49 protein-coding genes (2 of these 49 cut by a window edge) are annotated in these 56,375 nt (G+C 69.8%); 17 read left to right on the forward strand and 32 right to left on the reverse strand.

Annotation, left to right across the window (positions count from 1 at the left end):
* From KY661_RS16440 to KY661_RS16455, 4 genes are all read right to left on the reverse strand, one after another.
* Positions 1-570 carry the 5' end (the start) of an MFS transporter gene (locus KY661_RS16440; RefSeq protein WP_225411090.1) on the reverse strand. The gene continues 642 nt to the left of window position 1, outside the view, so only the first 570 of its 1,212 coding nucleotides appear in the window; its start codon is at positions 568-570; its stop codon lies beyond the left edge, outside the window.
* A gap of 47 nt (positions 571-617) precedes the next feature.
* The gene (locus KY661_RS16445) at positions 618-2,009 is read right to left on the reverse strand and encodes a glycoside hydrolase family 16 protein (RefSeq protein ID WP_225411091.1); all 1,392 of its coding nucleotides are present in this window, start codon (positions 2,007-2,009) and stop codon (positions 618-620) included.
* A 150-nt stretch (positions 2,010-2,159) separates the two neighbouring features.
* A complete protein-coding gene (locus tag KY661_RS16450; RefSeq protein ID WP_225411092.1) occupies positions 2,160-4,796 on the reverse strand; it encodes a penicillin-binding protein 1A in 2,637 nt (878 codons plus the stop codon).
* Positions 4,793-5,758: an RluA family pseudouridine synthase gene (locus KY661_RS16455; RefSeq protein ID WP_225411093.1), complete on the reverse strand. Its 966-nt coding sequence runs from the start codon at positions 5,756-5,758 to the stop codon at positions 4,793-4,795. Before KY661_RS16455 ends, KY661_RS16450 begins: the two co-directional genes overlap by 4 nt.
* Before the next feature lie 45 nt (positions 5,759-5,803).
* Between KY661_RS16455 and KY661_RS16460 the strand changes: the two genes are divergently transcribed.
* A complete protein-coding gene (locus KY661_RS16460; RefSeq protein WP_225411094.1) occupies positions 5,804-7,264 on the forward strand; it encodes a pentapeptide repeat-containing protein in 1,461 nt (486 codons plus the stop codon).
* Between the two features lie 40 nt (positions 7,265-7,304).
* Here the strand turns inward: KY661_RS16460 and KY661_RS16465 are convergent, their stop codons facing one another.
* The 8 genes from KY661_RS16465 to KY661_RS16500 form a co-directional block, all read right to left on the reverse strand.
* On the reverse strand, positions 7,305-7,877 hold the full coding sequence (locus KY661_RS16465) for an MOSC domain-containing protein (RefSeq protein ID WP_225411095.1): 573 nt from the start codon (positions 7,875-7,877) through the stop codon (positions 7,305-7,307).
* Between the two features lie 19 nt (positions 7,878-7,896).
* On the reverse strand, positions 7,897-8,871 hold the full coding sequence (locus KY661_RS16470) for an MBL fold metallo-hydrolase (RefSeq protein WP_225411096.1): 975 nt from the start codon (positions 8,869-8,871) through the stop codon (positions 7,897-7,899).
* Positions 8,872-8,958: 87 nt separating this feature from the next.
* Positions 8,959-9,882: a DMT family transporter gene (locus KY661_RS16475; protein WP_317987266.1), complete on the reverse strand. Its 924-nt coding sequence runs from the start codon at positions 9,880-9,882 to the stop codon at positions 8,959-8,961.
* Positions 9,869-10,717: a GNAT family N-acetyltransferase gene (locus KY661_RS16480; RefSeq protein ID WP_225411154.1), complete on the reverse strand. Its 849-nt coding sequence runs from the start codon at positions 10,715-10,717 to the stop codon at positions 9,869-9,871. The genes KY661_RS16475 and KY661_RS16480 overlap by 14 nt, the downstream gene beginning before the upstream one ends.
* Before the next feature lie 103 nt (positions 10,718-10,820).
* Positions 10,821-11,588 carry a P-loop NTPase family protein gene (locus KY661_RS16485; RefSeq protein ID WP_225411097.1) on the reverse strand — a complete coding sequence of 256 codons (768 nt, stop codon included), beginning with the start codon at positions 11,586-11,588 and terminating at the stop codon, positions 10,821-10,823.
* 18 nt (positions 11,589-11,606) lie between these two features.
* Positions 11,607-11,744 carry a hypothetical protein gene (locus KY661_RS16490; RefSeq protein WP_177241412.1) on the reverse strand — a complete coding sequence of 46 codons (138 nt, stop codon included), beginning with the start codon at positions 11,742-11,744 and terminating at the stop codon, positions 11,607-11,609.
* Between the two features lie 7 nt (positions 11,745-11,751).
* Positions 11,752-17,556: an FG-GAP repeat domain-containing protein gene (locus KY661_RS16495; protein ID WP_225411098.1), complete on the reverse strand. Its 5,805-nt coding sequence runs from the start codon at positions 17,554-17,556 to the stop codon at positions 11,752-11,754.
* 65 nt (positions 17,557-17,621) lie between these two features.
* Positions 17,622-17,972: a PqqD family protein gene (locus KY661_RS16500; RefSeq protein WP_225411099.1), complete on the reverse strand. Its 351-nt coding sequence runs from the start codon at positions 17,970-17,972 to the stop codon at positions 17,622-17,624.
* A gap of 251 nt (positions 17,973-18,223) precedes the next feature.
* On the opposite strand from KY661_RS16500, the gene KY661_RS16505 reads away from it, so the two are divergent.
* Entirely contained in the window at positions 18,224-18,805 is a 582-nt protein-coding gene (locus KY661_RS16505) for a cytochrome c oxidase assembly factor 1 family protein (RefSeq protein ID WP_225411100.1), read from the forward strand.
* Positions 18,806-18,881: 76 nt separating this feature from the next.
* Here the strand turns inward: KY661_RS16505 and KY661_RS16510 are convergent, their stop codons facing one another.
* The 3 genes from KY661_RS16510 to KY661_RS16520 form a co-directional block, all read right to left on the reverse strand.
* On the reverse strand, positions 18,882-19,847 hold the full coding sequence (locus KY661_RS16510) for an electron transfer flavoprotein subunit alpha/FixB family protein (protein WP_225411101.1): 966 nt from the start codon (positions 19,845-19,847) through the stop codon (positions 18,882-18,884).
* A gap of 39 nt (positions 19,848-19,886) precedes the next feature.
* Positions 19,887-20,684, reverse strand: a complete 798-nt coding sequence (locus KY661_RS16515; RefSeq protein WP_075007576.1) for an electron transfer flavoprotein subunit beta/FixA family protein — start codon at positions 20,682-20,684, stop codon at positions 19,887-19,889.
* A 118-nt stretch (positions 20,685-20,802) separates the two neighbouring features.
* Positions 20,803-21,939: an acyl-CoA dehydrogenase family protein gene (locus tag KY661_RS16520; protein WP_075007575.1), complete on the reverse strand. Its 1,137-nt coding sequence runs from the start codon at positions 21,937-21,939 to the stop codon at positions 20,803-20,805.
* A 108-nt stretch (positions 21,940-22,047) separates the two neighbouring features.
* Here KY661_RS16520 and KY661_RS16525 point away from each other — a divergent pair, with 108 nt between their 5' ends.
* Complete coding sequence (locus tag KY661_RS16525) at positions 22,048-24,348, forward strand: Ig-like domain-containing protein (RefSeq protein WP_225411102.1); 2,301 nt, start codon at positions 22,048-22,050, stop codon at positions 24,346-24,348.
* Positions 24,349-24,419: 71 nt separating this feature from the next.
* Here KY661_RS16525 and fsa read toward each other — a convergent pair whose 3' ends face one another.
* The gene (gene fsa / locus KY661_RS16530) at positions 24,420-25,082 is read right to left on the reverse strand and encodes a fructose-6-phosphate aldolase (protein WP_075007573.1); all 663 of its coding nucleotides are present in this window, start codon (positions 25,080-25,082) and stop codon (positions 24,420-24,422) included.
* A 141-nt stretch (positions 25,083-25,223) separates the two neighbouring features.
* Between fsa and KY661_RS16535 the strand changes: the two genes are divergently transcribed.
* The gene (locus KY661_RS16535) at positions 25,224-26,285 is read left to right on the forward strand and encodes a KpsF/GutQ family sugar-phosphate isomerase (RefSeq protein ID WP_225411103.1); all 1,062 of its coding nucleotides are present in this window, start codon (positions 25,224-25,226) and stop codon (positions 26,283-26,285) included.
* A 67-nt stretch (positions 26,286-26,352) separates the two neighbouring features.
* Here the strand turns inward: KY661_RS16535 and KY661_RS16540 are convergent, their stop codons facing one another.
* The 10 genes from KY661_RS16540 to mutM form a co-directional block, all read right to left on the reverse strand.
* Positions 26,353-27,048 carry a hypothetical protein gene (locus tag KY661_RS16540; RefSeq protein ID WP_225411104.1) on the reverse strand — a complete coding sequence of 232 codons (696 nt, stop codon included), beginning with the start codon at positions 27,046-27,048 and terminating at the stop codon, positions 26,353-26,355.
* Between the two features lie 164 nt (positions 27,049-27,212).
* Complete coding sequence (locus KY661_RS16545) at positions 27,213-28,607, reverse strand: tetratricopeptide repeat protein (RefSeq protein ID WP_225411105.1); 1,395 nt, start codon at positions 28,605-28,607, stop codon at positions 27,213-27,215.
* On the reverse strand, positions 28,604-29,131 hold the full coding sequence (folK, locus tag KY661_RS16550; protein WP_225411106.1) for a 2-amino-4-hydroxy-6-hydroxymethyldihydropteridine diphosphokinase: 528 nt from the start codon (positions 29,129-29,131) through the stop codon (positions 28,604-28,606). Before folK ends, KY661_RS16545 begins: the two co-directional genes overlap by 4 nt.
* Positions 29,128-29,898: a fumarylacetoacetate hydrolase family protein gene (locus tag KY661_RS16555; protein WP_225411155.1), complete on the reverse strand. Its 771-nt coding sequence runs from the start codon at positions 29,896-29,898 to the stop codon at positions 29,128-29,130. Before KY661_RS16555 ends, folK begins: the two co-directional genes overlap by 4 nt.
* On the reverse strand, positions 29,898-30,710 hold the full coding sequence (gene dapB / locus KY661_RS16560; RefSeq protein WP_225411107.1) for a 4-hydroxy-tetrahydrodipicolinate reductase: 813 nt from the start codon (positions 30,708-30,710) through the stop codon (positions 29,898-29,900). Before dapB ends, KY661_RS16555 begins: the two co-directional genes overlap by 1 nt.
* A 46-nt stretch (positions 30,711-30,756) precedes the next feature.
* Complete coding sequence (gene dapA, locus KY661_RS16565) at positions 30,757-31,638, reverse strand: 4-hydroxy-tetrahydrodipicolinate synthase (protein WP_225411108.1); 882 nt, start codon at positions 31,636-31,638, stop codon at positions 30,757-30,759.
* A gap of 17 nt (positions 31,639-31,655) precedes the next feature.
* Positions 31,656-32,897: a diaminopimelate decarboxylase gene (gene lysA / locus KY661_RS16570; RefSeq protein ID WP_225411109.1), complete on the reverse strand. Its 1,242-nt coding sequence runs from the start codon at positions 32,895-32,897 to the stop codon at positions 31,656-31,658.
* Positions 32,894-33,100: a hypothetical protein gene (locus KY661_RS37575; protein WP_075007564.1), complete on the reverse strand. Its 207-nt coding sequence runs from the start codon at positions 33,098-33,100 to the stop codon at positions 32,894-32,896. Before KY661_RS37575 ends, lysA begins: the two co-directional genes overlap by 4 nt.
* A gap of 10 nt (positions 33,101-33,110) precedes the next feature.
* Positions 33,111-34,967: a TIGR04551 family protein gene (locus tag KY661_RS16580; protein WP_225411110.1), complete on the reverse strand. Its 1,857-nt coding sequence runs from the start codon at positions 34,965-34,967 to the stop codon at positions 33,111-33,113.
* Between the two features lie 107 nt (positions 34,968-35,074).
* On the reverse strand, positions 35,075-35,920 hold the full coding sequence (gene mutM, locus KY661_RS16585; RefSeq protein ID WP_225411111.1) for a bifunctional DNA-formamidopyrimidine glycosylase/DNA-(apurinic or apyrimidinic site) lyase: 846 nt from the start codon (positions 35,918-35,920) through the stop codon (positions 35,075-35,077).
* Between the two features lie 150 nt (positions 35,921-36,070).
* On the opposite strand from mutM, the gene KY661_RS16590 reads away from it, so the two are divergent.
* Complete coding sequence (locus KY661_RS16590) at positions 36,071-36,670, forward strand: superoxide dismutase (protein WP_075007561.1); 600 nt, start codon at positions 36,071-36,073, stop codon at positions 36,668-36,670.
* Between the two features lie 180 nt (positions 36,671-36,850).
* Positions 36,851-37,675: a M48 family metallopeptidase gene (locus KY661_RS16595; RefSeq protein WP_225411112.1), complete on the forward strand. Its 825-nt coding sequence runs from the start codon at positions 36,851-36,853 to the stop codon at positions 37,673-37,675.
* Positions 37,676-37,682: 7 nt separating this feature from the next.
* Here the strand turns inward: KY661_RS16595 and KY661_RS16600 are convergent, their stop codons facing one another.
* Positions 37,683-38,732 carry a YihY/virulence factor BrkB family protein gene (locus tag KY661_RS16600; RefSeq protein ID WP_225411113.1) on the reverse strand — a complete coding sequence of 350 codons (1,050 nt, stop codon included), beginning with the start codon at positions 38,730-38,732 and terminating at the stop codon, positions 37,683-37,685.
* A 133-nt stretch (positions 38,733-38,865) separates the two neighbouring features.
* Between KY661_RS16600 and KY661_RS16605 the strand changes: the two genes are divergently transcribed.
* Positions 38,866-39,381: a hypothetical protein gene (locus KY661_RS16605; RefSeq protein ID WP_225411114.1), complete on the forward strand. Its 516-nt coding sequence runs from the start codon at positions 38,866-38,868 to the stop codon at positions 39,379-39,381.
* Between the two features lie 9 nt (positions 39,382-39,390).
* Here KY661_RS16605 and queG read toward each other — a convergent pair whose 3' ends face one another.
* Both queG and KY661_RS16615 read right to left on the reverse strand, forming a co-directional pair.
* A complete protein-coding gene (gene queG / locus KY661_RS16610; protein ID WP_225411115.1) occupies positions 39,391-40,410 on the reverse strand; it encodes a tRNA epoxyqueuosine(34) reductase QueG in 1,020 nt (339 codons plus the stop codon).
* Positions 40,411-40,447: 37 nt separating this feature from the next.
* Positions 40,448-41,008: a cob(I)yrinic acid a,c-diamide adenosyltransferase gene (locus KY661_RS16615; protein ID WP_075007556.1), complete on the reverse strand. Its 561-nt coding sequence runs from the start codon at positions 41,006-41,008 to the stop codon at positions 40,448-40,450.
* 65 nt (positions 41,009-41,073) lie between these two features.
* Between KY661_RS16615 and KY661_RS16620 the strand changes: the two genes are divergently transcribed.
* The 6 genes from KY661_RS16620 (at position 41,074) to KY661_RS16645 (ending at position 47,059) form a co-directional block, all read left to right on the forward strand.
* A complete protein-coding gene (locus tag KY661_RS16620) occupies positions 41,074-41,868 on the forward strand; it encodes a thymidylate synthase (protein WP_225411116.1) in 795 nt (264 codons plus the stop codon).
* A complete protein-coding gene (locus KY661_RS16625; protein WP_225411117.1) occupies positions 41,865-42,347 on the forward strand; it encodes a dihydrofolate reductase in 483 nt (160 codons plus the stop codon). Before KY661_RS16620 ends, KY661_RS16625 begins: the two co-directional genes overlap by 4 nt.
* Before the next feature lie 93 nt (positions 42,348-42,440).
* The gene (locus KY661_RS16630; protein ID WP_225411118.1) at positions 42,441-44,297 is read left to right on the forward strand and encodes an FTR1 family protein; all 1,857 of its coding nucleotides are present in this window, start codon (positions 42,441-42,443) and stop codon (positions 44,295-44,297) included.
* 75 nt (positions 44,298-44,372) lie between these two features.
* Positions 44,373-45,083 (forward strand): hypothetical protein, encoded by a 711-nt coding sequence (locus tag KY661_RS16635; protein ID WP_225411119.1) that lies wholly within the window; start codon positions 44,373-44,375, stop codon positions 45,081-45,083.
* Between the two features lie 207 nt (positions 45,084-45,290).
* Positions 45,291-46,172 (forward strand): RNA polymerase sigma factor RpoH, encoded by an 882-nt coding sequence (rpoH, locus tag KY661_RS16640; protein WP_075007551.1) that lies wholly within the window; start codon positions 45,291-45,293, stop codon positions 46,170-46,172.
* A gap of 59 nt (positions 46,173-46,231) precedes the next feature.
* Complete coding sequence (locus KY661_RS16645) at positions 46,232-47,059, forward strand: PPK2 family polyphosphate kinase (protein WP_225411120.1); 828 nt, start codon at positions 46,232-46,234, stop codon at positions 47,057-47,059.
* Positions 47,060-47,071: 12 nt separating this feature from the next.
* Here the strand turns inward: KY661_RS16645 and KY661_RS16650 are convergent, their stop codons facing one another.
* Entirely contained in the window at positions 47,072-48,586 is a 1,515-nt protein-coding gene (locus KY661_RS16650; protein ID WP_225411121.1) for an MBL fold metallo-hydrolase, read from the reverse strand.
* Positions 48,583-49,875, reverse strand: coding sequence for an HD domain-containing protein (locus tag KY661_RS16655; protein ID WP_225411122.1), 1,293 nt, complete (start codon positions 49,873-49,875; stop codon positions 48,583-48,585). The genes KY661_RS16650 and KY661_RS16655 overlap by 4 nt, the downstream gene beginning before the upstream one ends.
* A gap of 105 nt (positions 49,876-49,980) precedes the next feature.
* Here KY661_RS16655 and KY661_RS16660 point away from each other — a divergent pair, with 105 nt between their 5' ends.
* Genes KY661_RS16660 through KY661_RS16670 form a run of 3 tightly spaced genes read left to right on the forward strand, consistent with a single transcriptional unit; the run spans position 49,981 to position 53,006 of the window.
* Positions 49,981-51,105: a D-alanine--D-alanine ligase family protein gene (locus KY661_RS16660; protein ID WP_317987268.1), complete on the forward strand. Its 1,125-nt coding sequence runs from the start codon at positions 49,981-49,983 to the stop codon at positions 51,103-51,105.
* Positions 51,080-51,448, forward strand: a complete 369-nt coding sequence (locus KY661_RS16665; protein ID WP_225411124.1) for a GNAT family N-acetyltransferase — start codon at positions 51,080-51,082, stop codon at positions 51,446-51,448. The genes KY661_RS16660 and KY661_RS16665 overlap by 26 nt, the downstream gene beginning before the upstream one ends.
* Positions 51,449-51,488: 40 nt before the next feature.
* Positions 51,489-53,006, forward strand: a complete 1,518-nt coding sequence (locus KY661_RS16670; protein WP_225411125.1) for a transglutaminase-like domain-containing protein — start codon at positions 51,489-51,491, stop codon at positions 53,004-53,006.
* A gap of 9 nt (positions 53,007-53,015) precedes the next feature.
* On the opposite strand, the gene KY661_RS16675 is transcribed toward KY661_RS16670, so the two are convergent.
* Positions 53,016-55,136 carry a putative metal-binding motif-containing protein gene (locus KY661_RS16675; RefSeq protein ID WP_225411126.1) on the reverse strand — a complete coding sequence of 707 codons (2,121 nt, stop codon included), beginning with the start codon at positions 55,134-55,136 and terminating at the stop codon, positions 53,016-53,018.
* A gap of 149 nt (positions 55,137-55,285) precedes the next feature.
* On the opposite strand from KY661_RS16675, the gene KY661_RS16680 reads away from it, so the two are divergent.
* Positions 55,286-56,375: the 5' portion of a DUF4082 domain-containing protein gene (locus KY661_RS16680; protein ID WP_225411127.1), read on the forward strand. It continues 215 nt past the right edge of the window; the window shows 1,090 of its 1,305 coding nt (coding positions 1-1,090); its start codon is at positions 55,286-55,288; its stop codon lies beyond the right edge, outside the window.

Genomic DNA, 56,375 nt, shown 5'->3' on the forward strand with positions numbered 1-56,375 from the left:
GCCCGTGGGGCTCCCGTCCCACTGCTTGCGCATCACGACGAAGATGACCGCGAGCGTCGCGAGCACCACGCCGATGACCGCATACCCGGAGCGCCACCCCGCCCCGCGCGCCAGCAGCCACGTCATGAGCACGGGCCCCAGCGTGGCCCCGATGCTGTAGGCCGCGTGCAGCCACGACATGTGGCGGGGACCGAAGTGCTCGGCCGCATAGGTGTTGAGCGCCGAGTCGATTCCCCCCGAGCCAAAGCCCGCGAAGCAGGCGGCCACCAGGAAGAGGAGGAAGAACGGCGCGGTCGCATAGCCCGCGAGCCCAAGCGCCACGAGCCCGGTGCTCGCCGCCAGCAGCAGGCCGACGTTGAGCGCCTGCATCAAGCGCCCGGCGAGCATGCCCGAGACGAAATACGCCACCGCGCTCGCGGCGAGGATGGCGCCCATGCCCACCTGGGGCAGGGAGAAGGTGTCACGCAACGAGGGCCAGGCCAGGCCCAAAACCGCGTCCGGCAACCCCAGGCTCACGAACGCGAGATAGGCGAGCGCGAGCAGGGCGGGACGGGGACGGGAGGGGGTCATGGCGGCGCAACCTAATGCACCGCCCGACCGCTCCACCCGTGAATCGGCTAGAGCTTCACGATCTCGACATCATCCATGTGGATAAAGTTGGCACCGTCGGCCGTGGTGGCCTGGGTGTGGAAGCCGAACTCCAGGTAGCCCGAGGTGACGTTGATGGTGGGCGTCTCCACCAGCGTCCAGCCGCCGTAGGTGCCCAGCGAGGTGAACACGGGGGCAGCCGAGCCGCTCGTCTTGCCCTGGAGCCGGGCGATGGCGAAGTTGCCGCCCTTGCGAACCCAGGCGCGCACCTTGTAGTTGCCGTTCGTCAGGCCCGTCTTCACCTGGTACGTCCAGGTCTCGAAGGGCTGCGAGCTCCAGTGCGTCAGGTGGTAGGCGCCCGAGTGCCCGCCGTTGTGCGTCTCGCTGAAGGCGGCGCCCGCGGTGCCGTTGGGCGTCCACGTCGTCCAGTCCGCCATGCCCGACTCGAAGCTGCCGTTGGCCACGGAGATGCCCGTGGGGGGCGGGGTGGTGCCGCCCGACTGGTACCAGCGCACCCACTCCACTTCCATCGTCTTCGGCTGGCCCTGGTTCAGGGCGATGCTGCCCGCGGCGGGGAAGCCGTACCAGTTGCCGCCCATGGCCAGGTTCAGGATGAGGTAGTGGTTCTGCTGGAACTCCGCCTCGGTGCCGTTCGAGAACGTCGTGCCCACGTACTTGTTGTCGAGCCGGAACACCATCTTGCCGGCATCCCACTCCAGCTCGTAGAGGTGGAAGGAGTCGGCCAGGTTGTAGCCGCCGCTCTGGCCGGTGCCCCAGTGGGCATCGCCGCCGTTCGGCGCGGTGCCGCCGTACCAGTGCACGGCGGACTTCATCCAGTTGGGCTCGTTCGAGTGCCACTCGAGGATGTCGATTTCACCGCTGGAGGGCCAGCCCACCTGCTGCACGTTGGCGCCCAGCGTCCAGAACGCCGGCCACATGCCGTAGCCGGAGGGAATCTTGATGCTCGCGACAATCTTCCCGTAGCGCCGCTCCACCTTGCCCTTGGTGTGCAGACGGCCCGAGAAGAGCGTGCGCTGGTGGCTGCCACAGCGGGTGTCGGACACGCTCGTGGGCGCCGTGCGCTCGGCCTTGAGGATGAGCTTGCCGCCGCTCACCGAGATGTTCTGGCTGCGGGGGTATTCGATTTCGCCCGTGCCGAAGTTGCAGTTGCCAGTAACAGGATCGAAGTCGCTGTTGAGCGTGGTCCAGTTGTTCCCGTTCAGGCTGGAGCCTTCGAACTCATCCGACCACGCCAGGCTCCAACCCGAGCCAGGGCTGTAGTCGAGCTCGCCCTGCGTCTGCCCCACGGCCTCGGGGGCCGGGCTGCTCACGTCGGGCTCGGGCGCGTCCGGCGCGCATCCGGTGAGGGCCGTCACACAGCAGGCCGCCAGGAACTTCGAGGAAAAGGTCTTTCGGGACATGTCCGTGCCTGAAAAGAAGGGGGGATTCCGGGGCTGAGACACCTCAATCCCGGAGGCCCCCCAATACAGGAAAACACGGCCACAGTGAACAGAACTGTTAATCCAGCGAAGTTCTTGTCATGCAAGAGACTGACGCGGTGAGCCAAAGGCTCACTGCTGGCCCATCAGGAAGTCGTTGACGTTGACCTGGCCCTTCTCGGGGGTGGCTTCCTTGGGCTGGGTGCCCTTCTTGAAGAACATGAGTTCTGTGTTCTTGGAGCTGTTGGAGGCGATCTTGCCCGTCTTCTCGTCGATGGGCAGCCGCACCAGCTCCATGGAGGGCCACGGGTAGAACTCCGGCTGGGGCCGGCCCGCGAGCGCCTTCTTCATGTAGTCCAGCCAGATGGGCAGCGCCGCGCGGCCGCCCGTCTCGTAGCGGTTGAGCGGGTGCGGGTTCAGGTCGTAGCCCACCCACGCCACCGTCACCAAATCCCGCGTGAAGGCGGAGAACCACGCATCGAACGAGTCGTTGGTGGTGCCCGTCTTGCCCGCGGCCGGCTTGCCCAGGCGCGAGGCGGGGCCGCCCGTGCCCTCCTGCACCACGCCGCGCATCAGGTGGGTGATGATGAAGCCCGTCTCCGGCGACATCACCTGCTCGCCGGGCTCGAAGAGGCGCGCGTAGCCGGCCGCCACCCGGTCCTGGAGCGGCGCCCAGGGGTCATCGAACGCGGTGTGGTCCTCCAGCGTGCGCCCGAACCGGTCTTCAATCTTGCGGATGAAGTACGTGGGCTTCTTGCGGCCGTAGCGGTTGAAGGTCGCGTACACCTGCGCCAAGTCATACGGGTAGACGCACGAGGAGCCGAGCGCCGCCGAGAAGTCCATGTTCATGGGCGTGGAGAGCCCGAGCAGCCGGGACCAGTCGGACATGTTCTTGGTGCCCACCGCGCCGAAGGTCTTCACCGCGGGGATGTTCATGGAGTTGACGAGCGCGGTGCGCAGCACCACGTCGCCCTGGAACTCCTCGGAGAAGTTCTCCGGCTTCCAGGACACCTTGTTGTCCGGGTCATGCTCCACGATGGGCGAGTCCACGATGATGGTGGCCTCGGTCCAGTTGAGCTTCTCGATGGCCGCCGCGTACACCAGCGGCTTGAAGGAGCTGCCCGGCTGGCGGCACGCCTGGAAGGCGCGGTTGAACTCGTTGTCGTCGAAGTCGTAGCCGCCCACCATGGCCGTGAGGTACTGGCGGTGGGGGTCGATGGAGACGAGCGCGCTCTGGGGCTCGGGCTGCTGCTCCAGCCGGAAGAGCTTCGGCCCGTTGGGGATCCGCACGGGCGGCGCCGCGGGGTCCGCGCCCTCGGCGGGCTTCACCGTGTCATCGGGGATGGCCTCGGCGAGCTTCTTGTCCCACTGCTCCTTGTCGTCCGTAAGGTCCTTCTTCGTCACGTGGCGGACGACCACCAAGTCGCCCTCGGCGACGGCCCGCTTCACGTGGGAAATCATGCCGCCCGGCGCGTAGTACGACTCGGGGTTCACCTTGCGCGCCCAGCGCATGCCCAAGAGCGGCAGCCGCGCCTGGTGCGGCCCCACCTGGATGTCAGCGCCCTTGCCGTCGTCGTCCAGCCGCGTCACCAGCGCCACGTAGAGCCGGTTGAGCACCAGTTCCTCGTTGCCCATGGCCTTCTTGCCGCGCGCGATGAACGTGTCGCGCTCCTTGCCGGGGGGCAGGTTGCCCAGCGGACCGCGCCAGCCCTGGCGCTTGTCCAGCGACAGCAGCCCCTCAAGCACCGCCTCCTGGGCGGCGCGCTGGCGCTCGCTGTCCATGGTGGCGAAGACCTTCAGCCCCTGCTCCAGGAGCACCGGGTTGCCGTAGCGCTCGACGATGTCGCGGCGCGCCTGCTCCACGAAGTACGGGGCGAACTCGTGGAACACGTCCTCCACGGGGTACACCTTCACGGGCTCCGCCTTGGCCTCGTCGTGCTCCGCCTGGGTAATCATCCCCTCGTCCAGCATGCGGCGCAGCACGTAGGAGCGGCGGTTCTTGGCCGCCTCGGGCTTGAGGAAGGGCGAGTAGCGGCTGGGGGCCTGCGGCAAGCCCGCGATGAGCGTCATCTCCCCCAGCGTCAGGTCCCGCACGTCCTTGCGGTAGTAGTTCTCCGCGGCGCTCTGCACCCCGTAGCTGTGGTGCCCGAGAAAGACGTTGTTCAGGTAGAGGTAGAGAATTTCCTCCTTCGTCAGCGCCGCCTCCAGGCGCCGGGCGAGCAGCGCCTCGCGAATCTTGCGCTTGAGCGTCTTGGCGGTGGCGTCCTTGTAGCCCTCGGCGCCGATGAGCACCGCCTTCGCCGTCTGCTGCGTCAGCGTGGAGCCACCCTGCACGCCGCCACTGCGCAGCCCCAGCTTGGAGGTGATGGTTTTGAAGCCCGCGCGCGCGGTGCCCAGCACGTCCACGCCCATGTGGTCGAAGAAGCTGGAGTCCTCGCTGGCGATGAACGCCTGCACCAGCCGCTTGGGGATGCGCTCGTAGGGCACCACCTTGCGCCGCTGGTTGTAGAACTCGCCGGCCAGCACCGCGTCGTCCGTATAGACTTCGGTGACGATGGGCGGCCAGTACTGCTCCACGCGCGGGATGGCGGGCAGCCCGGGGGTGTAGATGTAGTACAGCCCCACCAGGCCCACCACGCCCGCGGTGGCCCCCGTCAGGAAGAGCCATCCGGCGAGCTTGAGGGGGAAGTGCCACCAGCGGCCCTTCTTCACCCCGTCGAGAACCAGTTGGGAGCGGCTGCGGTCGATGTTCGAGTTGGGAGTGCTCATGAAGGTTCTAGCGCAGCGCGTTTGAGGATGTCCTTCAGCTCCGGAGGCACCTTCGCCTCCACCGTCACCTTCCCGCCATGCTGGGGGTGCGGAAATTCGATGCGCTCAGCGTGCAGGAACAGACGTTTCAGCCCCCACCGGGCCCGCACATCCCGGTTGAAGGCAAAGTCACCATATTTGCGGTCACCGGCCACGGGGTGGCCCACCGCGGCCAAGTGTCTTCTTATCTGATGGGTGCGCCCGGTCTCGATGGAGCAGGAGAGGAGCGCCACCTCGCTCGACTGGCGGATGACCTTCCACCGGGTGAGCGCCTCCTGCATGTTCACCCCCCGGCGCGCCTTGGACTCGGCCGTCTGCTGGTGCTCCGAGAGGGGCAGCTCAATCACCCCGGAGTCCTTGGGCATCTTGCCCTTCACCAGGGTGAGGTAGCGCTTCCGGGCCAGGCCTTCCGTGAACACCTCGGTGAAGTGGACCATCGCCGGGCGCCGCTTGGCGACCAGGATGACGCCGGAGGTCTCCCGGTCCAGCCGGTGCGCGGGTGAGGCGGTGAAGTCATTGCGCACCGCCTTGGGGCCCAGGTAGGCGCGCACATAGTCTACCAGGGTGCCCCCCGTAATTCCGCTGCCGGTGTGCACCGCCATGCCGCTGGGCTTGTCCACGGCCATCATCCAGTCGTCCTCCAGGAGGATGACCAGCTCGGACGGGTCCACGGGGGGCGGGGGGGGTGGCAGGCGCTCGGCGCCCTTGTCCTGGCCGAGCAGCTGCTTCTCGTCCCCCCGGATGGCAATCACGTCCCCGGAGGCCAGGAGCTGCTCGGGCTGGGCCCGCTTTCCGTTCACCCGGACCTTCTTGACCCGGATCATCTTGAACAGATGACTGGTGGGCATGTTGGCCAGGCGTTTGCGGAGGTACTTGTCCAGCCGCATCCCCACACTGTCTTCTTCGATTCGGTACTCGATCATTTGTTCTTGGCGGCTGGACCAGAGCACACGAATAATGACCGGTCCATGCCGAAGGCTCCCAGTATCGAGAAGCTCCTCCAAAGTGGTTCAGCGGAGTGGAACAAACTCCGTAAGTCCGGTCAGGTCTCTACCGACCACACGGGCGCCACCTTCACGCAGCTGTTCTCCGCCAACGCGGACCTGTCGGGCCTAGAGCTCGTGGGCTCCGAGTGGGAGCGCTGCGACCTCTCCAAGATGAACTTCCGCGACGCGGACCTGTCCAACGCCTACTTCCACGGCGGCCGGCTCCAGGACTGTGACTTCCGCGGCGCCAACCTCGAGGGGGCCACCTTCGAGCGGCTGAAGCTGCTGCGCTGTGACTTCACCGGCGCCCGGGGGCTGGACGACCTGGAGATGGACGAGGTGGACATGGACCGGGTGCAGGGTCTGGACGGCGAGGAGGCCCCGCCCCCGCCCCCGCCCCCCGCCCAGGGCATCACCGCCTTCACGCGCGAGCAGCGGGAGAAGGCTCTGGGGGCCGCCGCGGCCGCCGTGGCCGGCCCCGCCGCGGAGGAGCTGCCCCCCTTCAAGCCCCAGGATCCTCCGGGTTCTCTGCTCTTCCGGGCCTTGAAGCGGCTGCCGGCGCCGCCCCCGTGGGTGCTGGACGTGCCGGGCCTGCGCCCGCTGCTGCCCCAGCGCCTGCCCCCGGGCTCGTCGCTGGAGGGCATGTACCGCGAGGCGGTGAAGACGCGGCTGGAGAACAAGAAGCCCTCGGCGGACCCGGGCGCGGTGGAGCGGGCGCAGAAGGCGCTGCGGCTGGGCGGCAAGGACTCGGCCGTGGCGGCCATGTACCTGCGCGAGGTGGGCGTGCTGCCGCTCTCGCGCTTCTCCGCGGCCAAGGTGCTCAAGGATGCGCTGCGCGCCGAGGTGGAGGTGGACGACCTGACGGGCTCCATCGACCCGCGGGTGGCCGGCGCCCTGCTGGAGCTGCGGCTGACGCACGAGGTGGTGGAGCACGTGCAGGAGGTCCGGCGGCGCCTGGCGGCCACGCAGCTCTACACCGCGCTGATGGAGGCGGGCTTCACCCCGGAGAACAACTGGGACGAGGCGCTGGAGTCGGCCGACGCGGCGCTGGAGCTGGCGCAGCTCGCCACGGGCGAGGACCGCAACGCGCTCTTCGAGGGCTTCCAGGTGTTCGCCGCCCTGCCGGACGAGGCCCGGCTGCGGCGCCTGGCGTACCTGGCCGAGTCGGTGTCCAACCTGGAGCTGCTGAGCCGGCTGCCCGAGGGCATGGAGCCGCAGTGGCTCACCGGCCCCGAGACGCGCGAGTGCCACGACCGGGAGATGACGTACGTGCAGGCGCTCCGGGCCCAGGACATCCCCGTCAAGGTGCCCGCGCTGGCCAAGACGGAGCTCGGCGTGCCCGAGGGCCAGGTGCCCGAGGACAGCGACGACGACCTGTTCGTGCACCTGCGCTGCGATGTGTGCGGCAAGGAAAAGCTCATCGTCCAGTCCCGCATCGACTGAGGCGGGCCCGCCCCTCCCCGCGGGTGACAGCGGGGGGGGTTTACGGCAGGGAGTACGTCACCGGAGGGGGCAGCAGGACCCGCACGGCGTCTCCCGGCCGGATGACGCCGGGGCGCTCCACCCACCCCACCAGCCCGCGCCGCTGGTGCGCGGCCTTCACGAAGCGGGAGGCCAGGGCCTGCCGCTCCGGGTAGAAGGGCTCCAGCGCCCGGCCCGCCTTGCGGCACGGGGTGTTCTCCCCCTCCATCATCAGCACCGCATCCTCCGGGAAGAACAGGCGCGAGCCTGGGGGAAGCCGCGTCAGCCGGGGCACCCCCGACAGCTCCAGGTTCGCCCCCAGCCAGGAGGCCTGCACCTGGGGCACCTCCAGCGCGGAGGCGATGAGCGCCAGCTCCTCCGTGGACACGAGCGACACCTGGCGCGAGTTGCGCACGAGCGCGCCCCGGGGAAACCAGGGCGTGCGCACGTCCGCCTTCCGCGTCAGCCCCGCGTGGCGGTCCCCCCCCACGCCCTCCAGGGAAACCCGCACCTCGGGCACCTCGCGCGTGAGGACGCGCTTCGGCTCGGCTCCCACGAGGACGCGGACCATGTGGCCAGTGAGGGGCGTGGGCATGAAAGGCTCGGACGAGGGCTCAGAAGAGCGCGAGCTGCTGGGGCTTGCCCAGCGTGCGCGCGTCGATGCCGTCCTCCCGCAGCAGCCGGGCCAGCTCCTCCGCGAAGCCGTGGTGGGTGATGACTTCCCGGGCCCCGGTGGCCTTCACGTAGTTCACCAGCGAGGGGCAATCCGCGTGGTCCGACAGGGGAAAGGCCACCTGCGCGCCATAGCGGTACGCGGCGCCCGGGTCCAACGCCCAGCCGGTGAGCACCGCCGTGGCGCGCGGCCACAGGGGCGCCAGGGCCCCGGAGCGGGCCTGGTGGGGCGGGAAGAAGAGCACCTCGCCCGGATTCACCGTCCCCTCGAAGCACCGCACGGGCTCGATGGCCACGCCCAGCTCGCCGTAGAGCCGCGTCACCTCATAAATGGAGGTGTGCGCCACCAGCGGGAAGCCCTGCCCGGACAGGTACTTCATCGCCTCCTGGCTCTTGCCCAGCGGATAGCCCAGCAGCACGGGCACCACGCCCCGCTCCAGCTGCTGGCGCACCCACGTCTCCACCGCGCCCAGCACCTCGTTCTTCGGCGGGAAGCGGTAGCGTGGGTGGCCGAACGTGGCCTCGATGACGAGCGTGTCGCACTCGGCCACCTGCACCGGCTCCGCGGTGAGCGAGGGCGTGACGTTCAGGTCCCCCGTATAAACGATGCGCCGCCCGTCTCCCCGCACCACCCGGAGCTGGGCGCTGCCCAGGATGTGGCCCGCGGAGAGCAGCTCCAGCGACAGCGGGCCCAGCTCGAACGGCTGGTTGTAGGAGACCGGCACGGGGTCCTTCACCCGGCCCAGCCGGTGGGTCATGAAGCGCAGCGTGGCGGCCGTGGCGATGGTCCGCTCGTGGCGCGCGATGTGGTCCGAGTGCCCATGGCTGACGAAGGACAGCGGCGTCTTGCGCATCGCATCCAGCGCCAGCGGGGTACCCGTCAAGTGAAGGCCGGTGTTCCGCAGCTCGACGCTCATGGGGGTGCCTGGATATAGCGCGCCCGGGGGCCGTTGGGGCCCTTCTCTCCCCGCGCTCGCCCGCCCGTCCGCCCTGCCTACGAAACGTCAGGCCCTAGCCAGGGCCCGGCCGCGCCAGCGGTCCCACACGGCAGCGCCCACCTCCGCCACCACCACGCCCAGCACGATGAGGCCGCCGCCCACCCACTCCCGGGGGCCCAGCGTCTCGTACCCCAGCGACACCGAGAAGAGCGAGGCGAACACCGGCTCCAGCGCGTAGATGAGCGCCGCGCGCACGGCGCTGGTGCGCGCCTGGGCCCACGTCTGAACGCTGATCGCCAGGGCGCTGGTGACGATGCCGCAGAAGAGCACCGCGCCGATGAGGGCCCCGGACACCACCACCCGGAATTCCACGAAGGGCAGGCACGCCGCCGACAGCAGCGCCACCCCCCAGAGCTGCACGGCGACGAGCGCGCCCGCCCCCTCCTTCCGCGCGACCCTCGCGGTCAGGGTGATGTGGAGGGCGTAGCCCACCGCGCCGAGCAGCGTGAGCAGATCTCCCGGGGAGAGGGCCTCGGAGGCGGCCGTGTCCGCGCGGGTGAAGAAGTAGAGCCCCACGGCCGAGAGCACCACCCCCACCAGCGTGGGGAGGCGCGGAACCTGACGAAAGAGCACCAGCGAGAACAGCGGGACGAAGAGGACGCACAGCCCGGTGATGAAGGCCGAGCGCGCCGGGGAGGTGTGCGCCAGCCCTAGCGTCTGGAACAGGTAGCCGCTGAAGAGGACCAGGGACAGCAGGGCCCCGCGCTTCAGGTTCTCCCGGGAAAGCATCCGCCGTCCCACCACGGCGCTCAGCACCAGGGCCCCTACCCCGAACCGCAGCACGAGGAACGAGAACGGGTCCGCGTAGGCCAGCGCATCCTTCACCACCAGGAAGGAGGCGCCCCAGAGCACGGTGAGCAGCACCAGCGCCCCGTCCGCCTGGAGCTGCGCGCGCCGTTCCGGCGTGGACGCGCCCTCACTCATGGCCATCCACGATGCGCTCCAGCGCCACCAGGGGCTTGCTGCCCCCCGAGGCATCCCACTCGGCATTGACGCGCCGGATGAGCTCGGGGGAAGCGAAGCGGAACCCCCTCCGCCGGAACGTCCTCACGGAGGTGATGTTGTCCTCATCGACGTCCGCGTAGATGCGCCGCTCGCCCTGCTTCCGCGCCGCCTCCAGCAAGCAGCCCAGGAGCCGATGGGCCACCCCCATCCGCCGGGCCCTCGGCGCCACCACCAGCGAGCGGACCCAGAGCCCGTCCAGCGCCAGCCCCTCCTCGCGGTAGCTGTCCAGGAAGGCGAAGCCGCACATGCGCCCCGCCGCGTCGAAGGCGCCCGCCGCGGCCCCCAGCGCGCCCCCTTCCCGCGCCCACCGGCCCAGGAGCTGCCGGCGCAGGAAGGCCGAGGACACCAGCAGCCGCTCACCGGCGAAGACCAGGAGCGCATCCAGGTCCTCGGCCCGGAGCAGGCGCACCTCGAGCCGCCCCAGCCACCGCGTCCGCATGGGGCGCGACCACCCGGAGAAGGCGAAGTCCCGCAGCCGCCGGGCCACGCCCCGGGCCAGGGGACGGGACCACAGCGTGGACGCCAGCCGCTGGCCCAGAAAGAGCGATGGCCGCGTCAGCCGGGGCAGCGGGAGGATCCACCACCCCCGGCGCAGCGCCGTCACCCGCCCCAGCGGAACCCCCGCCGGGTCCCCCTTGCCCAAGAGCGACGCGGTCACCAGCGGCCCGGTGGAGACCACCACGTGCGCGATGAGCCGGCGGCCCACCCTCACGAGCGCCACATCGCCCCGGGACAGCGCCTCCGGCCCGCAGCGCAGCACCTGCACCGAGTCTCCACTGCGCAGCAGCGGGTACAGGCTCCGGCCCGCCCCGCGCAGCCAGAGCCGCCGCCCCGGGGGCGAGGCCTCGACGAAGGCCGCGAGATCAACCGGAGGCGTGCCAACCATGAAGCCAGTCCCTCACGAAGCCCGCCGCGGCGGCGTCCTTCCGGAAGATGAAACGGCGCAGCGCCACCCCCTCGGTGATGCGCACCAACCGCTGGAGCACCTCGCCCTGCGACGCCTCCCCCGGCAGCGGCCGGAAGACCTGCGCCATCATCGCCGGAATGGCCTCCTGCGCGGCCACCGCCTCCAGCCGCTCCTCACCGCCCTTCTCCAGGAAGAGCACCGCGGCCAGTCGCGCCCGCGCCCGTGCCGAGGGCAGGTCCAGGTCCGAGCAGAACGGGCTGCCCTCCACGCGCGCCCCGGGGTAGAGCCCCACCACCTCGTCCGAGAGCACCTCGGCCCCGGCCTCGCGGGCACACAGCCGGGTGAAGGTGGACTTGCCCGCCCCGCTGGGCCCGAGCGCCACCACCGCCTGCGCCTGGAACGCCACGCCCGCGCCGTGCAGCAGCAGGCCGCCCTGACGCAGGGTGGCGAGTTGCAGGCCAACCCGCAGCGCCAGCTCGGTGTCCAGAGAGGCCTGGGGGGGCTCCACGCGCACCACGTCTCCGTCGATGCGGAACCGGGGGCCTGAGGGCCGGCGAGGGTCCAGGGGCGTGCCCTGTCCCTCGGTCAGGGCCTCTGCCTGGAGCGACAGGTGCGGGGGGCCCGCCTCCGCCAGAAACGGCCCCAACGCGCACCGTGCGCCCACCTGGGAGAGGAGCGCCTCGTCCACCGCCACGCTCCAGTCCCCGAACCGCAGCCGCCGCATCCGGGCACCCGCCTTCTCTCAGCAGGCCCCCGTCTCGGGGTCGATGATGCAGCTGGGTGTGAAGAGGTCCGGAACGAGAATCCGCTCCGAGCGCACCTGGGGAGGCGCGTACGCCTTCTTCTTGTCCACCGTCACCGGCTGCACCGTCGTCGCCATGGTCTCCTTAGTAATACACCACGACTCGGGCCGGGTTCGACTGACTATCGCCGACCGCCAGGTCCATTTTTCCATCCCCATTGAAGTCCAAGAGGGCCAGGCTGATTCCGAACGAGGTCGTGGACGCCAGCTTGGACTGCCAGAAGCCGTTCTCCTGGGCCGTGTCGAACTCGGCCCCGGGCGTGCCCTGGTTGTAGAAGACGGCCGCGGCGTTCATCCCCACGATGTTCTGGCCCACGGCGATGTCGGCGCGCCCGTCCCCATTCAGGTCCCCCAGGGCCAGGGCATTGCCGAACCGGCCACCGCCGCCGATGACGAGCGGGGCCGAGGTGAAGCCCGACGGCCCCCCATCCCGGAACACGAAGACCTTGTTCTGGGTGGCCGCGGAGGCCACCAGGTCCAGCCCCGGGCCCCCCACCAGGTTCACCCCGCCGAAGGCCTCGGTGCCAAAGCCGTTCTGCGAGTTGCCTTCGGTATCCGGGCCCTGGTGGAGCACCTGGAGCGCGTCCGTGGTGAACACGTTGCGGCCCATCGCGCGCACGGTGGCGCCCGAGTAGACGAAGAGCTTGTTCACCCTCTCGTGCGAAGCCGGGAGGGTGAAGTCCGCGACGCCATCGCCCGTGATGTCCCCCAGGCGGGCATATCCGCGGGAGCGGCCGAAGAAGACCATCCCCGTGGGGGCCGTGAAGACCTTGTCCGACTTGCTCGTGGGCACGACGCAGGCCGCGGTGGCGGTGCAGCCCGTGCCCAGGGCGCGCCAGGCGTCCGGCGAGCGTCCGTAGAAGAGGTAGACCTTTCCGGGAGTCTCACCGTGCGAGCTGAGGAGCACCTCGTGGAGCCCATCGCCCGAGATGTCCTGGATCATCTTCACGGTGCCGCCCAGCGAGGCCCCGGCGATGTTGGTGTCGTGGCGGAACTCGATGGGCGCCGAGGTGTCCAGCACCTGGCCCTTGCGGCCAAAGTAGAGGAAGGCCCGTCCGGAGGTGCCACTCCAGCCGCGCACGCCCACCACCAGGTCCTGGACCAGGTCCGCGGTGCCGTTGCCCACATCGCCGATGTCGAAGTCGTTGCCGTAGGCCTGGGAGTCCGTCTCGGGCACCGTCAGGTCCTGACGCACCGGCGGCACCGCCACCGGGTCGCTCGAGCCGTAGTACACGTACGCCGCGCCCGGCGTGCCCAGCAGGCCGGTCACCACCAGGTCCTGCCGGCCGTCGGCGTTCAGGTCTCCCCGCGAGGCGATGTACGTAGCGTAGCTGTTGCCCGCCACGCCGGGGTTCGTCACCGTCATCTGCCGCCAGAAGTTGTCGATCTGCGGCTGAACCGCGAAGGGTGCGTAGTTTCCGATCTCGTCCCGGGGCCGGAGCTGGATGGAGTAGCGGGCCAGGGGTGGCACCGTCAGCGTGTAGGACGTGGAGGTGGCGGGCAGAAGCGCCCCGGTCTCCTGCTTCACCCTCGCGCTGAAGAAGGACGCCTCGTTCTCGATGCCGTTGAGCAGCTGGGCGTTGACCGTCCACCGCAGGTCATACCCCACGGGCATGCCGGACAGCCCATCGTCCCCGCTGGCGGTCCAGGTCACCTTCACCTGGGCAGCCCGCTCCTTGCCGGCCACCAGCGCCAGCGTCACCGTGGGCGCGCTGGGGGGCACCACGTCCACGGTGGCCGCCACGGTGTGGCGCGCCGTGTTCCCGGAGGCATCCACCACGCGCACCTCCAGCGTGCCGTCCGTGCCGTGCGGCAGCGTCACGGGCACCTCCAGGGTCTCCGGCGAGGCGGCGACCCCGAACTCCGCCGAGACGGGCTCGCCCTTGTAGAAGGCCCGCACCGTGCTGCCCACGCCCTGGACCACGGTGAGCGTGAACACCGCGTTGGCATCCCCCCCCGCGGCCAGGTCCACCACGCGGTCCGGCGCGGGCACCGGGAAGAGGTAGGCGTTGGTGTTGGCGACGAAGTAGAGCGCCGTGGGCGCCGGGGAGATGGAGGTGATGACGGGGGGCGTGATGTCCACCGTCACGTCCACGAAGTCGACGGAACGCTGATTCGCGGCGTTGAAGACCTCCACCGCCAGGCGCGTCTGCTCGCCGTCCTCGAGCGTCACGTCGAAGGAGAACTCGCCCGTGGACCCGTTCGCCAGGGTGGCGTCCACCGGCGTGGAGGACGTTCCCCGGTAGAGGACCACCTGGCGGCCCGTGCACGCAGGGGTGACGCCCACCAGGCGGTACTGCAAGCCCGGCGTCGAAGGATCCAGGTCATCCAGGGCGAGCAGCGTGGCCACCGGCGCGCTGGGGGTGGTGAGCGTGATGGCGCAGCCGGGAATCCGCACGTCCACGCCCTCGTGGGTATCGGAGCCCCGGTTGCCGGCGGTGTCCAGGGCCACGGCCGAGATGGTCTGCACCCCGCTGGGGAAGTTGAGCGTGCCCTGGGCGGAGCCCGCGGTGACCGGCAGGGTGCCGACCACGGTGGCCGGCGAGCTCCCCACCTGGGAGAAGATGCTCACCGTGTTCACGTCCCCGCCACTGACGCTCACCTGAACGGGCAGGTCCGTGTTGTTGTAGATGGTGCCCGCGAGCGGGGCCACCAGCGTCACGGTGGGCGCCTCCCGGTCCACCGTCACGGTGCGCACCACCGTCGACACGTTGCCCGAGGTGTCCACGGCCGCCACGGTGATGGCGTGCTCCGTGCGCCCCGCGCCCGCCAGGGTGAACTCGTGCGTGGCCGTCAGCAGCAGCGGGGTCAGCTCCACCGCGTCGCCCCCGGGGCTCACCGACATGCGGATGCCCTTGTCCCCCACGTCCGCGCTGGTGTTGGCCGTCACCTCGAGCTGGAAGCCCGCCGCGGGCGAGCTGTCATCCGCGAGGCCGAACTCGGCGCGCGTGGGCGCGCTCACCACCAGCGAGGGCAGCACGCGGTCCAGGCGGAACGCGAAGAAGGACGCCGTGTTGAGCGGGTAGAACGGCGTGGGGTTGGCCACCCGGTTCTGGTTGCCCGCCGCATCCGTCACCGTGACGACGAGCGCGTAGTCAGCCTCAATGCCCGTGGGCATCGCATCCAGGGACACCCGGACCTGGCCCCCGCTGGCGCTGCCCTGGCCATAGACGATGCCGGGGTTGGCGGCGCTGCGGACCTGGACGGGCCGCCCATCCTCCACCCCATCGATGGTGAGCCGCAGCTGCACGGGCCCCGAGGGCAGCTCGGCGGCGTTCAGCCGCAGGTCCCCATTGCTGTCCCCCACCAGCTCCACGGCCCGCACCACCGGCTCGGTGCTGTCCACCGTGATGGTCACCGCCTGGGAGACGGAGATGGCCCCGTCATCCAGCACGGCCTTCAGGGCATAGCGCCCATCGGGATAGGTGAAGTCCGGGGTGAAGGCCGGCACGTTGGCCGCCAGGGTGTACCACCCCGAGCCATCCCGGCAGGGCGCGGCATCCAGGCTGGGCGCCACGCTCGCGCAGATGTCCACGACGGCGTTCGCCGAGCGCCCATTGGCGGCGTACTTGAGCGGCGCCTGGATGCCGGACTCCTCGGGCGTGACGTCGGAGAGGACGACGTAGCTCGGGGCGGGCGAGGCGGCGGGAATCTCCAGGGCGATGTTGCCCGGCTGCGTGTCCACCAGGAGCAGCACCGTGGCGCAGGCCACCGTGCCCCCGGGGCCGATGAGCTCGGCGCGCAGCACGTTGGCCCCCTCCTCCAGCTCCACCGAGCTGAAGACCTTCGTCCGGTCGGACGCGGCCACCGGCACCGAGGCGATCTCCGTGGAGCCGCGCAGCAGCCGCAGCGTGCCCGCCGCCGGGGTCTCCAGGCTCAGCGTGACGGGCACACTCAGCCCGCCGGCCGGCAGCACGATGCCATCCATGGCCCCCAGGTAGCGGCCGATGGCGGGCGTCGCGAAGGCGAGCGAGCCCGGCGAGAAGGCCAGCGTCAGCGCCTGGCCCCGCTCGGTGGTGTTGCCCGCCAGGTCCGTGGAGGCCACCTTCAGCTCGCACGTCCCGCTGGGCGGCACGGACACGTCGCGCAGCACGAGCGTGCCCCGCGCATCGGCCTGGCCCGCCACACCCGCGGCCATGGCGCACCCGGTGACGAGCACCGCCGCGTACGGCTCGGTGTTCACCTCCAGGGACACCTGGATGCCCGGCGCCAGGGACGTGTCGTTGAGCCCCGCGCCCAGGACGGTCTCCGCGTCGGGCAGGCCGCGCACGTGGAAGGCCAGCGCGGGCGGCGTGGTGTCCACCCCCAGCGAGAGCACCTGGCTCACCGCGCCCCCGGGGCAGAGCGCCTGGAGCTGGTACGCGCCATCTCCGCTCAGCTTGAGCGGCACCCCGGCCGAGCCCGAGGACGCAAGGCCCTCGCCCCGCGCGCGCTCCTGGCCCTGCGCATCCAGCGCCACCACGATGACGGGGCCAGGCCCCGCCTCGACGCGGACCAGCGTGTCCTCCCCCAGGGGGGAGACCTGAACGCCGTTGACCGGAGAGATGATGCGGCAGACGGGCAGGCCCGTGTTGACCGTGATGGCCTGGGCCTGGCACTGCTCCAGCCCCGCGGCATTGCGCACACAGGCCTGGACGGAGTTGGCCCCGCCCGCGAGCTGCGCCGTGAAGGACGCCCCGCGCGATGCGTCCGTCTCCGCCCGCTGGGGGTGGGCGAACGTGCCGGTGACGCTGGTGAAGAACCGCACCTCCGTGCCGGGCGGCAACGTGTCCGCCTGGACCCGCACCACGGCCTGCACGCCTTCGCCCAACGGGCCGTTCACCGGAGGCACGGGGATGGTCTCCGGCACCACGAGCTTGAGCACCGGCACGGTGCTGGCCACCATGACGGGCACCTCGCGGGTGGTGACATTGCCTCCCGCGTCCGAGACGCGCAGCGTGAAGCGGTACTCGCCATCCACGGGCACGGTGACGGCGGGGAACGTCACCCCGCCGGAGATGACGGGAGAGGAGAGGTCCGGCTCACCCGGCCGGGACAGGGTGGCCAGCACCCCGGGCTCGGTACAGCCCACGGTGGCCTCCACCCGGAACGTCGTGGACGCCACCGCCCCCACGGGCGAGGCCACCTCCACGCGCGGCGCCACCGTGTCCAGGCGGATGCGGCGGCGGCCGGAGGTCACCTCGTCCTCGCCGTTGCGAATCACCGCGTAGCACTGGGCCTCCTGGGACTCGCACGCCGACTGGGCCAGCGTCACCGGCACCTGCGTGAGCCCCGTGCCCGACACGGTGAACTCCGTGGGGGGCACCCCACACGCCTGCTCGCAGTAGAGCGTGCCCTTGCGTCCGGCCAGGCCCACCGCGTTCAGGCTGAAGAGCATCTGGTAGCCGGGCATCTGCGGATCCGCGTCGTCCGCCTCCAGCAGCACCTGGCCCTCGGCCGGCTTCGACAGGTCCACCGACGGCGGCTCCGACGTCACCGTGACGCTGATGCGCTGGGTGGCCGTGCGCCGCGAGCCCGCCTCCTCCACCGTCACCTGCAGCACGTTGGTGCGCGGCTGCAGCAGCACCGCCGGGAAGCGCGCCGTGTCGCCGTCGAGGATGGCCGTGGGCCCCTCGGTCCACCCCTGCTCGGAGGGCGTGCGCAGCTCCAGCTTCGCGCCCGCGAGCTTCAAGGGCCGGTCCGAGGTATCCCGGGCGCGCACCACCACCTCGTGCTGGAAGCCGTCCTGGGCCGCGTCCTCATCGTCGGACACCACCAGGCGCTGGCCATCCGTGGGCTTCTCGAAGGCCACCTCCAGCTCCGACTCCACCGGCGGCTCCCCGCAGCTGCATCCGGACGCACTCCACAGCGCGAGCCCCATCAACAGCCATTGCCATACCGATCGGCGCATTCGTCTCCCACCCTCTCCAGCGTCAGGCGTTCCGCCCGCCGCTCGCGACATCAGCGCAAGGAGCCTCACGGCCCGAGCACCAGCACCTTCTTCGCCACGAGGAGCCGCAGGAAAGCGACCGTGTCGGCTTCACACGCCTGGGGCTCCACCTCGAACTCGTCACACAGCACCGCCACGATGGCCGCCACCGTCCGCCGGCCATCCACCAGCTCCATGATGCGCTCGGCCACCTCGGACACCTGGCCCCGCGCATCCTCGAAGGTGTGCAGGTGCTCATCGGGCCCCGCCGCCAGCAACCGCCCGCCCACGCGCTGTACCCCCGTCTCCGGATGGAGCCGGGGCACGGCGCGCAACTCGTCCAGACCCGGCGTCCCAGGCCCTGCCGCTCCCTCTTTGTCGGAAACGAATCCAGCCACATGAATCTCCCGGAGGCCCGCCCCCCGGCCTGGAGCTTCCCGGCCTCTCGGAATCTGGGAGCATGCTAGCCGCGAAGGTTTGGCCCGGCCAACTCCTGGCCCCCCCGGTCCACGCCCGGATCAACGACTTGGCCGGAATCCCAGTAACTCGGCCCCCGCTTTACTTTGAGGGCTGGGGCCCCGCCCGTGAAACCGCTATGACGGGAAAGCGCCCGGCCCCCCGAGGGAGGGCGGCGACGATGGGAGGGGTGATGAACACGATGCCGGAAGGCAACATGGCGCCGCGGCAGGGCTGGTGGGGCCGCAATTGGAAGTGGGTCGTTCCTGTTGGCTGTTTGACACCCGTGCTCATGTGCGGCTGCTTCGGGGCGCTGGGCCTCTACTTCATCTCCAGCGCCATCAAGTCCTCGGACGCCTACCAGCAGGCCGTGGCGCTCGTCTCGGAGAACCCCGAGGTGCAGGAGGTGCTGGGCACGCCCATCGAGTTCGGCTTTCCGCGCGGCTCGGTGAACACGGACAGCGGCGAGGGCCGCGCCAGCCTCAACATCCCCGTCGAGGGCCCCAAGGCCAGCGGCACCCTGCGCGTCGAAGCCCTCTCGGTGGGAGGAACCTGGACCTTCGAGCGGCTCGAGGTGGAGGTGCCCGGCCGGGAGCCCATCCCGCTGATGGAGCCCCCGATGGACGACGAGTTGCCCCCGGGACTGGAGGCACTCCCGGACGAGGAGGCGCCGCCCATGGACCTGGGCGAGGAGCCCCTGCCGCCCGAGGAAGAGCTCCTCCCGCCCCCGGACGAGGAGACGCCGGGCAAGCGCGGCTCCGAGATCGACCTGTAGCCCGCAACGCGAAAGGGGCGGCGCGGGGCCCAGAGCCTCGCACCACCCCTTCGCGTTCCGCCCGGATGCGCCGGGACTACTTCAGGCCGTGGAGGGCCTGGCGCAGCTCGGGCAGCACCTTGAAGAGATCCGCCACGAGGCCGTAGTCGGCCACCTGGAAGATGGGGGCCTCGGGGTCCTTGTTGATGGCCACGATGGTCTTCGAGCTCTTCATGCCCGCCAGGTGCTGGATGGCACCGCTGATGCCCGCGGCGATGTAGAGCTGCGGGGCGACCACCTTGCCCGTCTGGCCAATCTGATAGTCGTTGGGCACCCAGCCCGCGTCGCACACCGCGCGCGAGGCACCCACCGCGGCGCCCAGCTCGTCGGCCAGGGCCTCGATCTCCTTGAAGTCACCCTTGGTGCCACGGCCGCCGGACACCACCACCCGGGCCTCGGTCAGCTCCGGACGGGCGCTCTTCACTTCCTTGAAGTCGACGAACTTCGTCTTGGACGGCTCGATCTTCGCGGTGAAGGACTTCACCTCGGCGGCCGCCTGGCCGCTCGCGGCGGCGGGGAACTCGGTGGCGCGCAGGCTGAGCACCTTCACCGGCGTGGTGAGCTTCACCTCGGCGAAGACGTTGCCGGCCCACATGGGACGGGTGAAGGTGACGTCCGCGCCACTGCCATTGATGGCGGTGACGTCGGTGGCCATGGCGGCCTTGAGGCGGGCGGCCACGCGGGGCAGCAGGTCCTTGCCCATGGCGGTGGAGGCGGCGCCCACGTAGTCGGCCTTCAGCTCCTGGGCCAGCGCGGCGATGACCGGCGCGTACACCTCGGCCAGGTAGTGCTCGAACTCGGGGGCCGCGGCGGTGTGCACCACCTTGGCGCCCAGGCCCTTGAGCTCCTCGGCCAGCTTGGAGGGATCCTTGGACAGCAGCGCCAGGTGCAGCTCGGCGCCCGCCTTCTGCGCCAGCTGGCTGCCGGCGGCGATGGCGTTGAGGGTGGCCTTGCGCAGGTTCCCGTCAGGCTGCTGCTCGGCGACGATGAGAACGATCGGCATTTGGGACTCCAGTCTCTCGAAGCGGTTGAAGAAACGGGCCTAGACGGCCTTGGCCTCGTTGCGCAGCTTGTCCACCAGCGACGCCACGTCCGGCACCTTGATGCCGGCCTTGCGCGGCGGCGGCGAGGAGAGCTTCAGCACCTGGATGGCCGGGGTGACGTCCACCCCGAGCTTCTGCGGCGTCAGCTCCTCGATGGGCTTGCTCTTGGCCTTCATGATGCCCGGCAGGCTCGCGTAGCGCGGCATGTTCAGGCGCAGGTCCGTGGTCACCACCGCCGGCAGCGTGCACTCCAGCGTCGCCAGCCCGTTGTCCACTTCGCGCACCACGCGCACCGTCTTGCCATCGGCGCCCAGCAGGATGGCCGGAGCCTTGTTCTTCTCCTGCTCGCTCTCCAGCGACTCGACCTTCGAGGCGAACGTGGCCTGGCTCCAGCCCAGGAACTCGGCCAGGTACTGGCCCACCTGGTTCTGGTCGTCGTCGATGGACTGCTTGCCCAGCAGGACGAGGTCCGGCTTCTCCTTCTCCACCACCTTCTGGAGCAGCCCGGCGATGCCCAGCTGATCCACCGGGCCCACGTGGTTCACCCACACCGCGCGGTGGGCGCCCATGGCCAGCGCGTGCCGGAGCGACTCCTGCACTTCCTTGCCACCGATGGAGACGACCACCACCTCACCGCCGTGCTTGGCGGCCAGCCGCAGCCCCTCCTCCACGCCAATCTCATCGAAGGGGTTGATCTTGTACTTCAGGCCCTCTTGCACGATGCCCGAGCCATCGGGCTTGACCTTGATCTTGGACTCGGGATCTTCCACGCGCTTGGCGGTGACGAGGATCTTCACGGGGTCCCTCTCCTGTGGGGTGGCCTCTTGATTGGTGAATCAATAAGAGCGGCCTGGAGTAATAGGCCCCACGTCCCGCGCCGGCAAGCGAAACGACGCGGAACGGAGATTAACTTTTCTACTTGAACAGTTCCCGCGCGATGACGAGCCGCTGGACCTGGCTGGTGCCCTCGTAAATCTGGATGAGCTTGGCGTCGCGCATGAGCTTCTCGACGGGGTACTCCTTGATGTACCCGTAACCGCCGTAAACCTGGACGGCGTCGGTCGTCACCTTCATGGCCATGTCGGCCGCGAAGCACTTGGCGTAGCTGGAGACGAGGGTGTTGCGCTGCCCCTCATCCAGCAGCCATGCGCTCTGGTAGGTGAGCAGGCGGGCGGCCTGGATGTTCATGCCCATGTCGGCGAGCATGAACTGGACGCCCTGGTGCTCGCGGATGGGCTTGCCGAACGTCTGGCGCTGGGAGCTGTACTCCAGGCTGTGCTCGAGCGCGGCGCGGGCGATGCCCACCGAGAACATGGCCGTCAGGGGGCGGCTGTTGTCCAGGGTCTCCATGGCGATGAGGAAGCCCTGGCCCTCCTCGCCGATGCGGTTGGCCACCGGCACGCGCACATCCTCGAAGGTGAGGGTGACGGTGTTGCTGGCGCGCTGGCCCATCTTGTTCTCGTGCTTGCCGATGGTGAGCCCCTTCGGCTGGCCCTCCACCACGAAGCAGCTGATGCCCTTGTGCTTCCGGGCTTTGTCCACGGTGGCGAACACCGTGTACTGCTCCGCGTAGGTGCCGTTGGTGATGAAGCACTTGGAGCCGTTGAGGACGTAGTGGTCCCCCTCGAGCCGGGCGGTGGTGGACAGGCCCGCCACGTCCGAGCCTGCGGAGGGCTCGGTGAGGCAGAACGAGGAGAACTTCAGCTTCTCGGTGAAGGGCGTCAGGAAGCGCTTCTTCTGCTCCGGCGTTCCCGCCAGGATGATGGGCAGGTTCGCCAGGTCATTGGCCACGATGGTGGTGGCCACCGAGGCATCGCCCCAGCTCAACTCCTCGCACACGATGACCTGCTCGAGGTGGGACAATCCCAGACCATTGTATTCCTGGGGAATGGCCATGTTGATGAGCCCCAGCTCATGCGCGGCGGCGATGAGCTCCTTGGGAAACTCGGCCGTCTCGTCGTAGTGGGCGGACTTGGGACGCACCACTTCACGCGAGAACTTGCGGGCGGTCTCTTGAAGCGCGCGTTGAGAATCTGAGAGCTGGAAGTCCATGCGTTCCTCGGGATTCGAGAGCGAAAGGAAGGTTGTGGCTTTTGACGAAGGGTGAAGAGTCGAAATACTGTTCGGCCCCCTACGTTTTTCATCAGGAGTTCATCCTTAATGCAACGTTCTCTTTTTAGAGCGGGCGCCTGCCTGGCGCTCGCCCTCGTCATTGGTGCGGCCTGTGGAGGCGACGACGGCGGAGGTGGAGGCAATGAAGACTCCCTCACGCTCACGCCCAGTCCCCGCCAAATCAATGACCAGGGACAGCTCACCACACTGACCGTGGTGGCCGAGTCCGCCGATGGCACGGCCGGTACGGGTGAAGTCACGCTGACGGCACCGGCGGGCCTGCTGGGCAATGGCACCAAGACGGAGGTGCTGACGCTGGAGGATGGCGAGGCCACCACCACCTTCACCTGCGCCAAGTCCTTTGACCCGAAGTGCGCGGGCGCCGTGCGCGTCACCGCGGAATGGAAGGGCGTGAGCGTCACCTCCACGGTGAATGTCTCCGCGACGGACGGCGGCACCAACCCGGGCGACGGGGGCACGGATGGCGGCACCGACGGAGGGACGGATGGCGGCCCCGACGGTGGCCCCCCGACCCAGTTCGGCGACCTCAATGTGACGCTGTCGACGGGCAAGTCCCTGCTGATCGCCAACACGGGCGATCAGACTCCGGTCAGCGTCACCGTCACCAACAAGACCACCAGCGCGCCCGTGCCGGGCAAGCAGATCAGCTTCACGACCAACCGCGGCTCGTTCGCGCCCGCGGAAGGGACCACCAGCATCACGGCGACCACCAACACCTCGGGGACGGCCTCGGTGCCCCTGTATGCCGCCAACATGGGGCCTGGCACCGCGGAGATCACCGCGACGCTGGCCGAGGGCAGCCTCAAGACGAGCCTCACCTTCACGGCGATCTCCACCGTGTCGTACATCACCGACAAGACCACCAAGGCGCTCATCGGCATCGAGTCCTCGGGCCGGGATACGACCACCCCCCTGTACTTCAAGATCACCGACGCCGCGCAGAAGCCCGTGCCGGGCGTGGAGCTGAGCTTCACCGTCTCCGGCGCGGCGGAAGCCAACGCCACGGACAAGGCCGTGACCAACGCGGAGGGCATCGCCTCCACCACGCTGCGCGCGGGCAACACGGTGGGTGTCGCCATCGTCAAGGCGACGGTCTCCGCCACGATTGGCTCGTCGCGTGAGCTGAGCGTCTCCCACCCGGGCACGCCCATCGTGGGCGGCAAGCCGTCCGACCGCGGTTTGGTGGTGGACTGCGTCCGGAAGAACCTGGGTGCGCTGCACGCCACCCCCCCTCCCCGCAGCCTCAGCACCAACTGCACGGCCGCCCTGTCGGACCGCTTCGGCAATCCCGTCGGCCTGGCCACCACCGTCCAGTGGTATCCGGAGGCCGGTAAGATCAACAGCCCGGTCGACTCCAAGCCCCAGTCGGGCAGCACGCCCTCCGCGGACACGGGCGTGGCCACCACCATCTTCAGCACCAACGGCACCTTCCCCCCCTACGCCGTCACCCCGATGACCGGGGAGCTGCACGTCGGCGGCAACCTGAATGATCCCCAGGGCCGCAACGCGCGCGACATGGCCGTCACGGTGATCGCGGTCGTTGGTGGCGAGGAGGACTTCTACGACGGCTCCGGCACCAACGGCGTCCTCAACGGCAAGTGGGATCCGGGCGAGTGGTTCGTCGACCTGGGCGAGCCGCTGGTGGACCGCAACGACAACGGCAAGTGGGATCCGGGTGAGTTCTTCATCGACACCGAGCGCATCGACTGTGCCAACCCCTCCGCCCCGGCGACCAAGAACGGCGTGTGGGACGGCCCCAACGGCTGCTGGGACAGCAACACGCAGATCTGGCGCTCCATCCACATCGTCTACACGGGCCCGCTGTCCACGGACACCGCCAACCACCTGTGGCTGCCCGCGACCCCTCCTTACGCTGTTGGGGTGAACCAGACCGTTCCGATCCGGTTCAACTGGTCCGACGACTACTTCAACCGCATGTCCTCGGACAGCGCGGGTTTCGTGGTCCGGAAGTCCGGTAACCGGGGCTCCGTCAGCGTCCAGTCGGATGCGACCGCCTTTGCCTACGGCGGGTTCGAGATTGCCTATGAGAGCCGGGAGGCCACCACCCAGCCCGACGGCAGCCTCCTGCTGGGAGAGATCTGCAACAGCGGCAAGCCCACCCCGCCCGGCTCGGGGAGCTCTCCGGTGAAGACCCGTTGCGTGCGCCACACCCAGTTCTCCTTCCCGGAGAGGGGCGGCAACTCAGGCACGATCAACCTCGTGGGCGCCACCAGCCCGGGCTCCGCCGTGCAGGCCGTCATCGATCTCCAGGCGAACCACAGCTTCTCGTCCTCGCCCGTCATCCAGTTCCAGGCCGTGTACCAGTAGCCCACGGACCTTGAAGACCTGAGAAGCCTTGAGAGCCACCGCCCGGAGCAGGGGCGGTGGCTTTTTTTGGCCTACGGGGCGGAGGGCGCCTTCTTGGGCACCTTCTCCCAGTCCGCCAGGAACTTCTTGATGCCGGCATCGGTGAGCGGGTGCTGCGCCAGCTGGTTGATGACGCTGAAGGGCAGCGTGGCCACATCCGCGCCCAGGCGCGCCGCCTGGAGCACGTGCACCGGGTGGCGCACGCTGGCCACCAGCACCTGCGTGGTGAAGTCGTAGTTGCGGTAGATCTCGATGACGTTGGAGATGAGCTCCATGCCGTCCTCGGAGATGTCATCCAGGCGCCCCACGAACGGGGAGACATAGGTGGCGCCCGCCTTGGCGCACAGCAGCGCCTGGTTGGCGGAGAAGACGAGCGTCACGTTGGTCCGGATGCCCTCGGCGGTGAGCGCCTTGACGGCCTTCATCCCCTCGGTGCCCATCGGAATCTTCACCACGACGTTGTCGTGAATCTTCGCCAGCGTGCGCCCTTCCTTGATGAGCTCGGGCGCCTCCAGCGACACGCACTCGGCGCTGATGGGGCCATCCACGATGGAGCAGATCTCCCGGATGGTCTCCTCCAGCCCACGGCCCACCTTGGCCAGGAGCGACGGGTTCGTCGTCACCCCGTCCACGCACCCCATGTCGTACGCCTTGCGAATCTCGCTGACATCCGCCGTATCGATGAAGAACTTCATCTCGTGCTCTCCCAAAGGGGCCTGCGGGTGCAGGCAGAACCGTTCCGCCCGGGGACCGGGCGGGCGAGCGCGTAACCGACGGCTCGCACTGCGTCAAGGGTAGCGGCCTCCACCGGGGCGGGGGTAGAACGCGGGGGAGCCATGGCCCGCGCCCCCCGTTCCACCGCCAAGAAGCCGCGTCTTCGCGCCCTCCCCTCCTCCCGCGATCTCCCGCCGGGGCTGCCCGAGGAGGACGCCACGGTGCTCCTGTCCTACGCCCGCGAGGTGCTGGAAGCCGAGGCCCGCGCCATCCAGGGGCTGACCGGACGGCTGGGCACCCCGTTCCTCCGGGCAGTGTCCCTGCTGCGCGCGTGTCAGGGCCAGGCCGTGGTGACGGGCATGGGCAAGGCGGGCCTCATCGGCCAGAAGCTCTCGGCCACGCTGGCCTCCACCGGCATCCGCTCCTTCTTCCTGCACCCCGCCGAGGCGGTCCACGGTGACCTGGGCCGCGTGGGCCGGAGCGATGTCATCCTCGCCCTGTCCAACAGCGGCGCCACCGAGGAGCTGCTCCGGCTGTTGCCCTCGTTCCGCAGGATGGAGATCCCCGTCATCGCCCTGACGGGCGAGGCGGACAGCCCCCTGGCGCGGGGCGCGGACCTCGTGCTGGACCTGGGGCGGCTGGAGGAGGCGTGCCCCATGGGCCTGGTGCCCACCACGTCCACGGCCGCGCTGCATGCCCTGGGCGATGCCCTGGTGATGACGCTCATGCGCTCGCGCAGCTTCACCACGGAGCAGTACGCCCACCTGCACCCGGGCGGAAAGATTGGCCGCTCCGTGCAGCGGGTGGCCGATGTCATGCGCACAGGCCCCAACAACCCGGTGGTGAAGGAGTCCGCGAGGCTGTCCGATGCCGTGGGGGTGATGACCCAGACGCCGGGCCGCCCGGGCGCCACCAGCGTGGTGGACCGCCATGGCAAGCTGGTGGGCATCTTCACGGACGGAGACTTGCGCCGGCTGGTGGAGCAGGGCCGCACGGACTTCACCGTGCTCATGCGCGACGTGATGGGCCGGCGCCCCCGGTGCGTCAGCCCCGAGACGCTGGTGCTCACCGCCGCCGCGCAGATGCGCGAGTCCCGGGTGGATCAGCTCCCCGTGGTGGATGCGGAAGGACGGGCCGTGGGGCTGCTGGACGTGCAGGACCTGCTGGCCGCCCGGTTCCTGTGAATCCCTGCCCCCCAGGAACCGGAGCGCGTGACGCGGCTCCGCTTCCTGGCGAGGCCCGCCGGGGCGCTTAGTCCCAGCCGCTGCCGCCGTAACCCTGGGCCCGGTCGCGCAGGTTCTCCCACTGGGCGCGTGCCTCGCGCTCCTGCTTCTGGCTCTTCTCTATCTTCTTCTGGGTGGAGGCGAGCCGGCTCCGCGCCTCCGACACGGCCTTGTTGAAGTCGGCCTCGGAGAGCTGATCCGCGCGCACGTCGCCGCTGTTCTTCAGCGCCCGGTATTCGGCCAGGGAGAGCTCGGCGTTGGCCACCTCCGCCTCGCGCTCGCGGAGCTCCTTCTGGCCCTTCTTCATCTCCACCACGTGCTCACGCCAGGCCACCTGCGCCTTGGCGGCCTCGTGCATGCCCTGCGCGGCCTTCAAGGAGGCTTGCGCGTCGCCAATCTGGTCGCGCTGGCCCTTGGCCTCGGCGGCCTTCACCGAGGCCTGCTCGGCTTCCTTGCGCATGCGGGCGGCGCCCTCCTCGCGGCGGACGACCTCCAGCGCGCGCTCCGCGTCGCGGATCTCCACATCGGCCCGGACAATGGCGTCGTTCGCCTGAAGCCGCTGGGTCTGAGCCTCGCGCACGTCCCCGAGTTCGCTCTCGGGCACCCGGGCCATCCACTCGTCCTTCACACGCGTGTTCGCGTGCCCCGCGCTGCATCCGCTCAAAGCCACCAGCGCGCCACTGGCGGCCACCAGCAACGCCGTTCTCCAGTTCTTCCGGATCATGTGTCCCCTCGTTCGCGGTTCCTACAGATGACAGTAGGCACGCGGGCGAAGAGAGGCTGGGGAGGCAATCCGTGCGGGGAGTCCAAGGACGGGCCCGCCCGCCCGTCAGACGGGGAGCAGGCCCGGGGACGGCTCGAACGGCCGCCTGCCCTGCGCCGCGCGGCTCAGGGGTTGGCCTTGGCCTGCAGGTTCGCCTTGTTCGGGTAGTCGGGCGCGGAGCTCAGCAGCTTGGTCCACAGCGCCTTGGCGCCCCGCTCGTCGCCGCGCGCCAGCAGGGTGTCGCCCAGCTTCTCCACCGCCGCCGCGTCCGAGCTCACGGCGACGCCCCAGATGCGGTCGGCCATGGGCCGGCCCAGGCCCACCATCGCCCAGGCCATGCCCGCCTTGGCGCGCCCGTTCTCCGGCTGGAAGGGCACCACGCGGCGGTAGGCGGCCAGCGCCTCGTCATAGCGGCCCCGCGCCAGGTGCTCCTCGCCCTCCTCCACCAGCTTGGCCAGGCCCGCCTCCAGCTCCGGCGTGCGCTCGGTGTTCTGGATGGCGTCCACCATCTCCTGCGTCAGCGCGGGCATGCCGCCCGAGCCCGGGCCCGCGGCCGCCTGGGCCGGCGGCATGGCCTCCATGGGCCGCTGCGGCGGCAGCGGCTGCGACAGGCGGACGCGCCGGTCCTCCGCGCGCGCCTGCATCCACTTCTGACGGCCTCCGGCCTTCGCCGTGTCCTCGGCGAACTGGCCCAGCTGCTTGGCCAGGTCCGCCCGGGGCGAGTCCGGGTGCATCGCCACGAAGGCCTGGAAGCCCTCGTGCGCCGTCTGCAGCGCCTTCACGTCCTCGCCCTTCGTCTCGTACAGCACCGCCGAGCGGGAGAAGAGCGCCTCCTCGTGGGAGGGGACGACCTCCAGCACCCGCCCGTACACGGTGAGCGCGCCCTGCATGTCCCCGGAGAGATAGAGCGCGTTGGCGCGCAGCACCTCCACCTCGATGACCGGCGCCAGCGCGGCCCTCGCGCAGGCGGCGGCCCCCGCGGCGTCACCCTTCTTCGCGCGCTCCTCGGCCACCTTGCCCATGTCCTCCACGGACGCGTTCGCGGCGAAGCCGCACTGGGCCTCCTCCGCGCTGGGAACGGGCTTCTTGCCGAGCTTCTTGCGCTGCTCCAGGTAGAGCGTGCGCGTCTTCACGGCCTTCTCCTCGGCCTGGAGGAAGTACATCACCGAGTCCGCGGTGCGCCCGTTCGCGTAGTAGAGCTTGCCCAGCGACGAGGCGATCTCGAATGTCTTCTCCCGCGTGCGCAGCCCCTCGGTCGAGTCGAGCTGCTTGAGCAGCTCCTCGGCCGAAGGCGGCGCGCGCCCCGTCTCCGACATGGGCGGGTGTCCCGCAGGCAGCGAGCCCTGGGCCGCGGGCGTGTCGCCGCCCCCCGCGAAGGGAGGATGCCCCTCGGGCAGCGCGCCCCCGGGGGCCGCGGGCGAGGCACTCACCCCCGGCGGGACGGGCGGGTGGTTGGGCGGCAGGTTGGAAGGATCCGCGCCCAGCAGGGCCGCGGTGGCGAAGGTCAGGGCAAGCATCATGAGTCGTGTTCCAGGAAGCGGGCCTCGGGCCACTGCGTGGCCGAGCACCGGCGGACATCCTGCGGGGCAAGGCGGATGAGCAGCTCGCTCACCGTCACGCCCAGCACGGGGTGCTTCAAATCGGGGGCCAGCTCCACCAGGGGTTCCAGGGCGAAGCGGCGCTTGTGCAGCTCCAGGTGGGGCACCTGAAGGTTCGCGTCCGCCACCACCTCGCTCCCCCACAGGAGGATGTCGAGATCAATGGGACGGGGGCCCCAGCGCGTCCCGTCGCGGCGGCGGCCGAGATCATGCTCGATGCGCTGGAGGATGGTCAGCAGCCGCTGCGGGGGCAGCTCGCAGTCCAGCGCCACCACCGCGTTGAGGAAGGGAGGCTGGGAGGGGCCCACCGGCGCGCTCTCGAACAGCGAGGAGTGGCGCATCACGGAGACCGCATCGATGCGCGAGAGCGCCTCCAGGGCCGCCACGAGGCGGCCTTCGCGGTCTCCTTCGTTGGACCCCAGTCCCACATAGACGTTGGTGCTCACGGCTCCATCTCAACCGGATTGGCCAGGGTTCCGATTCCCTCCAGCTCCACCTCCACGGTGTCGCCGGCCGCCAGCGCGCCTACCCCGGACGGGGTGCCCGTGCTTACCAGGTCACCAGGCAGGAGCGTCATGATGTGGGAGATGAAGGACACCAGCTGGGCGGGGCTGAAGACCATGTCGGAGGTGCGGCTGTCCTGGCGCACCTGGCCATTCACGCGGCAGAGGATGCGCAGGTCCGCGGGCGACAGCCCCGTCACGGCCCAGGGCCCCGCGCAGGCGAAGGTGTCGTAGCTCTTGGCGCGGGTGTGCTGGATTTCCCGGCGCTGGATGTCGCGCGCCGTGACGTCGTTGATGCAGGTGAGCCCCCAGATGGCGCGCGCCGCGGTGGCCTCGTCCGCGTTCTTCAGCCGCTCGCCGATGACCAGGCCCAGCTCCGCCTCGTAGTGCACCTCCTGGCTGGCCTTGGGCAGGCGGATGGGCGAGCGCGGCCCGTTGAGCGCCGTGGAGGGCTTGATGAACAGGAGCGGCTCGGGGGGGACGGGCTTGCCCATCTCCTCGGCGTGCTTGCGGTAGTTCTGCCCGATGCAGACGACCTTCGAGGCCTCGGAGGGCACCAGCAGCGTGAGCGAGGACAGCGAGCGCCGCAGCCCCGTCTCCTTGCCCCCGGCCCAGGGCGCGGCGGTGAGCACCACCACCTCCTGGCCCTCGATGCGGCCAGGGTGGGCACGGCCCTCGTGGAGAAAGCGGCAGTAGCGGGTGGCAGTCATCATGTCCTCTGGAGGCCAAGCACGTTGGCCATGTCATAGAGCCCCGGGCGCTGGCGCGCCACCCACTCCGCCGCCCGCAGCGCGCCCTTGCCGAACTGGTCCCGGCTGGTGGCCCGGTGGGTCAGCTCGATGCGCTCGCCCTCTCCGAAGAAGAAGACGGTGTGCTCGCCCACCACGTCGCCGCCCCGCAGCGTCTGCACGCCGATCTCCCGCTCCGAGCGCGGGCCAATCCAGCCCCGGCGCGCGAAGGTCAGGTCCTCGCTCGCGCGCCCCAGCGTGGAGGCCAGTACCTCCGCCAGCCGCAGCGCGGTGCCCGAGGGCGAGTCCTTCTTCATGCGGTGGTGCGCCTCCAGCACCTCCACGTCGAAGCCCTGGCCGAGCACCCGGGCCAGCTCCGCCGCCATCTGGATGACGACGTTGACGCCCACCGAGGTGTTGGGCGCCAGCACCACGGGGATGGCGCGGGCGCTCTCGACGATCCGGTTGCGCGTCTCGGCGTTGAAGCCCGTGGAGCCGATCACCATGGCCACGCCCTTGGCGGCACACTGCCGGGCGTGCGCCACGCTCGCCTCCGCGCTGGTGAAGTCGATGACCACCTGCGCGCCCGCATCCAGCGCGCGGTCCAGGTCGTCCACCACCGCCAGCCCGAGCGGCTCGCCCATGCGGGCCGCCAGCGCCGCATCGAGCCCCACCACCGGGCTGCCCTGGCGCGCCGTGGCCCCCACGATGGTGAACTCCCGCGAGCTCCGCGCGAGCCGCAACAGCGTGCTGCCCATGCGGCCGGTGACTCCGGTGATGACTGTGCGCAGCATGCGTCCTACCTTCGTTTCCAGCGCCCCCCCGGGCCGGGTGGGGGTTTTACCGCAGGTTCAGCCGAACCAGCTCTTCGCGCAGCCGGGAAGCATGGGGCTCGGACAGGGGGGTCAGGGGCAGGCGGATCTCCGGGCCGAAGACGCCCATCAGGTGCAGCGCCCACTTCACCGGGATGGGGTTGGACTCGGCGAAGAGCAGCTTGTGCAGGCTGTTCATCTTCACCTGGAGCGCCCGGGCCTCCGCCAGGTTCCCCGCCCGCGCCGCCGCCACCAGGTCCGCCATCATCCGGGGGGCCACGTTGGAGGACACGGAGATGACGCCCTTGCCGCCACAGGCGATGAAGGGCAGCACCGTGAAGTCATCGCCCGACAAGAGCGAGAGGCGCTCGCCACACGCCTCCACCAGGTCCACCGCGCGCGGCAGGCTGCCCGTGGCCTCCTTGAGGGCCACCACCTCGGGCAGGTCCGCCAGCTTCGCCACGGCCTCCGGCAGCAGGTCCACGCCGGTGCGCCCCGGCACGTTGTAGGCGATGAGCGGGAAGCCCGGGTGCGCGCGGGCGATGGCGCGGAAGTGCTCCACCAGGCCCGCCTGCGTGGGCTTGTTGTAGTAGGGCGTGACGATGAGCGCCGCGTCGGCCCCCGCCTCGCGCACGTGCTTCACCGACTCCACCGTCTCCTGGGTGCTGAAGGAGCCCGCGCCGCCCACCACCAACATCCGCCCACGGGAGGCCTCCACCGCCACCCGCACCGCGCGCCAGCGCTCCTCGGGGGCCATCGTCGCGGCCTCGCCCGTGGTGCCCATGGGCACGATGCCGCTCGTGCCCCCCGCGGCCTGGCGCTCGATGAGGGCCCGGTAGGCGTCCTCATCGAGCCGGCCGTCCCGGAAGGGGGTGGCCAGCGCAGTCATGGAGCCTTCGAAAGTCTTCATGTCCGCCGCTTATACGTTCAGGCCCGCTCGCCGCGCCAGAGGTCCTCTTCCCGCTCGCGCTCGCGCACCACCCGCCAGGCCGTCCCGTCCACCAGCACCTCGGCCGGCCGGGGCCGCGAGTTGTAGGTAGATGCCATGCTCATGCCATACGCGCCCGCGCTCATCACCGCGTAGAGGCCGCCCTGCCTGGGCAGCACCAGCGCCCGCCCCGGGGCCAGCACGTCGGTGGACTCGCACACCGGGCCCACCACATCCACCTCCACGGCCTTGCCCCGCGTCTTCACCACGGGTTGCAGCCCGTGGTGCGCCTCGTAAAGCGCCGGGCGGAGCAGATCATTCATGCCTGCGTCCACCACCACGAAGGTCTTCGCGGGGGTCTGCTTGCGGTACAGCACCCGGGTGAGCAGCACCCCGGCATTGCCCACCAGCGACCGGCCCGGCTCCAGCAGCAGGCGGGCCCCGGTGCCCTTCACCGCCGCCAGCACGGTGCGGGCGTACTCCTGGGGCGAGGGAGGCATCTCCTGCGTGTAGGTGATGCCCAGGCCGCCGCCGATGTCCAGGTACTCCAGGGCGTGGCCCTGGGCCTGGAGCTGCGCGTAGAGCCCGGCCACCTTCGACAGCGCCGCCTTCATGGGCGCCGTGCGGGTGAGCTGCGAGCCGATGTGGCAGTCCACGCCGAGCGCGCGCACGCCCTTCATCTTCCGGGCGCGGGCGTAGAGCGCCACCGCCTCCTCGAAGGGCACGCCGAACTTGGAGGTCTTCAGCCCCGTGGAGATGTGGCGGTGGGTGCGCGCATCCACGTCCGGGTTGACGCGCAGGGCGAAGGGGGCGCGGCGCCCGGCCTCCCGCCCCACCGCGTCGAGCAGCTCCAGCTCCTCGGCGCTCTCCACGTTGAACAGGAGGATGCCGGCCGCGAGCGCCCGGGCCATCTCCTCCCGCGTCTTGCCCACCCCGGCGAACACCGTCTTGGCCATGTCCCCGCGGGCCTGCCGCACCCGGGCCAGCTCCCCGCCGGAGACGATGTCGAAGCCACTGCCCAGCCCCGCGAACAGCCCCAGCACGGCCAGCGTGCTGTTGGCCTTCACCGAGTAGCAGATGAGGTGGGGGTACTCCCCGAAGGCCTCATCCAGCACCTGGAAGTGCTCCGTGAGGGCCGCCTGGGAGTAGACGTAGGTGGGGGTGCCCACCGCCTCGGCGATGGCCCTCAGCGGGACGGACTCCGCGTGGAGGGTGCCCTTCCGGTAGGGAAAGGCGCTCACGGGCCCGCATCCGGCGGGAGGCCCGCCCCGGACGGCTCCAGGGGGCCCCGGGGCCCACTCTCCGGCGGCTGCGTCTCCGGCGTGGCCGGCGGGGGCGGCTCGGGGGGCCGCGGCGAGCCCTTGATGCCACAGGCCACGCCACTGGCCACGAGGAGCAGGGCCGCCGCGGTGAGGAGGGCCCTGCGAGGCTGGGTCAGGTGCATGGCGGAGTTCCTAGAAGCGGATGCCCAGCGTGCCACGCACCGCCTGCGCGGTCTCGAAGTCCAGGGGAATGCCCGCATCCTGCAGGCCGCTCATGGGGAAGAGGATGCCCCAGTCGATGCCCGCGATGAAGCCGTCCTCCGTCTCGAAGCGCGCCCCCACGTCCACCTCCACGCCCAGGCTCTTGCTGGTCCGCGACGGCGTGGACTCCGCGTAGAGCGCCTGCGAGTAGATGACGGCGCCGTACACCTCGAAGCCGTCGGCGATGGAGTACTTCAGCGAGGGCTTGACGTAGACCGCGTCGGTGAGGCCACCGATGAGCTCGCGCCACAGGATGAGGTCCACGCGGTAGGCGCGGTTGAAGCGGAAGTTGCGGATGGCATCGTCGCTGCAGCCGCCCACGGCGCAGGTGTACTGCGGCCCGTCGAGCTGCTCGTTGTCCGCGTTGGTGGTGCGGCGGCGCGGGTAGTTGCCGAAGCCCGCGGCCTTGTCACCCGAGGCGATGCCGAACTCCATGCCCAGCTTCAGCTTGGAGTTGAGCAGCCGGTACTCGCCCTGGGCCACGCCACCGAACTGGAGGATGCGCAGGTCCTGGTTCTGCGCCGGGTCCACCGAGCCCTCCAGCGTCAGCGCGCGGTTGCCGATGCTGCCGTACATGAGGGCGAGCTCCACCTCGAGCCGCCACAGGCGCTCCTCGTAGCGCAGCCACAGGTCCGGCACGTACAGCTTGGCGTCCCGGGGAATGAAGCCCGCGGTGGTGGGGGCGTTGCCCTGGAAGTTGCCGCCCTCGTAGCCCGTGGCCTCCCAGCGCTGCGAGCGGTAGGTGAAGTGCAGGCCGTAGTTGAGCACGCCCTGGTTGTTCTCCAGCTTGGCGCGCACCTGCTGGTCGGTGTCCCGCCGGGCAATGGCCAGCACGTAGCTGTGGCTGTCGTCCGCGTTCGTCAGGTCCACCGGCTCGCGCTCGGCGTTGCGCACCTCGCTGGAGACGCCCTCCGAGTTGAAGTCGACCATCGGCGTCACGTAGAAGCCGGCGAACGGCTCGGTGACGAACTGGATGCGGTCCACGTTGTCGCCGAAGTCGCAGTCCACGCAGTTGCCGTCGTTGCGCAGCATGCCCAGGCCCCAGTGGCTGCCCATGCGGCCAAAGCGCAGCATGCCCACCGGCGTGGACACCTCGCCGTAGGCACGCTTGACGGAGATGGAGTCCTTGAAGGCGTTGATGGCCGAGGCGGGCGGCTGCTGGCTCTCGGAGAAAATCGTGTAGATGTCCCGGTCGCTGCCCGTGAAGGAGCTGTCCGGCGTGGAGCCCAGGAGGATGTTGTCCAGCGCGTCCACCTGGAGCTTGATGCGCACCTCCTCGGAGACGTTGAAGGTGGGCTCCAGCCGCACCCGCATGTTGGTGCCCGCCTGGGTGTTCTCCGCAGGGGAGCGCGGCGAGGTGAAGGGGAACAGCCGGCGGCCCGGGGCCTGGCCCAGGTCGAACTTGTAGAAGAGGTTCGGCCGCAGGCGCAGGTACCCGTCCAGGGTGAAGACCTCGAGCTTGCGCCGCTCCTCGGTGAACTCCGCCTGCCAGTTGGACTCGGAGGCGTTGGCCAGCGACTGGGTGGCGATCTGCGCGCGGATCTCCTCACGCATCTCGGCCTTGGCCGCCTCCAACCGGCGGGCCAGCTCGGCCTCGGCCTCGGGAGACAGCGGCGAGGCGGCGGCGGCTTCGGCGGCGGGGGCGGGCGGAACGGACGCGGGGGCAGCCGTCGCCGGAGACGCGGACGGAGGGGCTGCGGGCGTCCCGCTCTCGGGCACCGGCTGGGACGTCTGGGCGGTGGCCGTGGCGGAGGCGACGAGCAGCGCCGCCAGCAGGACGTTGGACATGGGCACGTATCTCCAAATGCTCTCGGGGCAGTCGATTCGAGAGGGCGGGCGAGTTAAGCCACGGGGGGGAGGGGTGTCAACGCCAACCACACGCCCCTTCCCAGCCGTCAACGCCCTGGCGCCCGCTTCGGCCCCGGGCGTTGCGCCCCCAACGGCTGGCACTGGGGACAGACGTGCGTGGTGCGCCCCGCCTGGGTGAAGGACTCCACCGGGGCCTTGCACTTCGAGCAGGGCTCCCCCGCGCGGCCATACACCCGGAAGAGGTTCACCGCCCCCCGGTCCTCCAGGTAAACCGGTTCTTCCCCCTCCTGCTCCTTCAGGCCGAAGGCGATGGTGGCGTGGATGGCCCGCGCCAGGCGCTTCCACTCCTCCGGGGTGAGGCTGCCGGGCACGCGCGCCGGGTGCAGGCCCGCCCGGAAGAGCGCCTCGGCCGCGTGGATGTTGCCCAGGCCCGCGAGGCGCCCCTGGTCCATCAGCGCCACCTTCAAGGCCTGCTTCGAGGGCCCCACCGCCTCGGCCAGCTGCGGCCCCGTCAGGCCGTCCACGAGCGGGTCCCTCCCCAGGGACTGGATGGCGGCCAGCGCCGGGAGTTGGGCGGCCGGGACAGGCTCCATCCGCCCGAAAAGACGGGGGTCCGCGAAGTGGAGGACGGCGCCGTCCTCCAGGTGGAAGCGAGCCCGGCTGTGGGGCTGGAGCTGCCCCTTCGCGCGCCGGACGAACTTGCCCGTCATCCCCAGGTGGGCCAGCAGCCCACGGCCCGCCTCGAAGGTGAACAGCAGGTACTTGCCCCGGCGCTCCAGGGACTCCACCCGCCCCTTCAACCGGGCAAAGGCCACCCGCTCCGCCCCCCGGAAAATCCGGGTGTCGTCCGCCTCCGCCTTCACCACGCGGTGCGCGTCCAGCCAACGCACCAGGTTCCGCCGGGCAATCTCTACCTCTGGGAGCTCAGGCATGGGCTCCGGCCCATAACATCGTGCGATGGGAGCCTGCACGGCTTACTTGTTGAAGCGCACACACCCGCGTGAAGTTCCACGGGCCAAAAGCCCGCGCTTCTTCTATGTGGGGGGCGCCGTTTCAATCCTTTCACTCCATCTGGAGGCAGTATGGCCGAGAAGAAGTACACGCCGCTGAAGTTCCCCGAGCTCAAGGGCCTCAAGGGCATCAGCGATGCGGTCCTCGAGACGCACTTCAAGCTCTACGAGGGCTATGTCAACCGCGCCAACAAGCTCACCGAGACCCTGTCGGGCCTGGCCGCCAAGGGCGAGGCGGCCGGCACCAACCCCGTCTACGCGGAGCTGACGCGCCGGCTGGGCTTCGAGTACAACGGCATGGTCCTGCACGAGTACTACTTCGGCAACATGAAGCCGGGTGGCACCCCGCCGGGCGAGCGGTTCAAGAAGGCGGCCGAGGCGAGCTTCGGCTCGTTCGAGAACTGGCTGACGGACTTCAAGGCCGTGGCCACCATGCCGGGCATCGGCTGGGCCGTCACCTTCCAGGATCCGCGCAACGGGTGGCTCTCCAACCACTGGATCACCCTGCACGAGACCAACAACATCGCCGGCTTCATCCCCATCCTCGTCCTGGACGCGTGGGAGCACGCCTTCGTGCCGGACTACAAGGCCAACGAGCGCGCCAAGTACGTGGATGCGTACTTCTCCAACGTGGACTACGAGGCCGCCGAGGCCCGCCTCAACGTGAAGTAAGCCGTTCCCAGGTGCCCCACGAGGCCCTGTGCCCTCTCTCCTTCACAGGGGAGAGGTGCTTGAAGGCCGTGTGCAATGGCGGCCAGCCCCCGCACCTCGTGCTTGCCGTGCCGCCAACATGTGGCTACGAGTCCTCCCCTCCCTCGCGTTGAAGCGGGCCGGAAAGGAAGACGCGTACCTATGCAGCGAATCCTCTCGGTGGTTCTGGGTCTGACGGTCGTGGCGGGATTCGCCACGGGCTGCGCCACACAGCGCATCAAGGCGGAGAAGGCCGTCGCGCGCACCCTCATCTCGGACGAGCAGGAGGAACAGCTCGGCGCCCAGGTGAAGCAGCAGCTCGAACAGGAAGAGAAAATCCAGTACGTCCAGGACGCGGCCGTCACGCAGTACGTGAACAGCGTGGCCACCCCCATTCTCCGGGCGGCCAACAAGGACCGCTCCGGGGTGAAGTGGCAGGTCTTCGTCATCAATGATCCGAAGACGGTGAACGCCTTCGCCACGCCCGGCGGCTACCTCTATGTCTACACGGGGCTCATCCTCGCGGCGGACAACGAGGCGGAGCTCGCCGGGGTGCTGGCGCACGAGGCGGGCCACGTGGTGGGCCGCCACTCGGCCCGCGCCATGGTGAACGCCTACGGCCTCCAGGCGCTGAGCGAGCTGGCGCTGGGCAAGAACCCGGGCATGGCGGCGCAGATCGCCGCGCAGCTGGCCGGCACGGGCGCGCAGCTGGCGCACGGCCGCAGCGAGGAGACGGAGGCCGACGAGTACGGCGCGCGCTACACGTCCGCCACGGGCTATGACCCCAAGGGCCTCATCACCTTCTTCGACAAGCTGCGGCAGCAGGAGGGCAAGACGCCCGGCGTGCTCAAGTGGCTGAGCACGCACCCCACCAGCGCCGACCGCATCTCGCACCTCCAGCAGTACATCAGCCAGAACCGGCTGAGCGGCACGAACGTGGGCGCCGACCGCATTGGCCCCATCAAGCAGCGCCTGAAGGGCCCGTAAGCGCAGGTCAGTGCACGGTGGGCCCGTGCGGATCCGCGGGCCCATCGGCCTCGGGGGGCAGCCCCCGGGCCACGCGCCGCTTCCAGCGCCAGAAGGCGTAGCGCGTCTTGCGCGCGCTGCTGGCGCTCTTGGCCGCCCCGGGCGTCTTGAGGGGCGGCTCGAGCGGGGAGGGCTCTCCGGGCGCCCGGGCGCCCTTGGCCTTCGAGCGCACATCCTGCGAGGCATGCTCCAGGATGGCGTTCACCTCGCCGCCGACGATGAAGATGAGGCCGCTGATGTAGAGCCACGTCAGCAGCACCACCACGCCGCCGATGGAGCCGTACGTCACGTTGTAGTTGCCGAACGTGTCCACGTACTGGGTGAAGCCCCAGGTGCTCACCAGCCACAGCCCCGTGCCCAGCATGGAGCCCGGGGTGATGTACTTGAAGCGCTGCTTCACGTCCGGCAGCACGTAGTAGCAGAGCGCCAGCATCAGCATCACCAGCGAGGCGGTGAACGGCCAGCGCAGCCAGGACCACACCACGTGGAACTCGTCGATGAGCTGCAGCTTCCCGGCGATCCACTGGCCCACCCTGCCCCCCAGCAGGAACACCGTGAAGGACAGGGGCAGCAGCAGCGTGCCCACCAGCGTCATCAGCATGGCCACGCCCTGCGTCTTCCACAGGGGCCGGGACTCCGGCACGTCGTAGGCAAGGTTGAGCGCCTTGCGCAGCGCATCCACCCCGCGCGAAGCCGACCAGAGCGCCACCACGAGGCCCAGCGTCAGCAGCTTGGGCCGGGGCTGGCTCACCAGCGCGCTCAGGTGCGCGTTGATGAGCGAGAACGCATCCCCCGGCACCAGCGGGGCGATGCGCTCCACCATGGCCTCCGCCGTCCCATGGGCAAAGGGCAGATACGCCGCCAGCGTGACGAGGAAGAACAGGAACGGAAAGAGCGAGAAGAGGAAGTAGTACGAGAGCTGCGCGGCGCAGTCGGTGACCGTGTCCTCCTCGAACTCCTTGACGAACCGCCGGCCGAACTCACGCCACGAGAGGTGTTTGAGCTTGAACAGTCGCATCCACCCTCCCTCCAACAGGGCCATGAAGGTGGGGACGGGTAAGCCTTCGTGCAGCAGACGGGCAGCCAAGCCCTCGCTGTCCGCCGCCTTTCTCCAGAGGGCTTTTCAAAGGCTGCTAGATTCGGGGGCCGTCATGCGCCCCTTTCTCCCGCTGATCCTCGTGCTGCTCGCTGGACCCGCCGCCGCCCAGAAATCCGGCGCGGCCATCCGCTGCAAAGAGGACCACACCGCCTGCAAGGAAGACTGCACCATCGAGTTCGGCGGCAGCTCGCGCACCTACAAGAAGCTCGGAACGTGCCTGCAGAAGTGCGAGACCACGTTTGGCGACTGCAAGGAGCGGCACTTCTCCCTGCAGCAGCACGACATCGAGCCCTCCCGGGTGTCCTCTCCGCCCCCGCTGCCGGAGGAGCCTCCGGAACGGTCCTCCTCCGCCTCGGACCAGGACGAGGACGCCGCCCCCACCGGGCGCAAGGGCGTCTACCGCGCCTCCGAAGCCGCCCCGAAGGCCCCCGAGCCCGAGGACGAGGCCCTGGAGCCCCTGAGCGAGGAGGCCGCCCCGGCGCCGCCGCCCAAGGCCGAGCCCAAGCGCCCCGAGGCGCCCAAGGAGCCCCCAGCGCCCAAGAAGAAGGACCTGTCCGAGTGGGACTGAGCCTGCCCCTCACTGGGCCAGTTGCCGCAGCGCCCACTGGGCGGCACTTCGCACCGGCTCGCTCGGCTCCTCGCTGAGCTTTTCCAGCAGCGCCCGGGCCTCCTCCTGCCGGGCGGCCCCCAGCGCGTAGATGGCGTTGCGGCGCAGCCCGTCGTAGCGCGCCCGCGCGAGCGCCGTGCCGGGGATGAGCTGCGCATACTGCTCGGGGGTGAGGCCCGCCAGCTCCATCACCCCCAGGCCCGCGACGGCCCGGGGCGCGAAGCGCGCGTGCTCGGCGAAGACGGGCTTGCGGTTGAGCGGGCACACGTCCTGGCAGATGTCACAGCCGAAGACGAGGTTGTCCATCATGACGCGGAAGGACTCAGGCACCTCGTGAGCCCGGTTCTCGATGGTCTGGTAGGACAGGCAGGCGCGCGCATCCACGCGCCCGTTGCCCACCAGCGCCCCCGAGGGACAGGACATGAGGCACTTGCGGCACGAGCCACACCGGTCCGCGGCGGGCCCCTCGCCGTAGGCATCCACCTCCCGGTCGAGGATGACCGTGGCCAGCAACACCCACGAGCCGTAGCGCTCGGTGATGAAGCAGCCGTTCTTCCCCACGTAGCCCAGCCCCGCGCGCGCCGCCCACACCTTCTCCATGATGGGGCCGCTGTCCACGCCGCCGTAGGTGCCAACGCCGGGGTACGTCTCCTGGAGCGCCTTGCGGAAGGCCTTCATCCGGTCCTTCAGCGTCGAGTGGTAGTCGCGCCCCCGGGCGTACCGGGCGATGGGCGAGTCCACGGCCTCCGGGTCATCCCGGTAGTAGTTGTTGGCGAAGGCCACCACCGTCTTCGCCCCCGGCAGGAGCAGGCGGACATCGAGCCGTTCCGCGGCCCGCGAGCCCATCCAGTCCATGTCCGCGGCGTAGCCGGCCTCCACCCACGAGCAGAGCACCTCGGCGGGGATGGGCTCCGCGCGCGCGAAGCCCACCAGGTCGAAGCCCACGGCTTCGGCGAGCTGGCGCAACCCGATGGCCGGTAAGGAACTCAAGACACCCCCTTTTTACCCTCCCCGCCCTCCCGAAAAGCTATTTCGTGGGCTTCTCCGGTATCCACTTCACATCTGCGACGCCTGCCCGGTGGTTGGCCACCCGGGCCATGACGAAGAGCAGGTCCGACAGGCGGTTGAGGAACGTCACCACGTCCGTGGCCACCTTCCCCTCGCGCACCAGGGGGATGACCCGCCGCTCGGCCCGGCGGCACACCGTGCGCGCCAGGTGCAGCGCGCCCGACGCCTGGCTGCCTCCCGGCAGGATGAAGTGCGTCATCTTCGGCAGCTCCGCCTCGAAGGCGTCGATGGCCGCCTCCATGGCCTCGACCCACGCCGCCTGGAGCACCGGGATATAGGAGGAGGCCTTGGTGCCCGTGGGCGTCGCCAGCACCGCACCCACGGTGAAGAGCTGCTCCTGGAGCCGCTGCAGCAGCCCATCCAGGTCCGCCGGCGGGGAGAAGCCGCGCGCCAGGCCCAGCGTCGCGTTCAGCTCATCCACCTCGCCGTACGCATCCACCCGCTCATCGTCCTTGGGAACCCGCCCGCCCCCAAACAGCCCCGTCTCTCCCGTGTCACCGCTCTTCGTGTAGATCTTCATGGGCGCCTTTCTACCTCCGCCGGACGGTTTCTTGCGCTCACACCTACCCATGCCTACAAAAGAGCATGAGGCAATACCTGGACCTGCTAGACCGCGTCCTGAAGGACGGAACGAGGCGGGGGGACCGTACGGGGACTGGAACGCTCAGCGTGTTCGGGCCCCAGCTCCGGTTTGATCTCTCCCAGGGCTTTCCGCTCGTCACCACCAAGAAGCTCCACGTGAAGTCCATCATCCACGAGCTGCTGTGGATGCTGCGGGGCGACACCAGCGTGCGCTCGCTCCAGGCCGCGGGCGTCACCATCTGGGACGAGTGGGCCGACGCCGAGGGCAACCTCGGCCCCGTGTACGGCCACCAGTGGCGCTCCTGGTCCGGGCCCCAGGGCCAGTCCATCGATCAGATGCGGGTGCTCGTGGAGGGGCTGCGCAAGAGCCCCGAGTCGCGGCGCCACATCGTCAGCGCGTGGAACGTGGCGGACCTGCCCGCCATGAAGCTGCCGCCCTGCCACGTGCTCTTCCAGTTCTACGTGGCCAACGGGCGCCTGTCCTGCCAGCTCTACCAGCGCAGCGCGGACCTCTTCCTGGGGCTGCCCTTCAACATCGCCTCCTACTCGCTGCTGGCGATGATGGTGGCGCAGGCCACGGGGCTCATCCCCCACGAGTTCATCCACACGCTGGGCGATGCGCACCTGTACCTCAACCACGTGGAGCAGGCGCGCACGCAGCTCTCCCGCGAGCCGCGCCCCCTGCCCCGCATGGTGCTCAACCCGGAGGTGAAGGACCTGTTCGCGTTCCGGTACGAGGACTTCACGCTCCAGGACTACGAGCCCCACCCCGCCATCAAGGCCCCCGTGGCCGTATGACGCTGTCCGCCATCGCCGCCATGGCCGCCAACCGGGTGATTGGCGCGAACAATCAGCTGCCCTGGCGCCTGCCCGCGGACCTCGCCCGCTTCAAGCGGCTCACGATGGGACACACCCTCATCCTGGGCCGGAAGACCTACGAGTCCATCGGCCGGCCGCTGCCGGGCCGCACCCTCGTGGTGGTGACGCGCCAGCGGGACTACGCGCCCCCGGGCGTCCAGGTGGTCCACTCGGTGGAGGAGGCGCTCGCGCGGGCTTCCGGCGACAGCGAGGCCTTCATCGCCGGGGGCGCGGACCTCTACGCGCAGACGCAAGGGCTGTGGAACCGGCTCTACCTCACCCGCATCGAACGGGACTTCCCGGGCGATACCTGGTTCCCCGAGGTGGACCTCTCGGGCTGGCGGCTCGCCGCCGAGGAGCACCATCCGGCGGAGGGCGAAGCGGGGCTTCCCCACGCCTTCCTCACCTACGAGCGGTGAGCAGGCAGACGCACGCGGAGCGCCTTTCCCGTCTGGAATTGAGTCTGACTCGCAGAATTGAGTGAAACACCTCCGGCTGGTACAAACGAGAGTGTGAATCGCGCCTCCATCGCCCTGGGATTGTTCCTGCTCATCGCACTTCCCGCGGCGGTCCAGGCCGGGGAGGCCGCGGACGAGGGGCGCACGTGGCACCGGCTGGTGGGCATCCTCCAGTACCTGGAAGCCGATTACCCGGCCGCCGTCGAATCCCAGTCCGAGTTCGAGCTGACGGAGCAGAAGAGCTTCATCGCCGAGGCGATGGGGGCCGCGCAGGAGCTGGGCCCCGCCGGGCAGGGCTTCCTGCCCCGGCTCCAGGCGGTGAAGGCGCGCGTGGATCAGGGCACGGACCCGGAGGGCGTGAGCCGCGACTGCGGCTCGCTCGTGGAGGACCTGGTGCTCGCGGGGGGCCTGGCCCGCAGCCCGCGCCGGGTGCCGGATCTCGCCCAGGGCGAGCGCCTGTTCCAGGTGGCCTGCGCCTCCTGCCACGGCGCGGACGGCCGCGCCCAGGTGGCCATCGCCCAGACGATGGAGCCGCAGCCGGCCAACTTCCATGATCCGGAGACGATGGCGGGGCTCACCCCCTACAAGGCCTTCAACACCACCAGCTTCGGCGTGCCCGGCACGGCGATGCCGGGCTACCCCACGCTCTCCGAGGAGGAGCGCTGGTCGCTGGCCTTCTTCCTCTTCACCCTGCGCCAGCCGCCGTGCGAGGGCGAGCCCCCGCGCGCCTCGCTGGAGCGCCTGGCCACCGCCACGGACCCGGAGCTGGTGGCGGAGCACGGCGAGCAGCACCTGTCCTGCCTGCGGCGGAAGCTGCCGGACGCGGACGAGGAGCGCTCGCTGCTGACGGCGCGGGGCGAGGTGGAGAACGCGCTGCGCAAGGGCGCCGCCGGGGACTTCCTGGGCGCACGCAACGCGCTGCTCGATGCGTACCTCACCGGCCTGGAGCCCGTGGAGGTGAAGCTGAGCGCGAGGGACCCGGAGCTGGTGCGGCGCCTGGAGGAGGCCTTCATGCACGCGCGGCTCGCCGCCGAGCAGCGCAGCCCGCACCTGCAGGACGAGGGGCGGGAACTCTTGTCGCTGCTGGACCAGGCGCGGCGGGGCAGCGGCACCACGGCGGGCTTCCTCTCCGTCGTGTGGCTCACCCTGTTCATCCTGCTGCGCGAGGGCTTCGAGGCCACCATCATCGTCACGGCCCTGCTGGCCGCGCTGCGCAAGATGGAGGCCACGCGCCATGCCCGCGTCGTCCACGCCGGGTGGGTGTCCGCGCTCGCCGTGGGCGCGCTGGCGTTCCTCTTTGGCCAGCACCTGCTCGCGGGGGCCAACCGCGAGCTGCTCGAGGGCGTGGCGGCGCTCATCGCGGTGGCCATGCTCCTGTACGCGGCGCTGTGGCTCAACGCGCGCGCCAACGTGAGCCACTTCATGGGCGAGCTGCGCCAGAAGATGCAGGGGGCGCTCGGCCGGGGCAGCGCGGTGGGCGTGTTCACCATCGCCTTCACCGCGGTGCTGCGCGAGAGCTTCGAGACGGCGCTGTTCCTCCAGGGCCTGGCGCTCGACTCGGCCTCGGGCGTGGCCTGGGGCACCGCCGCGGGCCTCGTGGCGCTCGTGGCCCTGGTCTTCTTCGTGCACCGCGTGGGCTACAAGCTGCCCATGAAGACGCTCTTCAAGGCCTCCACGGGGGTGCTCGTCGCCACCGCGGTGATGCTGCTGGGCAAGGGGCTGCATGCACTCCAGGAGATCGCCCTGCTGCCGCTGGCGCCCATCCCTTTCGTGACCGTGGAGCTGCTGGGCATCTACCCGGACGCGGTGTCGTTCATGCCGCAGCTCGTGCTGGCCCTCTGCCCCCTGGTGCTGTTCCTCATCCGCCGGAGCCGGACCGCGCGGCTGGCTGGGGCCTCCCCCCAGGGCTGACGGGGCGCGGAAAGCACCCGGGCTCCCCCGGAAGCCCTGAACCGGCAGGGGCAAAGCCCGCTAGGCTGGGCCCCCATGTTCCTGCTGAGACTTGCCCTGGGCCTGGCCCTGCTGGCCCCGTGCGTGGGGCTCGCCCAGCCCACCGATGCCCCTGCCCCGTCCTCCCCGGCGGAGCTGGAGGAGCTGACGCCTCCCCCGCTCGTCTCCGCCCCCGAGGAGCCCGAGGTCCCGCCGCCCCCCGCCGCGGCCCTGTTTCCCCGCAGGCTGGAGCCCGAGCCGCCGCACGGCCCCGGCCTCGTCGCGGGCCGGATCATGCTGGAGCTGCTCGCGGGGGCGGTGAGCGGAGCGGGCATCGGGGCCGTGAGCGTCCTGGTGGGCGCCAGCCTCATCTCCAACGCCTGCAACAACGACGACAGCCTGGACTGCGTCGTCCCCCTCATCATGGTGGGCGGCGCGGGGGCCCTGCTCGGGGTGCCCCTGGGGGTGTCCGGCGCGGGCAAGCTGCTGCACGGACGCGGGCAGTTCTGGCCCACCCTCATTGGCACCGTGGCGGGCGCGGGCGCGGGCTTGCTGGGAGGCCTGGCCAGTGGGAACGACGAGATGCTCATCGTCGGGCTGAGCGCGGGCCCCGTGGTGGGGGCCATCCTGGGGTACGAATTGTCCCACTTCGTCACCTGGTTCCCGGGCGTGAGGCGCTCCAGCCCCCAGGCAGGCATCTCGCTCGTCCCCTCGCTCGCTGCCCTGCCCAGGGGAGGGGTCCTGGGCGGGCTCTCGGGCCGGTTCTGAACCGATTGCCAGTAAGCACCCGAGAATCTCCAGTCCAGGCCCCTGTAAGAAGTGCCGGTTTCCACCCCTAAGCATGGTGCCTCTCCAACGCAAGTGCCTGTATTCATGGGGAAACGTCACTTCATAGGCGTTGGCACCCCCCTTGCTAAACAGATCCTGCGTGCAGTCGCAGCGGTTCCAAGCGTCCTCCACCCCCTAGGAGACACCATGCAGGCCTCTCTCACCTCGACCGACTCCCTCTCGACCTACCTCTCGGAGATCAACCAGTACCCGCTGCTGACCCAGCAGGAGGAGCAGGCACTGGCTCGGAGCTTCCGTCAGGGAGATCTCCAGGCGGGCCACCGGCTGGTGACGAGCAACCTGCGCTTCGTGGTGAAGGTTGCCTACGAGTACCGCTCCTACGGCCTGCGCATGAGCGACCTCATCCAGGAGGCGAACATCGGCCTGATGAAGGCCGTGCAGAAGTTCGATCCGGACAAGGGCATCCGCCTCATCTCCTACGCGGTGTGGTGGATCCGCGCCTACATCCAGGGCTACGTCCTCAAGAACTGGTCGCTGGTGAAGCTGGGCACCACCCAGGCGCAGCGCCGGCTGTTCTTCGCCCTGGCGCGCACCCGCCGCGAGCTGGAGAAGCTCGGCAACACGGACGGCAACATCGTCAACGCCGAGGAGATCGCCCGCAAGCTCAACGTGAAGGCCTCGGAAGTGCGCGAGATGGAGCAGCGCATGGGCGGGCGCGATCTGTCCCTGGACGCCCCCATGGGCGAGGACGGCGACGCGACGCACATGGACTTCGTGGCCTCCGACGCCGTCTCCCAGGCCGATGAGGTCGCCGACCGCCAGGAGGCGGACCTGGCCCGCAACCGCATCCAGCAGGCCCTGCAGCGGCTGGACCCGCGCGAGCGCTTCATCATCGAGAAGCGCGTGATGAGCGACACGGAGATGACGCTGAGCGAGCTGGGCGAGCACTTCGGCTTCTCGCGCGAGCGCGCCCGCCAGCTGGAGATCCGCGCCAAGGACAAGCTCAAGGCCGAGCTGGCCTCCCTGATGGCCGAAGTCGGCGAGGGCCAGGCCGCGATGGTGGGCTAGCGCACACGCGCCGGGAAGATCCGTTCATCCCCCGCGAAGGGCGGGGTATGCCACGGGTCATGACCGCTCTCACGTTGAACAAGCCGGGCCAGAAGGTCCGGCTGTCGGATTACCCGGAGCAGCCCCCCAAGGGGCTGACCGAGAAGAAGGTCCAGGCGGAGTTCGGAGCGCTCTGCGAGGAGCTCTTCGACCTGCAGGACCTGCTCTGGGGCGCACGGCGGAACTCCGTGTTGGTCGTCCTCCAAGGCCGGGATACGGCGGGCAAGGACGGGGCGATCAACCACGTGGTGGGCTGCCTCAACCCTCGGGGCGTCCACGTGACGTCCTTCGGCGCGCCCACCCAGGAAGAGCTCGATCACGACTTCCTCTGGCGCGTTCATCGCCATGCGCCCCGAAAGGGCGAATTCGCCATCTTCAACCGCTCGCACTACGAGGACGTGCTCGTCGCGCGCGTGAACAAGCTGGTGCCCAAGCCGGTCTGGAAGGAGCGCTTCGGCCACATCCGCGACTTCGAGGAGCTGCTGGCCGAGCACGGCACGATCGTCCTCAAGTTCTTCCTCCACATCAGCCTCGAGGAGCAGGAGAAGCGGCTGCTCAAGCGCGAGCAGGACCCGCGGAAGGCCTGGAAGATCAACGCCGGGGACTGGAAGGACCGCGACCACTGGGACGGCTACACGGAGGCGTACGAGGACGCCCTGTCCCGCACGTCGACGAAGACGGCGCCGTGGACCCTCGTGCCGGCGGACGCCAAGTGGTACCGCAACCTCGTGTTGGCGCGCGCCATCGCCGAGGCCCTGCGCCCCTACCGCAAGGCCTGGCAGGCCCAGCTCGACGCGGTGGGCGAGGCCAAGAAGGAAGAGCTCGCCCAGTACCGCCAGAAGAAGTGAGCGCCGGGCGCGCTACACGCGGTAGTACTGGCCCGCCTCCACCCGGACCTTCCCCTCGTCCGTGAGCTTCTCCAGGGAGGCCAGCGCGCTGCGCTCGGCCACCGGGAACAGGAAGGGGGGCGTGTCCGCGTAGGCGCGCTCCACCACTTGGGACAGGGAGACGCCGGAGGCGGGCACGGCCTCCAGGATGCGGGCCTCGCGCGCCGCGCGGTGGCCGATGTACTCCTGAAGCTTGCCCGGCCCATCGGGGATGGGGACGCCGTGCGCGGGGTACAGCGTGGTGACCGGCCAGTCCCGGAGCCGCGCGAGCTGCGCCAGGTAGTCGCGCATGTTTCCCTCGGGCGGATCAATGACGATGGTGCCCACGCCGGCCACCATGTCCCCCACCACCGCGGCATGGCTCCGCTCATCCACCAGGGTGAGGTGCCCCCGGGCATGCCCCGGCGTGTGCAACACGCGCCAGCGCTGGGGCGGCGTGCCCGCCAGCTCCAGCACCTCGCCTTCCTCCAGCAGCCGGTCCGCGGCGAAGTCCAGGTGGTCCGCCGTGCGCGCGTGGCACCACAGGGGAATGCCCAGCGCCTCCTTCACCGCCCGGGCCCCGCCAATGTGGTCCCCATGGTGGTGGGTGAGGAAGACGGCCACGGGCCGCAGCCCCTCCTCCTTCATCGAGGCCATCAGCTCCAGCAGCTTGCCGTACTCGCGGGAATCCCCCGCCCCCGGATCCACGATGAGCAGCTCGCCATTGCCCAGCACGTACGTGTTGGTGTGCGTGGCGGGCGGCAACGTGGGCGTCTCCAGGGCCACCACCCGGACGCCCTGCTGGAACTCGATGCGCCGGGTGATGAACTCCGAGCAGTGCGGGGGCGAGGCCAGGCGCTCGGCCATCGCCTCCATCGGTCCCGGCTGGTTCAGGACCTTCAGCGCGTAGAGGTTGGGGGTGTGCAGCAGGGCCGTGCCCTGCTCCCAGCGGGCCAGGGCCTCGGCGGGCGCCACCCAGGCCGCCTCGGTGAACTCCCCCGGCCACATCTCCGCCTGGGCGTGGGGCGGCATCTCCACCGCGAAGAACCGGGCATCGAAGCGCACGGGCATGAACGCGGGGGTGATCCACCGGCCCGCCGGGACGAAGTCCTCCGCCCGGAGCCCCAGCCCCTCCCGCGCCAGCAGCTCCCCCCAGGGGCGCTGGCCCGACAGCAATTCCTGGCGCCACTGCTTCAGCCGCTCCGCGGGCACCGCCTCCGCGCCTTCGGCCACCAGCACCCCGGTCTCCTCGAACAGTTCCCGGGCGGCGGCCACGCGCGCGGCGGCCTCTTCTCCCGAGGCGCCCCGCACCGGCACCGCCGCATCCGCCGCGTCCACCTTCCCGCCCGGGAACGCGTAGAAGCCGCCCGCGAAGCTCAGCGCCTTCTCGCGCTTGACCCAGAACACCTCCAGCCGCGCGCCCACCCGCCGGTACAGCGTCACCACGGCCGCCGGGCGCGGACGGGCCGCCGGCGGCGGGGGGGGCATGCCTCGAATCGCCTCGCTCATGACTCATCCCCCTGTCCCAGGAGCCGTCCCATCAAGGTGCGCGCCGGCTCCACCTGATCAGGCCGCACGTAGATGCGCGTGAGCCGCACCGAGCCGCTGTAGCGCTGGTAGAGCGGCGTGTAGCGCGCCACCTCGGTGAGCCGCCCCGTGGACACATCCACGATGAAGAGACTGGGGCCGCGCTCGCCTTCCGCGAAGTACTTGGAGAGCACGCCCCGGGACTCGACGATGTAGTGCTCGAACTGGCCCGCCACCAGCGCGCTGCGCAGCACGTCCATGTCATAGCCCGCGTCGCGCTCGGTGAACTGCGCCAGCAGCTTGAAGCCCCGCCGCATGGAGATGCGCTCGGCCCACCGGTTCTTCGAGCGGCGCAGCGTGTACCAGAGCGCCGCGTCGTCGCTGAGCAGGAACTCCTCCGGATCCGCCGGAATCTCGAACTCCCCCGGCGCCTCCTCGTAGTAGCGCTGCAGCATGTGGTCGAAGTTCACCGAGGTGTGGTGGTAATAGACCGACACGAACATGTGGTAGCGGCTGAGCAGGAAGTCCTCGAAGGCGAACGCTGCGGCCCGGCTCAGCGCCAGGTAGGCCCGCCCGTCCTTCACCGCCGGGTTCAGGTTGGAGATGATCCAATCGAAGTCGTACCGGCCGTAGTTGACCCCCGTATAGAAGGAGTCGCGCAGCAGGTAGTCCATCCGGTCCGCGTCCAGCTCCCCGGAGACGATGGCGCGCAACAGCGGCGTCCAGTCCACCCCCCGGTGGGTGAAGCCCGGATCCTTGGGGGACCGGGCACCGGTGATGAGCCCCACCACCGCATCCGCCCGGATGCCCAGCGGCCCGAAGTGCTTCTCGATGAGGGGCGTGAGCGAGCTGTCGAGCAGAATCTTGGCGGTGAAATCCTCGTGGGTGGCCTGGGGCCCCTCGGCGGTGGCGTCCAGCCAAGCCGGCAGCCGCAGCGTGGCCCGGGGCGGCGCGATGCGCTCGGAGGCGTGGGACAGGGGCATGTGGCCCAGGTCATGACACAGCACGGCCAGCCGGACGGCGGTGTGGAAGCGGGAGCGCACGTCCTCGGGCAGCTCCGAGCGCTCCGCCACGGCGCCGAACAGCCGGGACGCCACGTGCATGGCCCCGAGCGAATGGGCGTGCCGGGTGTGGGTGGCGCCGGGGAATGCCAGGTCCCCGAAGCCCAGTTGGCGTACGTGGCGCAGCCGCTGGTAGTGGCGGCTGTCGATGATGGCCTTTTCCGGGCCGCTCACGGAGATGGTGCCGTGAATGGGGTCGCGAATCCGCATGGTTCCCTTTCCATACTCCTGGATACCCTAAGCAGGCAGTCAATCGGCACGGCCATGGACTGGGATCGTCCGGGGGGACGTGCTAACCCTTCTGTCCCAATACGAATGCACATCGTCATCCTGCATAACCGCGACCACGACCTTCTCGAGGAAGACCCAGGAAGGGAGGCCCGTGAGGATGTGATGCGCGTGGCCGCCTTTCTGTGCGAGGCGCTGACCCGGGGCACCACACACGCCGAGCCGCTCGCCGTCGAGGGAAACCGGCTGGATTTCGTGGACACCCTGCGCCAGCTGCAGCCGGACCTGGTCATCAACCTGTGCGAGTCCCTGGCGGCCGACAGCCGGGGGGAAATCATCGTCCCGGGCCTGCTGGACATGCTCGGGCTGCCCTACACCGGCTCGTCTGCCCTCTCGCTGGGCCTGGCGCTGCACAAGCCCAAGGCCAAGGAGCTGCTGCGCGCCCGGGGAATCTCCACCCCGGCCTTCGCGGTGGTGCAGCGGCTGGAGGACGTGAAGGCGGTGGACCTGCCCTACCCGCTCATCGTCAAGCCCGCGCACGAGGACGCCAGCATGGGCGTGGACTTCGACTCGGTGGTGCACACGCCGGCGGAGCTGGCCCGGGCGGCCGGCGCCGTGTTGAGCACCTTCCACCAGCCCGCGCTCGTGGAGCAGTTCATCCAGGGCCGGGAAATCTATGTGCCGCTGCTGGGCAACGCGCCGCGCCGGGCGCTTCCTCTGACGGAGATCCACTTCGGCCAGGCTTTCGAGAACCGGCCCAACATCGTCTCCTACAAAGCCAAGTGGGAAACAGAATCGCCCGAGTGCCGCGACAGCACCTCCGCGCTGTGCCGGCTGGAGGACACCGCGCTCGAAGAGCGGCTGATTCAGACCGCCGTGGGGGCCTTCTCGGCGCTGGACTGCCAGGACTACGGGCGCGTAGACCTGCGCGTCTCTGCCGATGGCGTGCCGTACGTCATCGACATCAACCCCAACTGCGATCTCCACCCCGGTGCGGGATTCGCCAAGGCCGCCGCGGCGGCTGGCATCGACTATCCCGCCCTGGCCAACCGCTTGGTGGAGATCGCTCTGGAAAGGACCCATGGAAATCCGTCCCATCGAAGCAAAGGACCGGGAACCACTCGCCGGGCTGATCCGCCGAATCGAAACGTTCTCGCCGGAAGAGGTCCAGTGCGCCATCGAGCTGGTGGACCTCGCGCTCACGCCGAATAACCCCGACTACACCATCCTCGTGGCGGACCGGGACGGCGCCGGGGGCATCGTGGGCTACGTGTGCTACGGCCCCACGCCGATGACCGAGGGGACGTACGACTTGTATTGGATTGCCTCGGACCCCACGGTGCGGGGCCAGGGCGTGGGCGCCTCGTTGATCTCCGGCATGGAAGGGGACATGCGGCGGCGCGGGGCCCGCATCATCCGTGTGGAGACGAGCGCCACGGAGGCCTATGGCCCCACGCGCGGCTTCTACGCCTCCATGAAGTACAAGGAAGAGTCCCGGTTCCGGGACTTCTACAAGGCCGGGGACGACCTGATCGTCCTGGCCAAGCGGCTCTAATCCGCGAACAAAACCGCCGCACATCCGTTAAGAGGGAGTGATGACCCGCTCCCGTTCCCACGCCCTCTGGCTGCTCACCGCCGCGCTGCTGAGCGCGGCCCCGGTGCTGGCCCAGGCACCCGCTTCCGCCGCCCGCGCGGCGGCCCCTCAAACCGTCTCGGATGTGCTCCAGGTGCCCCGCCCCAAGGGGGGCGAGTGGCTGGGGCTGTACCTGATGGACAAGAAGGTCGGGTACTTCTTCACGGACGTGGCGTTGGTACCCGGGCGCAAGGATCAGGTGCGGGCCGTCTCCGAGCTGGTCTTCAAGGCCACCGTGGGCACGAAGCTCTCCGAGCGCGTGCACCGCGAGGAGCGCGTGTACGAGGCGAAGCCCGGGGGACGGATGCTCTCGTTCGTGGTGGACCAGCGCGGGGATGGCGGCACGCAGCGGCTGGAGGCCACCAACACGCCGGGCGGCATGAAGGTGGTGCGCAAGCGGCCCGGCCAGCCCGACGAGGTGCTGACGGTGGCGGCCAGCGCCGAGAAGACCGAGGACGCGGATCAGGCGCGCGTGGCCATCTTCCGCAAGGCGGCGGTGGAGGGCATCGTCACGGATGGGACGGACCTGCAGGGCTACAAGGTCACCACCACGACGGAGCCCGCCGAGGAGCGGATGGTGCGCGGGGTGAAGGTGCGGCTGAGCCGGGCGCAGACGATCTCCGAGAAGGAGAAGGTGCCGGTGACGGCCTACTTCACCGAGGACGGGGAGATGGTGGAGGTGGACTTCGGCCAGACGATGAAGGCGCGGGCCGAGACCGAGGCGGTGGCCAAGCGGCTGGACGTGGTGGAGGTGTTTGGCCTCACGCGCATCGTGCTGCCGAAGAAGCTGCCTGTGGAAGCGCGGGCGGTGCCGGGCCGGGCGGTGCTGGTGATGACGGGGCTGCCGGAGAAGTTCCAGCAGGACAGCTACCGGCAGAAGTACGTGAAGCTGCCGGAGGGGCGCGTGGAGGTGACGCTGCTGTCGGACTTCCCGAAGCCCGCGAACCTCAAGCCGCTGCCGGTGGCGGATCCGGACGGCGGGGAGAACCTCAAGGCGACGATCATCGTCGAGAGTGACAACGCGGAGATCCGCAAGCTGGCCAAGACGCTGGTGGGCACGGAGAAGGACGCGTACGCGGCGTCGAAGAAGATCGTCACCTGGGTGGCCACGAACCTGGCGAAGGACTACGGGGCGAGCGCGGACCGGGCCACGGACGTGCTGCGGCAGAAGAAGGGCGACTGCACGGAGCACTCGCTCTTGGCGGTGGCGCTGCTGCGCGCGGCGGGGATTCCGGCGCGGCGGGTGGACGGGGTGGTCTACATGGTGAACGATGACGGGGTGCCCGCGTTCTACTGGCACGAGTGGATCGAAGCCTACGTGGGCGAGTGGACGCAGATGGACCCGACGTTCAACCAGCCCGTGGCGGACGCGACGCACTTCGGCGTGGGCCGCGAGGGCAACGCGGAGATCACGCCGCTCATCGGCCAGCTCAAGGTGGTGGAAGTGAAGGACAAGCCTTCCACCCCCGTGAAGCCGTAGCCTGCTGAACTACAGGGGGCACTGCAGGACAGGATTGGGGCTGCGCACGCTGGAGTTGTGGATTTCACAGGGCCGCACGGCCCGCAGACGGAGGTGGCCCACCGCACCGCCACCGCCACCGCCACCGCCACCGTTCCCGGTGAAGCCATCCTTGGTCCCCTCGCTGCCTGGGTTGGGAAGCGGGCCTTGTTGGGCGGCTCCGTCGCCGCCATCTCCCCCTGCGGTGGCATAGTTCCCTCCACCGGTAGCTCGCGATCCTGAAGTCGTGTAGCCATCATCCCCCTTATCGCCATCGTTGGTGGGGCCGCCTCCCTCGCCTCCCGCGCCACCATTGGCAGTCAGTTGAGCGGTCCCCGAGAGGACCAGCCGGAAGGCCTCCAGAGACACCTGGCCACCGCTGCCCCCTCCGCCGCCTCCCCCTGCGGCACTGCTGCTGCTGTCTCCCCCTTCTCCCGCTCCGCCGCTGGCCGTGACCTTCTTCTCCACCGTGAGGATTCCTGAAACAGAGATCTGGATCGCTCCACCTCCCGCCCCGCCGAGACCGCCCAGCGCACCGCCCCCTTTTCCGCCGGGGCATCCGCCAGCCAGCGGAACAAAACCACTGGGGTTCGCCCCTCCAGCGTTGCCACCGGTGGCACCACTGGAGAATCCTTTTCCTCCCGCAGCCCCTGCGGTGGCGCCCCCACCTCCCCCACCTCCCCCGCCCTCGCCCGAAACAGTCCCTTCCGAGCCTTGCCGCGAGTCACAAGCCTGATTGCTGCCTGGGCCCGAGGATGCTCCCAAAATACTGTTCGCCAGAATGTGGTGATTCAGCGTGGCGTCTCCGTACACCGCCAGGATGACGGGGCGCGTTCCCACGAGAGTCAGGTCTCCTCCCAGGTTCAAGCTTCGCACCGCGAGCACCACGGCATCCGGAGCACCATTGGTCTGAGAAATGACGGTGATAGGAGGGGAAGCCGTCACGCGGCCCGCAGGATGCCAAGGACTCGTAGCTCCTGGCGTTGAATCGAAGGTGACGGCACCCGAGGTCGTCAGGGCGCCGATATTGGCGTCAGGAATCGCGTCCGGATCGAAATTGCTCGGAACATAGGGGAAGGCACTGCACGCGCCATCAGAGACGCGGCACACGCCGCTCTGCCCATTGCCCTTCTGACAGACCGTATTCACCTTGGCCGGATCCACCGCCTCGGTGCAATTGCCGAGCGCCGTACAACCACTGGTGATTCGGAAGCAGGTGCTGGAGGGAGTGCAGGGCGTCGCCAGCCCGCCACACATGCCGTTGCCATTGCACGCGTCGTTCACCGTACAGGCGTCTCCATCACTGCATTCCGTGGCCACCGGCTTGGAGGGGTACCGGCACTCACCGCTGACGGCGTCGCACGTTCCCGAGGCTTCGAAGCATGCTGTCGGCGGCGCGTTGCAGGACTTGCTCTGACCCGAGCATTGGCCTTGCGGCCCGCAGGTGTCATTCACGGTGCAGGGGTCTTGGTCATTACAGACCGTCTCCGGGGGGGCCAGGACGTTGTCGCACTGTCCCGTGGTGGGGTTGCACACCGCGCCCGTGAAACAAACGCCGGTGGGCTGCTGGCACTGAACCGCATGGCCTTGGCAGAGCGCGCCGTTGCACTGGTCTCCCGTCGTGCAGGCGTTGCCATCGTCACACGCCTTGTCCAGGCACTTCGCGTCCTGACAGCCTTTGAGGCCGTCACAGTCGAAGTCCACGTTGACGCTGCACTGCTCGGGTGCCCCCGGGTAGACATCCGCGCGCTTGTCATCGCAATCCGCCTGGGCCAGCTCCGGCAGCGAGAGGAAGGTGTCCCCATCCTGGTCCTGCGCCTTGAGCACAGCCTCGAAGACGGCGAACGCCCCCATCGGCACCGGAATCGGGGCGTCCGAGGCGCGCGTCTCCACGAGGTCTCCCGCGCACTCCTGCCCCGAGGCAGCTCGGTACGAGGACACCTCCAGCGACAGCTCCCGGTCCCACTCCGGCTTGCGAAACACCGCGACGCGGACCTCTCGAGCCTCCAGGTTCTGGAACTTCTCCCGGGGGATGTCCGTCCTCGCTTCGTGGCCCTGCGCATCCCGGGCGGCGACACGGAGGCAGGCGGGCACGTAAGTTCCGTACTTCACGGAGACCCGGATGGCCCCCTCCCCGGGAGCCTTCTCCTTGCACGCCACAAGACTCAGGAGCAGCCCCAACACACAGGCTCGATACATAAGCACAGTCTAACCCACCTCGCCCCCCGCCCGGCCTATTGTTGCCTTCCGGAGTTCCCGCCATGTCCCTGCGCCCCCTGCTGCTGCTCACCCTCATGACCACCCTGACCCACTGTGCACCGCCCGAAGCCACCGAGCCGGATGCTGAACCGGGCGAGCAGCCACAGGCCCTCTCCGCCGGAGGGGGCCTGCGGTTCATGACCTACAACATCAAGCACGGGGAGCTCAGCAGCCTGGAGACCGTCGCGAACGTCATCAAGGCGCAGGCGCCCGACCTGGTGGCGCTCCAGGAGGTGGACGTCCTCACCGTGCGGTCCAACAAGGTGGATCAGGCCGCCCGGCTGGGCCAGCTCACCGGCATGTCCTATGCCTTCATTCCCTCGCTGACCAACTACGACTCGGGCCAGTACGGGCTGGCGCTCCTGTCGCGCTACCCCATCCGCTCCGCCCAGCGCGTTCCGCTGCGCTCCGCCGCCGAGCAGCGGGTCCTCGCCCTCTTCGAGGTGGAGCTGGCGCCCTCACGCCTCATCCCCGTGGCCGTCACCCACTTCGGCACCACCGGCGCCGCGGAGCGCGTCCAGCAGGCCGAGGACATCAAGGCCGCCCTCGCTGGGAAGCCCTGGGCGTTGCTCGGCGGAGACCTCAACGCCAGTCCCTCCGAGTCCAGCATCACAAGCCTGCTCCAGCAGTTCACCGACGCATGGGCGCGTGGCGGCTCGGGCAGCGGCTACACCATTCCGGCCAGCTTCCCCACGAAGCGCATCGACTATGTCCTGCTCGGCTCCGCGTGGACCTCCCCGCTGACCGCCAGCGTGGTGAACGCCGCGTCCCAGTCCGATCACCGTCCGGTCACCGCCACCGTCATCCTGCCGTGGAGCCAGACCCTCTTCGGAGACCGCGTCCCGGGCACCGCCGTCCAGGGCGACGACACACGCGCCGTGGAAGTGGGCGTCCGGTTCCGCAGCAACGCCAGTGGCACCATCGAGGCCCTCCGGTTCTACCGAGGCACGGGCAATGCCAACGGCTATGTCGCCCACCTGTGGAGCAACACGGGCACGCTCCTGGCCCAGGTTCCGGTGAAGGATGGGCGAATCCCGGGCTGGCAGGAGGCGCCGCTCCCCACGCCCATCCCCATCACCGCAGGAACCGTCT

It is taken from the genome of Allostigmatella hybrida, assembly GCF_020103775.1.
GTDB lineage: Bacteria > Myxococcota > Myxococcia > Myxococcales > Myxococcaceae > Hyalangium > Hyalangium aurantiaca.

What these genes read in the sequence shown, in the direction of transcription:
- KY661_RS16445 (WP_225411091.1), bottom strand. Translation starts at nt 2,009, where the DNA reads ATGTCCCGAAAGACCTTTTCCTCGAAGTTCCTGGCGGCCTGCTGTGTG.
- KY661_RS16670 (WP_225411125.1), top strand. Translation starts at nt 51,489, where the DNA reads ATGACCCGCTCCCGTTCCCACGCCCTCTGGCTGCTCACCGCCGCGCTG.
- KY661_RS16555 (WP_225411155.1), bottom strand. Translation starts at nt 29,898, where the DNA reads ATGACTGCCACCCGCTACTGCCGCTTTCTCCACGAGGGCCGTGCCCAC.
- mutM (WP_225411111.1), bottom strand. Translation starts at nt 35,920, where the DNA reads ATGCCTGAGCTCCCAGAGGTAGAGATTGCCCGGCGGAACCTGGTGCGT.
- KY661_RS16470 (WP_225411096.1), bottom strand. Translation starts at nt 8,871, where the DNA reads ATGAGCGTCGAGCTGCGGAACACCGGCCTTCACTTGACGGGTACCCCG.
- KY661_RS16545 (WP_225411105.1), bottom strand. Translation starts at nt 28,607, where the DNA reads ATGATGCTTGCCCTGACCTTCGCCACCGCGGCCCTGCTGGGCGCGGAT.
- KY661_RS16620 (WP_225411116.1), top strand. Translation starts at nt 41,074, where the DNA reads ATGAGGCAATACCTGGACCTGCTAGACCGCGTCCTGAAGGACGGAACG.
- KY661_RS16655 (WP_225411122.1), bottom strand. Translation starts at nt 49,875, where the DNA reads ATGCGGATTCGCGACCCCATTCACGGCACCATCTCCGTGAGCGGCCCG.
- KY661_RS37575 (WP_075007564.1), bottom strand. Translation starts at nt 33,100, where the DNA reads ATGCACCTGACCCAGCCTCGCAGGGCCCTCCTCACCGCGGCGGCCCTG.
- KY661_RS16600 (WP_225411113.1), bottom strand. Translation starts at nt 38,732, where the DNA reads ATGCGACTGTTCAAGCTCAAACACCTCTCGTGGCGTGAGTTCGGCCGG.
- dapA (WP_225411108.1), bottom strand. Translation starts at nt 31,638, where the DNA reads ATGAAGACTTTCGAAGGCTCCATGACTGCGCTGGCCACCCCCTTCCGG.
- KY661_RS16605 (WP_225411114.1), top strand. Translation starts at nt 38,866, where the DNA reads ATGCGCCCCTTTCTCCCGCTGATCCTCGTGCTGCTCGCTGGACCCGCC.
- KY661_RS16510 (WP_225411101.1), bottom strand. Translation starts at nt 19,847, where the DNA reads ATGCCGATCGTTCTCATCGTCGCCGAGCAGCAGCCTGACGGGAACCTG.
- KY661_RS16485 (WP_225411097.1), bottom strand. Translation starts at nt 11,588, where the DNA reads ATGCGGCGGCTGCGGTTCGGGGACTGGAGCGTGGCGGTGGACGAGGCG.
- KY661_RS16590 (WP_075007561.1), top strand. Translation starts at nt 36,071, where the DNA reads ATGGCCGAGAAGAAGTACACGCCGCTGAAGTTCCCCGAGCTCAAGGGC.
- KY661_RS16660 (WP_317987268.1), top strand. Translation starts at nt 49,981, where the DNA reads ATGCACATCGTCATCCTGCATAACCGCGACCACGACCTTCTCGAGGAA.
- KY661_RS16490 (WP_177241412.1), bottom strand. Translation starts at nt 11,744, where the DNA reads ATGGCGACGACGGTGCAGCCGGTGACGGTGGACAAGAAGAAGGCGTAC.
- KY661_RS16460 (WP_225411094.1), top strand. Translation starts at nt 5,804, where the DNA reads ATGCCGAAGGCTCCCAGTATCGAGAAGCTCCTCCAAAGTGGTTCAGCG.
- KY661_RS16595 (WP_225411112.1), top strand. Translation starts at nt 36,851, where the DNA reads ATGCAGCGAATCCTCTCGGTGGTTCTGGGTCTGACGGTCGTGGCGGGA.
- KY661_RS16495 (WP_225411098.1), bottom strand. Translation starts at nt 17,556, where the DNA reads ATGCGCCGATCGGTATGGCAATGGCTGTTGATGGGGCTCGCGCTGTGG.
- KY661_RS16540 (WP_225411104.1), bottom strand. Translation starts at nt 27,048, where the DNA reads ATGATCCGGAAGAACTGGAGAACGGCGTTGCTGGTGGCCGCCAGTGGC.
- KY661_RS16455 (WP_225411093.1), bottom strand. Translation starts at nt 5,758, where the DNA reads ATGATCGAGTACCGAATCGAAGAAGACAGTGTGGGGATGCGGCTGGAC.
- KY661_RS16615 (WP_075007556.1), bottom strand. Translation starts at nt 41,008, where the DNA reads ATGAAGATCTACACGAAGAGCGGTGACACGGGAGAGACGGGGCTGTTT.
- KY661_RS16635 (WP_225411119.1), top strand. Translation starts at nt 44,373, where the DNA reads ATGTTCCTGCTGAGACTTGCCCTGGGCCTGGCCCTGCTGGCCCCGTGC.
- KY661_RS16520 (WP_075007575.1), bottom strand. Translation starts at nt 21,939, where the DNA reads ATGGACTTCCAGCTCTCAGATTCTCAACGCGCGCTTCAAGAGACCGCC.
- KY661_RS16475 (WP_317987266.1), bottom strand. Translation starts at nt 9,882, where the DNA reads ATGGCCATGAGTGAGGGCGCGTCCACGCCGGAACGGCGCGCGCAGCTC.
- fsa (WP_075007573.1), bottom strand. Translation starts at nt 25,082, where the DNA reads ATGAAGTTCTTCATCGATACGGCGGATGTCAGCGAGATTCGCAAGGCG.
- KY661_RS16535 (WP_225411103.1), top strand. Translation starts at nt 25,224, where the DNA reads ATGGCCCGCGCCCCCCGTTCCACCGCCAAGAAGCCGCGTCTTCGCGCC.
- KY661_RS16580 (WP_225411110.1), bottom strand. Translation starts at nt 34,967, where the DNA reads ATGTCCAACGTCCTGCTGGCGGCGCTGCTCGTCGCCTCCGCCACGGCC.
- dapB (WP_225411107.1), bottom strand. Translation starts at nt 30,710, where the DNA reads ATGCTGCGCACAGTCATCACCGGAGTCACCGGCCGCATGGGCAGCACG.
- KY661_RS16505 (WP_225411100.1), top strand. Translation starts at nt 18,224, where the DNA reads ATGAACACGATGCCGGAAGGCAACATGGCGCCGCGGCAGGGCTGGTGG.
- KY661_RS16650 (WP_225411121.1), bottom strand. Translation starts at nt 48,586, where the DNA reads ATGAGCGAGGCGATTCGAGGCATGCCCCCCCCGCCGCCGGCGGCCCGT.
- KY661_RS16625 (WP_225411117.1), top strand. Translation starts at nt 41,865, where the DNA reads ATGACGCTGTCCGCCATCGCCGCCATGGCCGCCAACCGGGTGATTGGC.
- KY661_RS16525 (WP_225411102.1), top strand. Translation starts at nt 22,048, where the DNA reads ATGCAACGTTCTCTTTTTAGAGCGGGCGCCTGCCTGGCGCTCGCCCTC.
- rpoH (WP_075007551.1), top strand. Translation starts at nt 45,291, where the DNA reads ATGCAGGCCTCTCTCACCTCGACCGACTCCCTCTCGACCTACCTCTCG.
- KY661_RS16645 (WP_225411120.1), top strand. Translation starts at nt 46,232, where the DNA reads ATGACCGCTCTCACGTTGAACAAGCCGGGCCAGAAGGTCCGGCTGTCG.
- KY661_RS16450 (WP_225411092.1), bottom strand. Translation starts at nt 4,796, where the DNA reads ATGAGCACTCCCAACTCGAACATCGACCGCAGCCGCTCCCAACTGGTT.
- KY661_RS16465 (WP_225411095.1), bottom strand. Translation starts at nt 7,877, where the DNA reads ATGCCCACGCCCCTCACTGGCCACATGGTCCGCGTCCTCGTGGGAGCC.